46 protein-coding genes and 2 pseudogenes (1 of these 48 running past the window's edge) are annotated in these 57,671 nt (G+C 73.9%); 21 read left to right on the plus strand and 27 right to left on the minus strand.

Going from position 1 to position 57,671, the window contains the following annotated elements; all coding sequences use genetic code 11:
* A protein-coding gene (locus ACF073_RS06080; RefSeq protein ID WP_392067149.1) for a damage-control phosphatase ARMT1 family protein crosses the window boundary here: on the plus strand, positions 1-1,170 show its 3' portion. It extends 30 nt beyond the left edge of the window; only the last 1,170 of its 1,200 coding nucleotides appear in the window; its start codon lies beyond the left edge, outside the window; its stop codon occupies positions 1,168-1,170.
* On the opposite strand, the gene ACF073_RS06085 is transcribed toward ACF073_RS06080, so the two are convergent.
* Both ACF073_RS06085 and ACF073_RS06090 read right to left on the minus strand, forming a co-directional pair.
* A complete protein-coding gene (locus tag ACF073_RS06085) occupies positions 1,147-2,412 on the minus strand; it encodes a cytochrome P450 (RefSeq protein WP_392067150.1) in 1,266 nt (421 codons plus the stop codon). The two genes, ACF073_RS06080 and ACF073_RS06085, sit on opposite strands and share 24 nt — an antisense overlap.
* On the minus strand, positions 2,409-3,254 hold the full coding sequence (locus ACF073_RS06090; protein WP_392067151.1) for an alpha/beta fold hydrolase: 846 nt from the start codon (positions 3,252-3,254) through the stop codon (positions 2,409-2,411). The genes ACF073_RS06085 and ACF073_RS06090 overlap by 4 nt, the downstream gene beginning before the upstream one ends.
* A 154-nt stretch (positions 3,255-3,408) precedes the next feature.
* Here ACF073_RS06090 and cyc2 point away from each other — a divergent pair, with 154 nt between their 5' ends.
* The 5 genes from cyc2 to ACF073_RS06115 all read left to right on the plus strand — a co-directional run bounded on the left by cyc2 (position 3,409) and on the right by ACF073_RS06115 (position 10,881).
* Positions 3,409-5,571, plus strand: a complete 2,163-nt coding sequence (cyc2, locus tag ACF073_RS06095; protein ID WP_392067152.1) for a germacradienol/geosmin synthase Cyc2 — start codon at positions 3,409-3,411, stop codon at positions 5,569-5,571.
* A gap of 116 nt (positions 5,572-5,687) precedes the next feature.
* A complete protein-coding gene (gene phsA / locus ACF073_RS06100) occupies positions 5,688-7,571 on the plus strand; it encodes an O-aminophenol oxidase PhsA (protein WP_392067153.1) in 1,884 nt (627 codons plus the stop codon).
* A 426-nt stretch (positions 7,572-7,997) separates the two neighbouring features.
* A complete protein-coding gene (locus ACF073_RS06105; protein WP_392067154.1) occupies positions 7,998-8,561 on the plus strand; it encodes a PDZ domain-containing protein in 564 nt (187 codons plus the stop codon).
* A 201-nt stretch (positions 8,562-8,762) separates the two neighbouring features.
* Entirely contained in the window at positions 8,763-9,890 is a 1,128-nt protein-coding gene (locus tag ACF073_RS06110) for an aminopeptidase P family protein (protein WP_392067155.1), read from the plus strand.
* A 55-nt stretch (positions 9,891-9,945) separates the two neighbouring features.
* Positions 9,946-10,881, plus strand: coding sequence for an aminoglycoside phosphotransferase family protein (locus tag ACF073_RS06115; RefSeq protein WP_392067156.1), 936 nt, complete (start codon positions 9,946-9,948; stop codon positions 10,879-10,881).
* Between the two features lie 18 nt (positions 10,882-10,899).
* On the opposite strand, the gene treZ is transcribed toward ACF073_RS06115, so the two are convergent.
* A complete protein-coding gene (treZ, locus tag ACF073_RS06120) occupies positions 10,900-12,645 on the minus strand; it encodes a malto-oligosyltrehalose trehalohydrolase (RefSeq protein WP_392067157.1) in 1,746 nt (581 codons plus the stop codon).
* 178 nt (positions 12,646-12,823) lie between these two features.
* Here treZ and ACF073_RS06125 point away from each other — a divergent pair, with 178 nt between their 5' ends.
* On the plus strand, positions 12,824-13,375 hold the full coding sequence (locus ACF073_RS06125; protein ID WP_392067158.1) for an FHA domain-containing protein: 552 nt from the start codon (positions 12,824-12,826) through the stop codon (positions 13,373-13,375).
* Between the two features lie 107 nt (positions 13,376-13,482).
* Entirely contained in the window at positions 13,483-13,896 is a 414-nt protein-coding gene (locus tag ACF073_RS06130) for an SSI family serine proteinase inhibitor (RefSeq protein ID WP_392067159.1), read from the plus strand.
* A 217-nt stretch (positions 13,897-14,113) separates the two neighbouring features.
* Here the strand turns inward: ACF073_RS06130 and ACF073_RS06135 are convergent, their stop codons facing one another.
* Both ACF073_RS06135 and ACF073_RS06140 read right to left on the minus strand, forming a co-directional pair.
* Positions 14,114-15,364 carry a M14 family zinc carboxypeptidase gene (locus ACF073_RS06135; RefSeq protein WP_392067160.1) on the minus strand — a complete coding sequence of 417 codons (1,251 nt, stop codon included), beginning with the start codon at positions 15,362-15,364 and terminating at the stop codon, positions 14,114-14,116.
* Between the two features lie 138 nt (positions 15,365-15,502).
* A pseudogene (locus ACF073_RS06140) lies at positions 15,503-15,738 on the minus strand (dihydrolipoyl dehydrogenase); the annotation flags it as partial.
* Between the two features lie 8 nt (positions 15,739-15,746).
* On the opposite strand from ACF073_RS06140, the gene ACF073_RS06145 reads away from it, so the two are divergent.
* Positions 15,747-15,968: a hypothetical protein gene (locus ACF073_RS06145; protein ID WP_392067161.1), complete on the plus strand. Its 222-nt coding sequence runs from the start codon at positions 15,747-15,749 to the stop codon at positions 15,966-15,968.
* Between the two features lie 60 nt (positions 15,969-16,028).
* On the opposite strand, the gene treY is transcribed toward ACF073_RS06145, so the two are convergent.
* A complete protein-coding gene (treY, locus tag ACF073_RS06150) occupies positions 16,029-18,413 on the minus strand; it encodes a malto-oligosyltrehalose synthase (RefSeq protein WP_392067162.1) in 2,385 nt (794 codons plus the stop codon).
* A gap of 80 nt (positions 18,414-18,493) precedes the next feature.
* Between treY and ACF073_RS06155 the strand changes: the two genes are divergently transcribed.
* Entirely contained in the window at positions 18,494-19,780 is a 1,287-nt protein-coding gene (locus ACF073_RS06155; RefSeq protein WP_392067163.1) for an MFS transporter, read from the plus strand.
* 30 nt (positions 19,781-19,810) lie between these two features.
* Here the strand turns inward: ACF073_RS06155 and glgX are convergent, their stop codons facing one another.
* A complete protein-coding gene (gene glgX, locus ACF073_RS06160) occupies positions 19,811-21,925 on the minus strand; it encodes a glycogen debranching protein GlgX (protein WP_392067164.1) in 2,115 nt (704 codons plus the stop codon).
* Between the two features lie 199 nt (positions 21,926-22,124).
* Between glgX and ACF073_RS06165 the strand changes: the two genes are divergently transcribed.
* From ACF073_RS06165 to ACF073_RS06180, 4 genes are all read left to right on the plus strand, one after another.
* Complete coding sequence (locus tag ACF073_RS06165; protein ID WP_392067165.1) at positions 22,125-22,937, plus strand: Tat pathway signal sequence domain protein; 813 nt, start codon at positions 22,125-22,127, stop codon at positions 22,935-22,937.
* Positions 22,938-22,990: 53 nt separating this feature from the next.
* Positions 22,991-24,334: a copper amine oxidase gene (locus tag ACF073_RS06170; protein ID WP_392067166.1), complete on the plus strand. Its 1,344-nt coding sequence runs from the start codon at positions 22,991-22,993 to the stop codon at positions 24,332-24,334.
* A gap of 116 nt (positions 24,335-24,450) precedes the next feature.
* Entirely contained in the window at positions 24,451-25,689 is a 1,239-nt protein-coding gene (locus ACF073_RS06175) for an SAV2148 family HEPN domain-containing protein (protein ID WP_392067167.1), read from the plus strand.
* A gap of 102 nt (positions 25,690-25,791) precedes the next feature.
* On the plus strand, positions 25,792-26,517 hold the full coding sequence (locus ACF073_RS06180; RefSeq protein ID WP_392067168.1) for a 3'-5' exonuclease: 726 nt from the start codon (positions 25,792-25,794) through the stop codon (positions 26,515-26,517).
* A 183-nt stretch (positions 26,518-26,700) separates the two neighbouring features.
* On the opposite strand, the gene ACF073_RS06185 is transcribed toward ACF073_RS06180, so the two are convergent.
* On the minus strand, positions 26,701-27,564 hold the full coding sequence (locus tag ACF073_RS06185) for a phosphotransferase enzyme family protein (RefSeq protein WP_392067169.1): 864 nt from the start codon (positions 27,562-27,564) through the stop codon (positions 26,701-26,703).
* A gap of 181 nt (positions 27,565-27,745) precedes the next feature.
* Here ACF073_RS06185 and ACF073_RS06190 point away from each other — a divergent pair, with 181 nt between their 5' ends.
* The 4 genes and pseudogenes from ACF073_RS06190 to ACF073_RS06205 all read left to right on the plus strand — a co-directional run.
* Positions 27,746-28,678, plus strand: coding sequence for a carbohydrate ABC transporter permease (locus ACF073_RS06190; RefSeq protein ID WP_392067170.1), 933 nt, complete (start codon positions 27,746-27,748; stop codon positions 28,676-28,678).
* Entirely contained in the window at positions 28,675-29,508 is an 834-nt protein-coding gene (locus tag ACF073_RS06195) for a carbohydrate ABC transporter permease (RefSeq protein ID WP_392067171.1), read from the plus strand. The genes ACF073_RS06190 and ACF073_RS06195 overlap by 4 nt, the downstream gene beginning before the upstream one ends.
* Positions 29,508-30,779, plus strand: coding sequence for an ABC transporter substrate-binding protein (locus ACF073_RS06200; RefSeq protein ID WP_392067172.1), 1,272 nt, complete (start codon positions 29,508-29,510; stop codon positions 30,777-30,779). Before ACF073_RS06195 ends, ACF073_RS06200 begins: the two co-directional genes overlap by 1 nt.
* A 25-nt stretch (positions 30,780-30,804) precedes the next feature.
* Positions 30,805-31,048: pseudogene (locus ACF073_RS06205) on the plus strand (macrolide-inactivating glycosyltransferase); the annotation flags it as partial.
* A 227-nt stretch (positions 31,049-31,275) separates the two neighbouring features.
* Here ACF073_RS06205 and ACF073_RS06210 read toward each other — a convergent pair.
* A complete protein-coding gene (locus tag ACF073_RS06210) occupies positions 31,276-33,525 on the minus strand; it encodes an MMPL family transporter (protein ID WP_392067173.1) in 2,250 nt (749 codons plus the stop codon).
* A gap of 488 nt (positions 33,526-34,013) precedes the next feature.
* Here ACF073_RS06210 and ACF073_RS06215 point away from each other — a divergent pair, with 488 nt between their 5' ends.
* From ACF073_RS06215 to ACF073_RS06225, 3 genes are all read left to right on the plus strand, one after another.
* On the plus strand, positions 34,014-35,030 hold the full coding sequence (locus tag ACF073_RS06215) for a ketopantoate reductase family protein (RefSeq protein WP_392067174.1): 1,017 nt from the start codon (positions 34,014-34,016) through the stop codon (positions 35,028-35,030).
* Between the two features lie 440 nt (positions 35,031-35,470).
* The gene (locus ACF073_RS06220; RefSeq protein ID WP_392067175.1) at positions 35,471-36,994 is read left to right on the plus strand and encodes a hypothetical protein; all 1,524 of its coding nucleotides are present in this window, start codon (positions 35,471-35,473) and stop codon (positions 36,992-36,994) included.
* A gap of 47 nt (positions 36,995-37,041) precedes the next feature.
* Positions 37,042-37,365 (plus strand): hypothetical protein, encoded by a 324-nt coding sequence (locus ACF073_RS06225; RefSeq protein WP_392067176.1) that lies wholly within the window; start codon positions 37,042-37,044, stop codon positions 37,363-37,365.
* Positions 37,366-37,429: 64 nt separating this feature from the next.
* Here ACF073_RS06225 and ACF073_RS06230 read toward each other — a convergent pair whose 3' ends face one another.
* The 18 genes from ACF073_RS06230 to ACF073_RS06315 all read right to left on the minus strand — a co-directional run bounded on the left by ACF073_RS06230 (position 37,430) and on the right by ACF073_RS06315 (position 57,662).
* Positions 37,430-38,767 carry a protein kinase gene (locus tag ACF073_RS06230; RefSeq protein ID WP_392067177.1) on the minus strand — a complete coding sequence of 446 codons (1,338 nt, stop codon included), beginning with the start codon at positions 38,765-38,767 and terminating at the stop codon, positions 37,430-37,432.
* Positions 38,768-39,769, minus strand: coding sequence for a protein phosphatase 2C domain-containing protein (locus ACF073_RS06235; protein WP_392067178.1), 1,002 nt, complete (start codon positions 39,767-39,769; stop codon positions 38,768-38,770).
* Positions 39,763-40,431, minus strand: coding sequence for a tellurium resistance protein (locus tag ACF073_RS06240; RefSeq protein ID WP_392067706.1), 669 nt, complete (start codon positions 40,429-40,431; stop codon positions 39,763-39,765). The genes ACF073_RS06235 and ACF073_RS06240 overlap by 7 nt, the downstream gene beginning before the upstream one ends.
* A gap of 55 nt (positions 40,432-40,486) precedes the next feature.
* A complete protein-coding gene (locus ACF073_RS06245; RefSeq protein ID WP_392067179.1) occupies positions 40,487-40,612 on the minus strand; it encodes a hypothetical protein in 126 nt (41 codons plus the stop codon).
* A complete protein-coding gene (locus ACF073_RS06250) occupies positions 40,609-42,279 on the minus strand; it encodes a hypothetical protein (protein ID WP_392067180.1) in 1,671 nt (556 codons plus the stop codon). The genes ACF073_RS06245 and ACF073_RS06250 overlap by 4 nt, the downstream gene beginning before the upstream one ends.
* Positions 42,276-44,843: a GTPase-associated protein 1-related protein gene (locus tag ACF073_RS06255; RefSeq protein ID WP_392067181.1), complete on the minus strand. Its 2,568-nt coding sequence runs from the start codon at positions 44,841-44,843 to the stop codon at positions 42,276-42,278. The genes ACF073_RS06250 and ACF073_RS06255 overlap by 4 nt, the downstream gene beginning before the upstream one ends.
* The gene (locus ACF073_RS06260) at positions 44,840-46,090 is read right to left on the minus strand and encodes a hypothetical protein (RefSeq protein ID WP_392067182.1); all 1,251 of its coding nucleotides are present in this window, start codon (positions 46,088-46,090) and stop codon (positions 44,840-44,842) included. The genes ACF073_RS06255 and ACF073_RS06260 overlap by 4 nt, the downstream gene beginning before the upstream one ends.
* 3 nt (positions 46,091-46,093) lie before the next feature.
* On the minus strand, positions 46,094-48,286 hold the full coding sequence (locus ACF073_RS06265) for a hypothetical protein (RefSeq protein ID WP_392067183.1): 2,193 nt from the start codon (positions 48,284-48,286) through the stop codon (positions 46,094-46,096).
* A 197-nt stretch (positions 48,287-48,483) separates the two neighbouring features.
* Positions 48,484-49,221, minus strand: coding sequence for a sirohydrochlorin chelatase (locus ACF073_RS06270; RefSeq protein WP_392067184.1), 738 nt, complete (start codon positions 49,219-49,221; stop codon positions 48,484-48,486).
* A gap of 1 nt (position 49,222) precedes the next feature.
* Entirely contained in the window at positions 49,223-50,101 is an 879-nt protein-coding gene (locus ACF073_RS06275; protein WP_392067185.1) for an ABC transporter permease, read from the minus strand.
* Positions 50,088-50,867 carry an ABC transporter ATP-binding protein gene (locus ACF073_RS06280; protein ID WP_392067186.1) on the minus strand — a complete coding sequence of 260 codons (780 nt, stop codon included), beginning with the start codon at positions 50,865-50,867 and terminating at the stop codon, positions 50,088-50,090. Before ACF073_RS06280 ends, ACF073_RS06275 begins: the two co-directional genes overlap by 14 nt.
* A gap of 33 nt (positions 50,868-50,900) precedes the next feature.
* Positions 50,901-52,010, minus strand: a complete 1,110-nt coding sequence (locus ACF073_RS06285) for an aliphatic sulfonate ABC transporter substrate-binding protein (RefSeq protein WP_392067187.1) — start codon at positions 52,008-52,010, stop codon at positions 50,901-50,903.
* Between the two features lie 236 nt (positions 52,011-52,246).
* A complete protein-coding gene (locus ACF073_RS06290; RefSeq protein WP_392067188.1) occupies positions 52,247-53,581 on the minus strand; it encodes a sulfate adenylyltransferase subunit 1 in 1,335 nt (444 codons plus the stop codon).
* Positions 53,582-53,583: 2 nt separating this feature from the next.
* On the minus strand, positions 53,584-54,519 hold the full coding sequence (gene cysD, locus ACF073_RS06295; protein ID WP_392067189.1) for a sulfate adenylyltransferase subunit CysD: 936 nt from the start codon (positions 54,517-54,519) through the stop codon (positions 53,584-53,586).
* Positions 54,516-55,052 carry an adenylyl-sulfate kinase gene (gene cysC, locus ACF073_RS06300; protein ID WP_392067190.1) on the minus strand — a complete coding sequence of 179 codons (537 nt, stop codon included), beginning with the start codon at positions 55,050-55,052 and terminating at the stop codon, positions 54,516-54,518. The genes cysD and cysC overlap by 4 nt, the downstream gene beginning before the upstream one ends.
* Positions 55,053-55,078: 26 nt before the next feature.
* Complete coding sequence (locus ACF073_RS06305) at positions 55,079-55,789, minus strand: phosphoadenylyl-sulfate reductase (RefSeq protein WP_392067191.1); 711 nt, start codon at positions 55,787-55,789, stop codon at positions 55,079-55,081.
* A complete protein-coding gene (locus tag ACF073_RS06310; protein WP_392067192.1) occupies positions 55,786-55,968 on the minus strand; it encodes a hypothetical protein in 183 nt (60 codons plus the stop codon). Before ACF073_RS06310 ends, ACF073_RS06305 begins: the two co-directional genes overlap by 4 nt.
* Positions 55,965-57,662, minus strand: coding sequence for a nitrite/sulfite reductase (locus ACF073_RS06315; RefSeq protein WP_392067193.1), 1,698 nt, complete (start codon positions 57,660-57,662; stop codon positions 55,965-55,967). The genes ACF073_RS06310 and ACF073_RS06315 overlap by 4 nt, the downstream gene beginning before the upstream one ends.
* Between the last annotated feature and the right edge of the window lie 9 nt (positions 57,663-57,671).

Genomic DNA, 57,671 nt, shown 5'->3' on the forward strand with positions numbered 1-57,671 from the left:
CTCGGCAACGAACCCGGCTCGTTCCCGTACAGCGTGCTGGCCGAGCGGCACCCCGCGATCATCCGGCAGGTACGGGACGCGTTCCCGTACGGCCCCGGGCAGCACGCGGCGCTGGACGAACTGCTGGAGAACTGCACGGAAGGGGTGATCGGGCCGCTGCCCGCCGACGCCCCGGACCGGGACCGGTGGGACGACTGGGGGCTGGCCGGCCACACCGGCCAGTCCTGGTACGACGTGCCCTGGCTGTGGTCCGAGAGCTACTTCTACCGCCGGCTGCTCGGCGCCGTCGGCTGGTTCGGCCCCGGCGCCTGGCAGGGCGTCGACCCCTTCCGCCCCTTCAAGCGCGCCGAACTCGACGCCCCGGAGACCGACGAGGAACTGGCCGCCCTGGACGGCCTGCGCGATCTGCCGGAGGAGGAGCGGGCCCGCGCCCTGCTGCACGGCTCACTGTGGGGCAACCGCGCCGACCTGGGCTTCCGGCTCTCCGCCGCGGACGGCGCGGACGGCGAGCCGTCCTCCGCGCTCGTCGCCGACGACAGCGAGACGCTGTGGTCGCTGCTGCCGCCCGCCGGGACCGGCACACTGGTCCTCGTCGCGGACAACGCGGGCCGCGAACTCGTCCCCGACCTGCTGCTGATCGCCCACCTCCTCGCCACCGGCCGGACCGCGCGCGCCGTCCTGCACGTCAAGCCGTACCCGTACTACGTCTCCGACGCCACCACCGCCGATGTGGTCGACGCCCTGCACCGGCTGCGCGCGGCCTCCGGCACCGCCGCCGCGTTCGGGAACGTGCTCTGGTCGGCCATGGCCGACGGCCGGCTCACGGTCCGCGCGCACCCCTTCTCCTGCGCCCCGCTGCCGTACTCCGCGATGCCGGACGACCTGCGCGCCGATTTCGCGGCGGCCACGCTGACCATCGTCAAGGGCGACCTCAACTACCGCCGGCTGGTGGGCGACCGGCGTTGGCCGCCCACCACGCCCTTTCGGCGGACGACCGGGTACTTCCCCGGCCCGGTCGCCGCGCTGCGCACCCTCAAGTCCGAGGTGATCACCGGTCTGTCCGCCGCCACCGAGGCCGCTCTGACGGCGGCCGAGGGACAGCGCTGGCGGACGAGCGGCACCCACGCGCTGATCCAGACCGACCCGTCAGACGAGGCGCACCGGCAGTGACTTGACGCCGTTGATGAAGTTCGACACCAGCCGCCCGGCGGGCCCGGCCGGGCGCGGCGGCTCCGGCAGCACACGCAGCGCCTGCTCGTGCAGCAGCCGGAGCTGCAGCCGGGCGAAGTGCGCGCCCAGACACACATGCGGGCCGTCCCCGAACGAGACGTGCGGATTGGGGGAGCGGGTGAGGTCGAGCCGGTCCGGCCCGGCGAAGACACGCTCGTCGCGGTTGGCCGAGGCATGGAACACCACGACCTTCTCGCCCGCCCGGATCGCGCGGCCGGCCAGCTCGGTGTCGCGCACGGCCGTCCGCCGGAAGGTCAGCACGGGCGGGTGCCAGCGCAGCAGCTCGTCGACGGCGGACGGCACCCCGGCCCGTCCGGAACGCAGCGTCGCGTACGCCTCCGGATGCTCGGCCAGCGCCAGCAGCCCGCCCGGTGCCGCGCTGCGCACGGTGTCGTTGCCGGCCACGGTGAGCAGGAAGAAGAACATCTCCCGTTCGGCGTCGGCGAGTTCCGGGTCGCCGGCCAGAGTCGTCATGATGTCGTCGGCCGGATGCCGCCTCTTGTGCGCGGCCAGCTGCTCGGCATAGGCGAACATGTCCCGCAGCATCGCCGGGGACCGCGGATTCACCGGCCTGCCCGTTCCGTCCAGCTCCGGCGGACCGGCCTCGTCCGGATCCTGGTAGCCGATGACCCGCCGCGTCCAGTGCAGCAGCAGATCCCGGTCGCTCTCCGGGACCCCCAGCAGATCCGCCAGATTCAGCAGCGCGTACTCGTCGGTGACGGCGGCCACCAGGTCGACCGTCCCGTCGCCCGCCCGCGCCTCGGCCAGGGCGCCCGCGAACAGCGTCCGCGCCCGCTCCCGGGCGACCGCGGCGAACCGGTCGACGCGCCCCGGTGTGAAGGCCCGGCTCACCAGCCTGCGCAACCGCCCGTGGTCCGGCGGATCCTGGTTGAGCATCATCCGCCGGATGAACGGCAGATCCTCCGGATCGGGGTCGCGGATCTGGGTCGCGCCGGCGTACGAGGAGTACGTCCGCGCGTCCTTCAGCACGTGTACGACGTCCGCGTGCCGGGTCACCGCCCAGAACCCGGGGCCGGCCGGCCAGCCCAGCACCTCCGGCTCCTCCTGCCAGGCCACCGGGTGGTGGTCGCGCAGGACGCGGTAGTCGTCGTAGGGCACCCCGGCGGCGTACCGGCGCGGATCGAAGACGTCCGGCACCGCCGGGGCCGCGCGCAGGCTCACGCCGGACCGCCCGCGCCCGCACCGTCCGTCGCGACCGACTCGTCCGTGCCGCTCGCGCCGCCCGTGCCGTCCGCGTCGTCCGCGCGCAGGAAGTCCTCGACCGCGCGGATCAGGTCCAGCGGCGTCTCGTCCATCGCGTAGTGACCGGCGCCGGGCAGCACCGCCAGCTCGGCGCGCGGATACCAGGACATCCAGGTCTGCCGCATGACCTCGGGCGACAGCGCCGGATCGAGCGCGCCGGCCACGGCGAGCGCCGGCACCTCGCTGCCCTCGACAGCGGTGCTGAAGTCGTCGCCCGCCCACGAGTCGAGCCAGGCCCGGAACGCCTTGGCGTCGCTGCGCTCCAGCGAACGGGCGACCATCCGGTCCAGCCAGGCGGCGGGCCGCCGGCCGCCGGTGGTGACGTCGATGATCGTGCGCCGGTTGGCCGCCCGGTGCGCCGCGTCCGCGAACAGCGCGGCCTGCTCGCCGGGCATCGGCATGCCCGAGGCGGGCACCGGCGAGACGCCCGCGATCCGGCGCAGCCGGTGCGGGGCGGCGGAGAGCAGCCGCTGCGCCACCGCGCCGCCCATGGAGTGCCCGATCACCGAGAACCGCGCCCAGCCCAGCCGGTCGGCCAGCCGCACCAGGTCCACGGCCGCCTCCGCCGTCGTGAACTCGCCCGTGGCGTCCCGGGCCTCGCCGTAGCCGCGCAGATCGACCAGGGCGTAGCTGAAGGACGTACGGTCGAGGTCCGGCAGGACGGCCGCGTAGGCGGACCGGTCGGCGAACCAGCCGTGCACGGCGAACACCTTGTGGGCGCCGTCGCCGTGCACCTCATGGGGCAGCTCGAAGGAGGTCATGCGCCTACCGTGACCCCCCGCGCGCGGACCCGGCAAGAGCGCCAACGTCACAACAACCCGCCGGAGTTCCACGTTTCGGGGACGGTTCACGCGATGGTGTGATCATGTGCAGCCGGACGGATGCGGCTCCCGGACCACGGGTAGGGCCCCGGCCATGACGCAGCCGTTCGAACTCCCGCACTTCTACATGCCGTATCCCGCGCGGCTCAACCCGCACCTGGAGGAGGCGCGCGCCCACTCGACCGCGTGGGCACGCGAGATGGGCATGCTGGAGGGTTCCGGGATCTGGGACCAGGCCGACCTGGAGGCGCACGACTACGGCCTCCTGTGCGCCTACACCCATCCCGACTGCGACGGGCCCGACCTCTCGCTGATCACCGACTGGTACGTGTGGGTGTTCTTCTTCGACGACCACTTCCTCGACATGTTCAAGCGCACCCCGGACCGCGCCGCCGGAAAGGCGCACCTCGACCGCCTGCCGCTGTTCATGCCGCTCGACCCCGCCGCACCCGTCCCCGAACCGCGCAACCCCGTGGAGGCGGGGCTGAAGGACCTGTGGGCGCGCACGGTGCCGGCGATGTCCCTGGACTGGCGCCGCCGCTTCTCCGTCGCCACCGAGCATCTGCTCAACGAGTCGATGTGGGAGCTGTCCAACATCAACGAGGGGCGGATCGCCAACCCCGTCGAGTACATCGAGATGCGCCGCAAGGTGGGCGGCGCCCCCTGGTCGGCGGGGCTCGTGGAGTACGCGACCGCCGAGGTGCCCGCCTCCGTCGCCCGCACCCGGCCGCTGCGCGTCCTCATGGAGACCTTCTCCGACGCCGTCCATCTGCGCAACGACCTGTTCTCCTACCAGCGCGAGGTCGAGGACGAGGGCGAGAACAGCAACGGTGTGCTGGTCCTGGAGAAGTTCTTCGGCTGCACCACGCAGGAGGCCGCCGAGACGGTCAACGACGTCCTCACCTCCCGTCTGCACCAGTTCGAGCACACCGCGCTCACCGAGGTCCCCGCCGTCGCCCTGGAGAAGGGCCTCACCCCCGGCGAGGTCGCGGCGGTCGCCGCCTACACCAAGGGCCTCCAGGACTGGCAGTCCGGCGGCCACGAATGGCACATGCGCTCCAGCCGCTACATGAACAAGGGCGCGCGGTCCGACTCGCCCTGGCAGCTCCCGAGCGGCCCCGGCACGTCCGCAGCCGACGTCGGAGCGCTCCTCGCCGCGGCGGCCCAGGACCGGCTGCGCGCCCACTCCCACGTGCCCTACCAGAAGGTCGGCCCGTCCCGCATCCCCGACTTCTACATGCCCTTCGAGCTCCAGCTCAGCCCCCATCTCGACCGGTCCCGCAGCGGGCTGGCCGACTGGTGCCACCGGATGGGCATCCTCCAGGAGGGAGTCTGGGACGAGGACCGGCTCGCCGCCGCCGACCTCGCCCTGTGCTCCGCGGGGCTGGACCCGGACGCCACCCCCGAGGCCCTCGACCTCAGCGCCCACTGGCTCGCCTGGGGCACCTACGGCGACGACTACTACCCCCTGGTGTACGGCCACCGCCGCGACCTGGCCGCCGCCCGGCTGACCACGGCCCGCCTGTCGGACTGCATGCCCGTCGAGGGCGTGACGACCCTGGTCCCCGGCAACGCCATGGAACGCGGGCTGATCGACCTGTGGACCCGTACGACCGCCGGGATGACCGCCGGCCAGCGGCGCACCCTCAAGACGGCCGTGGACAAGATGACGGAGAGCTGGGTCTGGGAACTCTCCAACCAGCTGCAGAACCGTGTCCCCGACCCGGTCGACTACCTGGAGATGCGGCGCTCCACCTTCGGCTCGGACCTCACCCTGAGCCTGTGCCGGATGGGCCACGGCCCCGCGATCCCGGCCGAGCTGTACGCCAGCGGTCCGGTGCGCTCCCTGGAGAACGCCGCCATCGACTACGCCTGCCTCCTCAACGACGTCTTCTCGTACCAGAAGGAGATCGAGTACGAGGGCGAGGTCCACAACGCCATCCTGGTCGTGCAGAACTTCTTCGGCGTGGACTACCCGGCCGCGCTCGCCGTCGTGCACGATCTGATCACCCAGCGCATGCAGCAGTTCGAGCATGTGACCGCCCACGAACTGCCGGTGCTGTACGACGACTTCGGACTGTCGTCCGAGGCGCGCGCGGTCATGGACGCCTATGTGGACGACCTGCGCAACTGGCTGGCGGGGATCCTCAACTGGCACCGGGAGGTCGACCGCTACAAGGCCGAGTGGCTCGGCCGCCGCGCCCACGGCTTCGTGCCGCACCAGCTGCCCGCCGTGCCGGTTCTGTCACTGCGCTGACGGTTTCGGAATCTCCGCGTACGGAATCGGTCGTTCAGGGAACTTCGGTGAGCCCTCAGGTGTCTTGCGGAGCAAAGGGAACAACAGGCCGCAGAACACACACGGGGTGTGCAACCATGTCCGAATTGCTCCAGAGGCTCACCGGAGAGACCGCCGAGGAGAAGGCGCCTCAGCCGAACGAACTGACGCCCTACGCACAGCCGTTGACCGTGCCGCCGGTCCTGCGGCCCGCCTCGGACGACGTCCTGCGCGAGACCGAGATCGCCCTGCGCCCCACCTGGGTGCGGTTACACCCGCAACTGCCGCCGACCCTGATGTGGGGCTACGACGGACAGGTGCCGGGCCCGACCATCGAGGTGCGGCGCGGGCAGCGCGTCCGTATCGCCTGGACCAACCGCATCCCCAGGGACAGCGAGTACCCGGTCACCGCCGTGGAGGTGCCGCTGCGCACGATCGGGCAGCCGCAGGCCACCACCGAGCCCGGCCGCGAGGGCGTCGAGCCGAACAAGGACGTCGCCGCCCTGCCCGCCTGGACGGTGACGCATCTGCACGGCGCGCAGACCGGCGGCGGCAACGACGGCTGGACGGACAACGCCGTCGGCTACGGCGACGCCCAGCTGTCGGAGTACCCGAACGACCACCAGGCGGTGCAGTGGTGGTACCACGACCACGCGATGAACATCACCCGGTGGAACGTGATGACGGGCCTGTACGGCACCTACCTCGTCCGGGACGACGAGGAGGACGCCCTCCGGCTGCCCTCCGGCGAGCGGGAGATCCCGCTCCTCGTCGCCGACCGCAATCTCGACACCGACGAGGACGGCCGCCTCAACGGCAGGCTGCTGCACAAGACGGTGATCATCCAGGACAGCAACCCGGAGACCGGGAAGTCGGTCACCATCCCGTTCTCCGGCCCGTACACCACCGTCAACGGCCGTATCTGGCCGTACGCCGACGTGGACCCGGCCTGGTACCGCTTCCGGCTGGTCAACGCCTCCAACGCGCGCACCTTCAACTTCGTCCTGATCGACGAGGACGGGGAGCCGGTGCCGGGGGTCATGCACCAGATCGGCAGCGACGGCGGCCTGCTGCCGCGCCCGGTGCCGGTCGACTTCGGCACCGAGCTGCCCGCGCTCACCGCCGCGCCGGCCGAGCGCTTCGACCTGCTGGTGGACTTCCGCGCGCTGGCCGGCCGGACCCTGCGGCTGGTGAACAAGGGCGCCGGCCGGCCGGCGGGGGTGGCCGATCCGGTCGGTGACGTGGCGTATCCGGACGTGCTGGAGTTCCGGGTCGGGGAGAGCTGCGAGGAGGACACCTTCGAACTGCCCGAGGTGCTCTCCGGCTCCTTCCGCCGGATCACCCACGACATCCCGCACGGCCACCGTCTGATCCTGCTCACCCCGCTCGGCACCAAGGGCGGCGGCGGGCACCCGGAGATCTGGGAGATGGCCGAGGTCGAGGACCCGGCGGGGCTCACTCTGCCGGCCGACGGCATCGTCCAGATCACCGGGCCCGACGGCACCACGCGGACGTACCGGCGCACCGCGCGCACGTTCAACGACGGGCTCGGCTTCACCATCGCCGAGGGCAGCTACGAGCAGTGGAGCTTCCTCAACCTCGTGCCCATCGAGCACCCCATGCACGTCCATCTCGCCGACTTCCAGCTGCTCGGCCGGGACGCCTACGACATCTCCGGCTTCGACCCGGAGGCCGGCGGCACCCGCACCCCGATCCGGTACGACGCGGGGACGCAGATACCGCTCGCGCCCAACGAGCGCGGCTACAAGGACGTCTTCCGGGTGCCGGGGAACCAGATGCTGCGGATCATGGGCCGCTTCGACGGCGCGTACGGCCGGTTCATGTACCACTGCCACCTGCTGGAGCACGAGGACATGGGCATGATGCGCCCGTTCGTCGTCATGCCGCCCGAGGCCATGAAGTTCGACCACGGCGGGGCGCACGGCGGGCACGGCGGCCACGGCGGGGGCCACACGGGCTGAGCCGAGCGGCACGGCCGGGCGGCACCGGCCGGGCGGGGGTCGCCCCGCCCGGCCGTCCGCTGCGACCGCCCGACGCAGCCCCCCCGGCCGGCCGCGGCGTCGCCGGGGAGCCCGCGCGTCCCGCTGCCCGCGGAGCACCCGCCCGCCCGGCGGTCCGGCTCGCGCCACGGCGGCGTGCACCGGCGCCCGCCGGCCCGACGCGCCCGGCGCGGGCAGTTCCGCCGGCCCGGCTGCGCGCCGCTTCCGGCGGCGGCGCCTTCCGCCCCGCGCTGCGCCGGCGGGAGCCGGCGCACGCCGGTGACGGAAGGGGAGGGCGCCGGGTCGACGGCAATGACTACCCTCCGCCACCCTTCGGCCAGTCTCATCCTTTCGTGTCTCGTCGCGGCCCGCCGCCCCGGGTAGAGCACAGCCGGAGGCGAGCGAACCATGGAACAGACTGCGTTGCGTCCCAAGCCGATGCCCGGTCAGGACCGCCGTACCGAGGACACTCCCGGCCCCGCCCGGCGCCCGCACGCGGCCCGGCGGCGCGGACGGCGGCTGCGGACCCTGGTGTTCGGCGTGTGCGCCGGCACCGTGCTGGTGCTCTCCGGCGTCGGCATCGGCACGGTCGGCGCCTCGGTGATCGGCATGAGCAGACTCGCCGAGCTGCAAGGCCAGGCACCGCCGTCCGCCCCGCCGGGCCGGACCGCCCCCGCGGCCGCTCCGGCCTCCACCCCGGCGCCGCCCGGAGTGAGCATGGGCGTGGAGGCCGTCGACGCCGAGAAGGCCGGCGCGCTGCTGGTGGGCGTCCACGTGCCCGGACCCGGCTACGCGGCCGGCCTGGTCCGCGGGGACGTCGTCCTGCAGTTCGGCACGGCCCGCGTCGACACCGCCGCCGACCTCGCCCGAGCCGTCGCCCGGGCCCGCCCCGGCACGGCGGTGCTCCTCACCGTCCGCCACAGCGGCGGCGCATACCAGCAGTTGACGGTGACCCCCGGCGTGGTGACCTGACCCGCGCCCTACCCCGTACGCGTCAGGAAACCCGCTGGTGACCGTCCGCCCCGCGCGCCATCATGGGCCCGTGCCGAGCCCCTGGAACGCGGACCGCGGAGCGCCGGTGCCGCCGACCGGCTCGCGCGGGCCCGCCCGGGCGGGCAGGATGCTGCCCGAGACGCCATCGCCCCGTTTCCTCACCCGCGCCCGGAGGCCCGGATGACCGGTACCACGTCTGCGCCCTTCACCGCCGCCGACTACAGGGCCCGTATGGAGCGTGCCGCGCGCTCCGCCGCCGACGCCGGCCTCGCCGGACTGCTCGTCGCCCCGGGACCGGACATGGTGTGGCTCACCGGCTACACGCCCACCGCGGTCACGGAACGGCTGACCGTGCTGGTCCTCACGCCCGGCCGGGACCCCGTGCTCGTCGTACCCGCCCTGGAGGCCCCGGACGCCGGGCACGCCGCCGGCGCCGCCGCGCTGACCCTGCGCGACTGGACCGACGGCAAGGACCCCTACGCCGTCACCGCCGCCCTCCTCGACGCCCGGGGCCGGTACGGCATCAGCGACAACACCTGGGCCCTGCACCTGCTGGGCCTCCAGCGCACCCTGCCGGGCACCTCCTACGCCGCCCTCACCGACGCCCTGCCCATGCTGCGCGCGGTGAAGGACGCGGCCGAGCTGGAGCTCCTGGCTGCCGCCGGCGCCGCCGCCGACGCGACGTTCGAGGCGATCCGGAAGGTCCCGTTCGCCGGCCGCCGGGAGTCCGACGTCGGCCAGGACCTCGCCGCCCTGCTGCGCCGCTTCGGCCACTCCCAGGTCGACTTCACCATCGTCGGCTCGGGCCCCAACGGCGCCAACCCCCACCACGAGGTCGGCGACCGGGTCATCCAGGACGGCGACATGGTCGTCCTGGACTTCGGCGGCCTGAAGGACGGCTACGGCTCCGACACCACCCGCACCGTCCACGTCGGCGAGCCGACCGAGGAGGAGCGCCGGGTCCACGACGTCGTGCGCGCCGCGCAGGAGGCCGGCTTCCGGGCCGTGCGCCCCGGGGCGGCCTGCCAGGACGTCGACCGCGCCGCCCGCGCGGTGATCACCGACGCGGGGTACGGCGAGTACTTCATCCACCGCACCGGGCACGGCATCGGCGTCACCACGCACGAACCGCCGTACATGATCGAGGGCGAGGAGCAGCCGCTCGTGCCCGGCATGTGCTTCTCCGTCGAGCCCGGCATCTACCTGCCCGGCCGCTTCGGCGTGCGCATCGAGGACATCGTCACGGTCACCGAGGACGGCGGCCGCCGCCTCAACGACACCACCCGTGAGATGGTCATAGTGGACTGAGAGACCAGGAGACACACACCCTCGACGCCATCCCGGAACGGCTACCAGGCGACCCATGACCCAGGCACCGACACCCACCGCGGACACCGTCCGCAGACTGGTCCGCTCGCTGCTCAAGGAGGACGGCGACGGCCCCGGGGGACCCGATGTGCGGCCCGTGTCCGAGGACCGCGAGCACACCTGGTGGATCGGCGGCCGCCATGTGCTGCGCCTCGCGCCCGACCGCGAGGCGTCCGTCCGCCGCCGCCGGGAACTGCGCCTGCGCGACCTGGTGCGCCCGCTGGTGCCCGTCGCCGTCCCGGTCAGCGTCGCCCACGGCGACTGGGCCCCGGGCCTCGCCTACACCCTCGACACCCGGGTGCCCGGCGGCACGGCCGACGAGTACGACGTCTCCGCCGTCGGCGAGGCCGACCTCGCCGGGTTGCTCGGCGGGCTGCGCGCGGTTCCGGTCCGCCAGGCCGAGGCGCTCGGCGTGCCGCGCACCGCCCCGCGCTCGCTGGAGGCGCTGCGCCGGATGGCCGTGCACGCGGCCGAACGGCTGGCCGCCGCCGACGAGTTCGACGCCGCCCGGCTGCACCAGCTCACCCCGCCCGGCGCGGCCCAGCTCGCCGCGCAGTCCGGTACCGCGGTCCTCACCCACCACGGGCTGACCGGCGCCCATGTGGTGGTCAGCGCCGACGGCCGGGTGCGCGGCATCCTGGACTGGACCGCCGCGGTCCTCGGCGACCCCGCCGAGGACATCGCCGGGCTCGCCGTCGCCGTCGGCTCCCCGGCGGCCGTCCGCGCCGCCACCCTCGCCGGCTACGGCGCCCGCCCCTGTCTGCGCGGCCTGTGGCTCGCCCGCTGCGACACCGTCCTGCGCCTCACCGACCGGCTGGAGGGCCGTACGGGCGGCTCCCCGACCCTGCTGCGGACCCAGCTGGGGCGGGTCTGGGAGCCGATCATGCTGGAGCGGGTGACCGACCTCAAGGACGGCGAGCCGGAACCGTAGCGGCCGGCGCCCGTCGCGTCAGGGCTGCACCAGCACCACGCACGACTCTCCGGGCAGCTGGAGCAGCCCGTCCGGGCCCGGTGCCGTCACCGGGTCCCAGGCCGCGAGGACCTCGACGCGGCCGGTGCCCAGCGGGATCGCCGCGGGCTCCTTGCCCAGGTTCACCGCCACCCGTACGTCGCCGCGCCGGAAGGCCAGCCAGCGGGCGTCCGCGTCGTACGCCACCTTCGTGTCGGCGAGGTCCGGGTCGGTGAGGTCGGGCTGGGAGCGGCGCAGCGCGGTCAGCCGCCGGTACCAGGACAGCACGCGCGCGTGCGGCTCGCGTTCCGGCTCCGACCAGTCCAGGCAGGACCGGTCCCGGGTCGCCGGGTCCTGCGGGTCCGGCACGTCCTCCTCGGCCCAGCCGTGCGCGGCGAACTCCCGGCGCCTGCCCCGCCGTACCGCGTCGGCCAGCTCGGGATCGGTGTGGTCGGTGAAGAACTGCCAGGGCGTGCTCGCCGCCCACTCCTCGCCCATGAACAGCATCGGGGTGAACGGCGCGGTCAGCGTCAGCGTGGCCGCGCAGGCCAGCAGTCCGGGCGACAGCCGCGCGGTGAGCCGGTCGCCCTGGGCGCGGTTGCCGATCTGGTCGTGGGTCTGGCTGTAGCCGAGCAGCCGGTGCCCGGCCACGCGCGCGCGGTCCAGCGGCCGGCCGTGCCGGCGGCCCCGGAAGCCGGACAGGCCGCCGTCGTGGAAGTAGCCGCCGGTGAGCGTCTTGGCGAGCGCCGCGAACGGGTCCCGCGCGAAGTCGGCGTAGTAGCCCTGGGACTCACCGGTCAGCGCGGTGTGCAAAGCGTGGTGGAAGTCGTCGTTCCACTGCGCGTGCACGCCGAGGCCGTTCTCCGCGCGGGGGGTGATGATCCGCGGGTCGTTCAGGTCCGACTCGGCGATCAGGAACAGCGGCCTTCCCACCTCCTCGGCCAGGCCGTCCACGGCCGCCGACAGCTCCTCCAGGAAGTGGCACGCACGCGTGTCGCACAGCGCGTGCACCGCGTCCAGCCGCAGCCCGTCGATCCGGTAGTCCCGCAGCCACGCCAGCGCGCTGCCCACGAAGAAGTCCCGCACCTCGTCCGAGCCGGGCGCGTCCAGGTTCACCGCCGCACCCCACGGGGTGTGGTGGGTGTCCGTGAAGTACGGCCCGAACGCGGGCAGATGGTTGCCCGAAGGACCCAAGTGGTTGTGCACGACGTCCAGGACGACACCGAGCCCGAGCGTGTGCGCCCGGTCGACGAAGCGTTTGAGCGCCTCGGGGCCGCCGTACGGCTCGTGCACCGCCCACGGCGACACCCCCTCGTAGCCCCAGCCGTGCCGCCCCGGGAAGGGGCACAGCGGCATCAACTCCACATGCGTCACGCCCAGTTCCACCAGGTGTTCGAGCCGGCCCGCAGCGGCGTCCAGCGTGCCCTCGCGGGTGTACGTGCCCACGTGCAGCTCGTACAGCACCGCGCCCGGCAGCCCGCGCCCCGCCCACCGGGCACGCCATGCGTGGCGCTCGTGGTCCACGACCGCGCTCGGCCCGTCCGGGCCGTCCGGCTGGCGGCGCGAACGCGGATCGGGCAGCACGGGGCCGTCGTCCAGGGCGAAGCCGTACCGCGCGCCGTCGGCCGCCTCCGCCTCCCCCGTCCACCAGCCCGCGCGCGCGGGATCGCGCGCCAACGCGCGCGTGGTGCCCTCGCAATGGAGCGTCACTCGGTCTGCCTGCGGTGCCCACACCTCGAACTGCACGGACGGTTCCCCTTCGTCTGCTCACCGTGTTGTCCCGCACCTCCATCGTGCCGCCCCGGCCGATCAATCCGCTTTCGAATCGGCTCTTTGCCGGCCGGGTGTCGCGGAAGTACCCGCACCCGGGAACCGATTCCGTGCTTTCTGGACACCCGGGGTCCACTGCCCGACAATCACAGACGTGACGTCGTCCTTCGAGTTCTCCACCTATCCCGCGCGCCTGTCCGACGCGGAGCGCGACAAGGCGCTTGAGGTGCTCCGTGACGGCGTCGCCATGGGCCGGCTCTCGCACGACACGTTCGTGCGCCGCATGGAGCTGGCGCTCGCCGCGCGCCGCTCCGACGAACTCGCCGCGCTCGTCGCCGACCTGCCCAAGGAGAACCGCTTCTCCCGCGCGGTCCTCGGCGGCGTCGAGGCGGTCTCCGGGTTCACCGTACGGCTGCGCCGGGCCTGGCAGGCCGAGCGACTGCCCAAGCTGCTGCTGCCGCACCCCGACCGCGCCCACCCGCTGCGCATCGGCCGCGACCCGGCGAACGGGCTGCGCCTGAACCACGAGACCGTCTCCCGGGTGCACGCCGAACTCAGCCGCCAGGGCGGCGTGTGGGTCCTCCGGGACGTGGGCTCGACCAACGGGACCACCGTCAACGGGCGCCGGGTGATCGGCTCGGTCGTCGTCCGCGAGGGCGACCAGGTGGCCTTCGGCCGCGTGGCGTTCCGGCTCGCGACGGGCTGAGACCCCTGGCCGGTCCTGTTCGAACGGACGACCGGCCACGCGCGCGTGCTGTCCCGAACGGGTGAGCCGCACTGCGGAGGAAGGCATTCCGTGCCGATGCAACGGGCATGACGTACATCACCAGAGCGGCAGCGGCGGCAGGCGCCCTGCTGACCGCCGTCGGTCTCCTCACCGCCGGCCCCGCCCAGGCGACCTCCGGCGCCGCGATCCCGGGCAACTGGCTCTATCTGACGATCGACAGGGGCGACGCCAGGTCCAGCGACGGGAGCGGCACGCTGCTGCTGTGCAACCCGCCCGCCGGGCACCGGCACGCGACCGAGGCGTGCTCCGAGCTGACCTCCGCCGGCGGCGACATCGGCCGCATCCCGGCCGAGAAGGTCTTCTGCACGATGATCTACGCCCCGGTGACCGTCCACGCGCGCGGGCGGTGGAACGGCCGGTCGGTCGACTTCAAGGAGACGTACACCAGCGCCTGCGTCATGAAGGCGCGCACGGGACACGTCTTCGCCGTGGACGGCTGACCGGCGGCCTGTGACGGGCCGGGGGCTCGTGACGGGCCGAGGGCCCATGACGGGCCGGGGGCTCGTGACGGGCTGGGGCCCATGACGGGCCGAGGACCCATGACGGGCGGCGGGGGCCGGCGACGGCTCGCGCCGTCCGCTCGCGCGCCCGCGCCGCTCGCGCGCCCGCGCCGCTCGCGCGCCCGCGCCGCCCGCTCACACCTCCCTCTCACGCCCCTCACGCCGCCCGCTCGCGCGCCTGGTGCGCCGCCACCAGCACGGTCCGGGACTGATGCTCCACCTGGTTCTCCAACGGCACCCAGCGGGCCCGGAACCGCTCGGCGAAGGCGTCGCACCAGGCGGCGACGAGCTGCTCAAGGCCGGGCGCCGCCCGGTCGTCCGCCTCCCGCAGCACCCGCAGCAGCATGGCCGCGGCCCGCAGCGGCAGCCGCCGGCCGAAGGCGTCCACACTGCCGACGTACGCCATCGTCGTGCCCGCCGGGGACGTGTGGACCCAGTCCTCGGCCAGGCCGGGAATCAGCTCGAGCGCCCACCGCGCGGCCCGCAGCAGCGGCCCGTCCGCGCCTTCGAGACGGGGGAGCGCCTCGGCGAGGACCCCCTCCACCTGGCGCGCGTCCCGCAGCAGGCGCGCGGCCAGGCGCCGCATGGCCGCCGCCGGCGCCGGGTGCGGAGCCGGGTCGTCCACCAGATCGCTGGCCCACATCGGCACCTCCACCACGGCCGTCAGACCGCCGTACCGGTGCGCGTGGTACCAGGTGCTGTGCCGGGCGTCGTCCGGCATGCTCGGGTAGGCCACGCCCGTCTCCGGTCCCGGCATCACATGCACCCCGGGGCCCGAGGCCGGCCAGCCCGCCGCGTCCGAGGCCCCCGTCTCCACCGGGATGTGCAGCTCGGCGGCGGACTTGGCGAACGGCTCGGCGAGGCCCGGCACGTCCTTGGTCAGCTGCACCCAGCTGCCGCCCAGATCGGTGCCGTGCAGGGTCACCTGGAGGTAGGGGCGGACCTCGTCGATCACCGCGGTCAGCGCCCGGGTCTCGGGCGGCAGCCGGTCAGGCGGCAGCACCGACGGCGACCACTCCGGCTGCTCCGCGCCCGTCGGCCGGTAGAAGCCGAGGTGGTAGTCGAGCAGGCTGCGCGGCGCCGGTGTGACATGCAGACTCGCGCCGTCCGGGTCCGCGCACAGCAGGAAGTGCCAGGAGGTGCCCGTCCGCAACTCCCGTTCGGCCAGTACACGTTCGGCGAGCACCCGCAGGGTGGAACCGCCCGTCGGCTCATTGGCGTGGGCGCCGGCGACGACCAGCACCGCACGGCGGGCGTGTCCCACCGACAGCAGGTGCAGGGGTCTTCCCGCGCGCGAGACGCCGACCTGGCGCAGTCTGCACAGCCCGGGTTCCTGAGCGGCCAACGCCCGCGCGGAGGCGACCAGTTCGAGAACGCTGGGATAGCGCAGCTCCGGCAGAGGACTCACCCCCCGACTTGTCCGCCCGGCTTCGCCCTCCCAGTCCCGCACGGGACGGGGGAACTGTCAAGCGGGCGGCGGGGGAGGCTCCCGGGGGCGCTCGGACGCGGGCGCCCGCTGGTGCGCGGCCCGCTGCGCGTCAGGGGTTCACTGCTGGTGCAGTCCGCGTCCCGCGAGGGTCAGGAACACCTCGCCGACCGCTTCCGACAGCGTGGGGTGCGCGTGCACATGACGGGCCACGTCCGCGGGCTCGGCGTCCCAGCCGACGATCAGCTGGCCCTCGGCGATCATCTCCGACACCTTCGGGCCGGCCAGGTGGACGCCGAGCACCTGCCCGCCGCGGCGTTGGCCGCGACCTTCACCAGGCCGCCCCGGCCGTGCACCGTCGCGGGTGTGCACCGCGCCCGCCCGCAGCGTGCGCGGAGCCGTCGGCGAGGACTGTGTGGTCCCCGCGCCCGACCCGCCCTGGAAGCGCTCTCTGGCGGTCTACGCGCGCGTGCGGCCCACCGGGGCCGCACGGGCCTTCGTGGACCTCCTGCGCGCCACCTGGCCCGTCCTGAGGGCCCCAGGGCCGTACGAGGAGTGCGCGCGGCCGGCCGCGCCGGCCCGCTGAGCCGCCCGCCGGGGGCCCGGGGCCCGCCGGGCCGCCCCGCTCCCTCGGCCCGCGGCCCGCTCACCCCTCTGCCCCTTCCCCCTCCCCGACCCGCTCCAGCAGCGCCACCGGCGACCGGTCGAAGAGGTCGCTCACGCGCGCGTGGCCGGTGAACTCCCGTTCCGGCGCGAGCACGTCGGCCCACCGGCCGGGCGGCAGCGGCAGCCGCGTCTCCCGCCAGCCGCCCGCGTCGGCGAGCCGCAGCGACAGCCGGGTCACCGCCGTCACCACCGCGCCGGAGCGCGCGAACGCCAGGCAGTGCCCGGCCGCCTCGCCCTCGGCGTGCAGCGGCTCGTACGAGGCGTCCGGGCCGAAGACGTCCGGCCGGCGGGCGCGCAGCCGCAGCGCCGCCGCCGTCAGCGCGTCCTTCTCGCCGGGCGCCGCCGGCGGGAACGTCACCGGCAGCCGGTTGTCCGGATCCACCAGCGCCCGGTACTCGCCCTCCGTGCCCTGGTACAGGTCCGGCACCCCGGGCATCGTCAGATGGACGAGCGCGGTGCCGAGGACATTGGCCCGTACGTGCGGGTCAAGCGCCTTGCGGAGCGCGGCCACCCGCTCACCGGGCGCCCCGCACGGCCCGGAGCCGACGAAGGCCGCCACCGCCTCCTCGTACGGCGCCTCCGGCTCGGTCCAGCTGGTGTACATGCCGGCCTCGCGCACATGCTTCAGCAGCGCCTGCCGGACCCGCTCCTCCTCGGCCGGGCCAAGACCGAACACCGTCTGCCAGGCGGCCCAGGCCAGCTGCCCGTCCGGCACGCCCTCCCCGGCCCGGGTCACCTCGGACACCAAGGCGGCCCAGCGGTCCGGGCATTCGGTGAGCACGGCCACCGCGGCCCGCACGTCCGCGCTGCGCTTGGTGTCATGGGTGGAGACGACCGTGCCGGTGAGGGGCCAGTCGCGCTGCACGCGCGCGCAGTACGCGTGGAAGTCCTCCGGGGACACGCCCGGGCTGCCCGGATCGCCGCCCACCTCGGTGGCCGGCAGCAGCGGCACATAGCGGTAGAACGCCGTGTCCTCCACCGACTTGGCGCGCAGTGCCGACGCCGTCTGCGCGAACCGGGTGCGGAACTCCACCCGGTCGGCGTGATCCGGCGCCGAGGCGTCGCCGGGCGGCTCGACCAGCAGCCGGCGCACGATGCCGACGGCCTCGGCCTCCTCCGGCACCACGAAGGCCAGCCTGGCCTCCTCGGCGGCCTCCTCGGTGATCACGGTGGCGGCGTCACCGGAGGCGTACGGCCGGTAGACGCGCATCCTCACCAGCAGCTCCTCCACGGCCGTGCGCAGCGCCCAGGGAGCGCGGTCGCGCAGCGCGAGGTCGGGCGAGGTGGCGCACAGCCGGGCCGCCACCCGGGTGAGCCGGTCGGTCTCGGCGGCCAGTTCATGGGTGAGCACCTTGTACGCGGCCCGCCGGACCGTGGCCTCCCAGTTGCCGCCCCGGTCCGTCTGCGGCGCCGCGAACGCCCGGTACCGGCCCAGCAGTTCGTAGGCCCCGGTGCGGTCCGTGAACAGGCCGTCGACGTGCCGCAGCGCGTCGTAGCCCGTGGTGCCGGCGACGGGCCAGGAGGCGGGCAGCGTCTCGCCGTCGGCCAGGATCTTCTCCACGACCGTCCAGCGCCCGCCGGTCGCCTCGTCGAGCCGGGCGAGATAGCCGTCGGGGTCGGCGAGCCCGTCGGGGTGGTCGATCCGGAGCCCGTCGAGCACACCGTCCGCCAGCAGTCGCAGGATCGTGCCGTGGGTGGCGTCGAACACCCCGGGGTCCTCGACCCGCACCGCGATCAGCTCCGAGATGCTGAAGAACCGCCGGTAGTTGAGCTCGGTGCGGGCCAGCCGCCACCACACCGGCCGGTACCACTGGGCGTCCAGCAGCTCGGGCAGCGGCAGCCGCGCGGTGCCGGCGCGGAGCGGGAAGGCGTGGTCGTGGTAGCGCAGCACGTCGCCGTCGACCACCAGGTGCGCGAGTTCCGCGCCGACCGGGCCGCCCAGCACCGGCAGCAGCAGCCTGCCGCCCTGCGCCTCCCAGTCGATGTCGAACCAGCGCGCGTACGGCGATGCGGGGCCCTCGCGCAGCACGTCCCACAGGGCGGGGTTGTGCTGCGGCGCGAGCGCCATGTGGTTGGGCACGATGTCCGCCACCAGGCCCAGTCCGTGCTCCCGCGCGGTGTGCGCGAGCGCGCGCAGCCCCTCCTCGCCGCCCAGCTCCGCGCGCACGCGCGTGTGGTCGACGACGTCGTAGCCGTGCGGGGAGCCCGGGACGGCCTCAAGGACCGGGGACAGGTGCAGGTGGGAGACGCCCAGCGACGCCAGGTAGGGGACGGCCGCGGCGGCGGCGGCGAACGGGAACGCGGGCTGGAGCTGCAGCCGGTAGGTGGCCGTGGGCACCGCCGGTCCGGATCGCGCAGAAGTCATGGGAACCTACGTACCCCGCTCACCGTCTTTCGTGTCATCCACCTCTGCCCGGATCACGCACGCGTGTCTAGGTTCGAGCGATGGGGACGATCGGGGCGCCGGAACGGCGCCGCACCCGGGACACCTACCGCCAGGTGATCGGCCTGACCGGGCCGCTGCTGCCGTGCGTGTCCTTCCTGGGGCGGCTGCCGACGGCCACCGTCCAGTTCGGCAGCGTGCTGCTCGTCGCCCGCACGAGCGGTTCGCTCGGCGCGGCCGGCCTGACCGGTGGCGCGCTCGCCCTCGGCCAGGTGGCCTGCGGGCCGCTGGTGGGGCGGCTCGCGGACCGGCGCGGCCAGCGGACGGTGGTGCTCGCGTTCTCGCTCGCCAACGCCCTCGCCGTGGCCGCGCTCGTCACCGGCGCCCTCGCCGGGCTGCCCGCCCCCGTGCTGGCCCTCCTGGGGGCCGTCGCGGGTGCCACCGTGCCGCTCGTCGGCCCGCTGGCCCGCACCCGCCTGGTCGCCCTCGCCCGCCGCGCGGGCGCCCCCGAGGCGACGGTCGGCGCCGCGCTCTCCTTCGAGAGCACCCTGGACGAACTGTCGTTCGTCCTCGGCCCGGCGCTCGTCGGACTGGCCGCGGTGTTCGCCCATCCGGCCTACGCCATGGGCGGCGCCGCGGTGCTCGTGGCGGTCTGCGGCAGCGGCTTCGCGCTGCACCCGTCGGCGCGCGCGGTCGCCCCCGCGCGCGGGGAGCGCGGCCGGAGCCGGCCGCGTCCCCCGCGCGCCCCGATGCCCCGTTGTGTGCCCGCCCTGCTCACCGCCCTCGCGCTCCAGGGCGCGATGTTCGGCGCCTGCCAGGCCGGGATCACGGCGCTCACCGACCGGCTCGGACAGGAGGACCAGGCCGGGCTCGTCTACGCCGCCATGGGTGTGATGAGCGCCGCCGCGGGGTTCGCCATGGCCGCCGTACCGGACCGGGTCGGTGCCAGGACCCGCTGGCGGCTCGCGACGGGCGCCGCCTTCGCGCTCTCCCTGCCGCTGCTCGGCACGACCGGCCTGCCCCGCCTGTACGCCGTCGTCACCGTCCTGGGCGTGGCCTACGCCCCGCACCTGATCACCGTCTTCGGCCTCCTGGAGCGTGCCGTCGCGCCGTCCCGGCTGGCCGAGTCCATGGCGATCGCGACCAGCGCCCTCGTCGGCGGCCAGGCCCTGGCCGTCGCCGTCACCGGACGCCTCGCCGAGTCGCACGGGCCCACGGCGGCCTTCGCGACGGCGTGCACGGCGGCGGCCCTCGCCTTCGCGCTCGCCCTGACGATCCGTCCGACGACCTACGCGCAGGGCCCCGAGGACGCGCCCCACGCGCGCGTGCGGGACGCCCAGCCCCACTGACGGCCGCTCTCGGCGGGCGGCCGCCGCGGCTCAGCGCTCCGGCCGCCGCAGCACCGTCAGACTGCGGTCCGGCAGGCGGACACGGTCGCCGGCGGCCACCTTCACACCTGTCCCCGGCGGCAGCCCGTCCGGGCGGGCCGTGTCGACCACCACCTCCCACTGCCGGCCGTGGCCGGCCGGCACCAGGAAGTCCAGCGGCCCGGGGGAGGCGTTGAACATCAGCAGGAAGGAGTCGTCACGGATGCGCTCCCCGCGCGGGCCGGGCTCGGAGATGGCGTTGCCGTTCAGGAACACGGTCAGCGCGGACGCCCGCGACGAGTTCCAGTCCCTCTGGGTCATCTCGGCGCCCTCGGGGGTGAACCAGGCGATGTCCGACAGCTCGCCATGGGTGCCCTCCACCGGACGGCCGTGGAAGAAGCGGCGCCGGCGCAGCACGGGATGGTCGCGGCGCAGCCACACCATCGCGCGCGTGAACTCCAGCAGATCGCTCTCCGAGGGCTCCGGCCAGCGCAGCCACGCCACCTCGTTGTCCTGGCAGTAGGCGTTGTTGTTGCCGCGCTGGGTGCGCGCGAACTCGTCCCCGTGGCTGATCATCGGCACGCCCTGGGACAGCATCAGCGTGGCGATGAGGTTCCGCATCTGCCGGGCGCGCAGCCGCAGTACCTCCGGGTCGTCGGTCTCGCCCTCCGCCCCGCAGTTCCAGGACCGGTTGTGGCTCTCGCCGTCCCGGTCGTCCTCGCCGTTGGCCTTGTTGTGCTTCTCGTTGTACGACACCAGGTCGTGCAGGGTGAAACCGTCGTGGCAGGTGACGAAGTTGACGGAGGCCAGCGGCCGGCGGCCGTCGTCCTGGTAGAGGTCGGAGGAGCCGGTCAGCCGGGAGGCGAACTCGGCGAGCGCGCGCGGCTCGCCGCGCCACAGGTCCCGGACCGTGTCCCGGTACTTGCCGTTCCACTCGGTCCACAACGGCGGGAAGTTGCCCACCTGGTAGCCGCCCTCGCCCACGTCCCACGGCTCGGCGATCAGCTTCACCTGCGAGACCACCGGATCCTGCTGCACCAGGTCGAAGAACGACGACAGCCGGTCCACCTCGTGGAACTGCCGCGCCAGAGTGGCCGCGAGGTCGAACCGGAAGCCGTCGACCCGCATCTCGGTGGCCCAGTACCGCAACGAGTCCATGATCAGCTGCAGCACGTGCGGGGAGCGCATGAGCAGCGAGTTCCCGGTGCCCGTGGTGTCCGTGTAGTAGCGGGGATCGTCCGCGAGCCGGTAGTACGACGGGTTGTCGATGCCCTTGAAGGACAGCGTCGGGCCCAGATGGTTGCCCTCGGCGGTGTGGTTGTAGACCACGTCCAGGATCACCTCGATCCCGGCCTCGTGCAGCGCCCGGACCGCCGACTTGAACTCCAGCACCTGCTGGCCGCGGTCGCCCCAGGAGGCGTACGCGTTGTGCGGGGCGAAGAAGCCGATGGTGTTGTAGCCCCAGTAGTTGCTCAGGCCCATGTCGGCCAGCCGGTGGTCGTTCACGAACTGGTGCACCGGCATCAGTTCGAGCGCGGTCACCCCCAGCTTCGTCAGGTGCTCGATGACCGCCGGGTGCGCGAGCGCCGCGTAGGTGCCGCGCAGCTCCTCGGGGAGGCCGGGGTGACGCATGGTCAGGCCCTTGACGTGGGCCTCGTAGATCACGGTGTGGTGGTACTCGGTGCGCGGCGGGCGGTCGTCGCCCCAGTCGAAGTACGGGTTGATCACCACCGAGGTCATGGTGTGCGGCGCCGAGTCGAGGTCGTTGCGCCGGTCCGGCGCGTCGAAGTGGTAGCCGTAGACCTCCTCGCCCCACCGGACCGCACCGCTGACCGCCTTCGCGTACGGGTCGAGCAGCAGCTTGGCCGAGTTGCAGCGCAGCCCGCGCCCGGGGTCGTACGGGCCGTGCACGCGGAAGCCGTAGCGCTGTCCCGGCATCACGCCCGGCAGGTACGCGTGCCGCACGAACGCGTCGCTCTCCCGCAGTTCCACCGCCGTCTCCGAGCCGTCGTCGTGCAGCAGACACAGCTCTACTCGGTCCGCGGCCTCCGTGAAGACCGCGAAGTTGGTTCCGGCGCCGTCGTAGGTGGCGCCGAGCGGATACGCCTCTCCAGGCCAGACCTGCATGGATACGACTCTCCCAGGTGTGCCGTCCGCCTGGGGCCGCCTTGGGCCCCGAGTCTTGTCCGAAAGTGAGGCAACCTCCCGCGGTGCGAACCGCCTCTTACCCATCGACCAGTGCGCGCGGCGGTTCTGGTACCCGCCGCGCGCCGAAGCAGCGGGGCAGAAACGTACTCCCGGGGACCAGGGGGAGCAGGGGGAAGATGTGCGCGAGACAGTCCACCGCCATCTGGGCAAAGTACTGACCGGTGCGGCGCTGGCGGCGGCGGGGACCGCCGCCATGGTCGCGGTCACTCTGCCGGGCACGGCGGGCGCGGACGAATCGGGCGGGGCCGACGGCGGTACACGGGCCGCGCGGCAGACCGGGCAGGGCCCGGACGCCGTACCGCCCGGTGTCGTCGAGGAGGCGCCGGCCGAGGGGCGGCGGGGCACGGGCAGCGATCCGCTGACCGACGACGAGACGCGGCGGGTCGAGAAGATCGCAGCGGCCGGACACCTGTCGGCCGCGGCCGAGAACGTGGACGGCGGGCGCGGGCCGCAGCGGCTGAGCGTCGACCTCGCCGAGCCCGAGTCCGGCGAGGCGGACGACCCGAACGCGCCGCGCCGGGCCGACGTGACCTTCTACGACTACAAGAACGACACGCTCGTCACCAAGACCGTCAACCTGAACACCGGGAAGGTCGAGCAGACCGGCAGTCAGCGCGGTGTGCAGCCGCCGCCGAGCCGCGCCGAGAACGCCGAGGCGGCCCGGATCCTGATCGCCGCCCCGCTGGGCGCGGGCCTGAAGGCGGACTACAAGGACGCCACCGGCAGGGAACTCACCTCGTCGGACCAGCTGGAGCTGAGCGGCGGCATCTACCACGCCGCGCCGGGCGCCCAGCCCGCGGTGCTCGACGACTGCGGAGTGCACCGGTGCGTGCGGCTGTTCTCCAAGGTCAAGAACGGCCCGTGGATCGACACCAGGGACCTGGTCATCGACCTGAGCGCCCGCAAGGCCGCCGCCCTCGACCGCAGCTGACGGGCAGCCGCCCGCCCTTCCCACCCGAACCTCCGGCAAGGAGTCACCTCTTCATGCCCGAAAAGCACCTCTTCGGCGGCGTCCGGCCGCGAGCCGCCGGCCGCGCCGCCCGCAGGACCGCCGCCGTCGGCGCGTCCCTGGCCGCCCTGGCCGCCGGCGCGACGATGAGCGCCGGCCCGGCCGCGGCCCGCCCGCATACCGCCCCCGCCGCGGTCCCCGGCTGCAGCGCCGCCTACACGATCGAACAGAAGCTCTCCACCGGCACCACCTGGCGGATGTGCTGGCGCTACGACAGCAAGGCCGGCCTCGTCCTGGACGACATCGCGTACCAGCCCAAGGGCGAGGCCAAGCCGATCAAGGTGCTCAACAGCGCCAGACTCGGCCAGATCCACGTCCCGTACGACGACGGCAAGCACGAGTACTACGACCTGACGGGCCAGGGCTTCGCCCAGTCACTGCAGGAACTGGCGCCCGCCGAGTGCCCCGGCGGCACCATCAAGACCATCCGCGTCCCGGACGGCGACCCGAGCCACCCGAACGTCAAGGGCCTGTGCACGACCACCCGTTCCCGCGGCCACGCCTACCGGATGCACGACTTCCAGACCAACAAGATCCACCAGGAGCAGGGCAAGGACCTCCTGATCTACACGGTCAACCAGGTCGGCTGGTACGAGTACATCACCGAGTGGCGGTTCCAGGACGACGGCACGATCGGCATGAACGTCGGCGCGACCGGCAGCCTCTCCTGGGAGGACTACAACGCCCAGGACGGCCGCGGCTGGCCCATCGGCAAGGGTGCCAAGGACTACTCCACCAGCCACAGCCACAACGTCTTCTGGCGCCTCGACTTCGGCCTCGACGGGTCGTCGAAGACCAAGGTCGAGCAGTACGACTCGACCGTCAGCCCTCCCACCGGCCGCCAGGAGGGCCCGACCGCCAAGACCACCCGCACCAAGATGACCAAGGAGTTCGCCGGCGACTACAAGACCTACCGCTGGTGGCGGGTGGTCAGCGCGACCGGCAAGAACAAGGACGGCCACGCCCGTTCGTACGAGCTGGTCCCCGGGCCCACCACCAAGTACCCGGGCCGCAGCTTCACCAAGCACGACCTGTACGTGACCGAGTACGACAAGTGCGAGCTGTTCGCCAGCGACAACCCCGCCTGCGCGAGCGGTCATCCGAAGTCCGTCGACAAGTGGGCAGCGGGCCAGACCCTCACCCACCCCGTGGTCTGGATGAACGTCGGCTTCCACCACATCGCCCGGGACGAGGACCAGCAGCCCATGCCCGTGCACTGGCAGGGCTTCTCCATCGCCCCGCGTGACGTCACGGCTATGAATCCGCTCACTCCCAAGGATCTGGCATGGCAGAACGGTCACTGGGAATGGCGTAGTTGACGGGAGCACCCGGGAAACCGACCTGTCCATCCGGCTGCACCGCCGACCGCTCGCGGAGTACCCTTCCTTGATCGTTGAGACGGGAACGGCGCGGGGGAGCGGAAGGCGGTGCGCGGGTGGGCTCGGGAGGGCTGGAGCTGCCTCCTGGTGACGAGGGTCACGAGGGGAACTCCACTGACGTCCCGCCCGGCGCGGTGTCCCTGGCCCGGCCGATGGACGCGGGTTCCATCGGACCGGAGCTGGAGTGGGACGCCGGCGCCTGGCGCGAGGTGCACACCCGCGCCCAGCGGGCCGGCCGGGCCTACATCTGGCTGAACCTGGTCGAACAGCGGCTGCGCGCGGTCGTGGCCGCCGTGCTGCGGCCCGTCTACGAGCCCGTCCACGGCGACGAATGGGTGGTCGCCGCGGCGGGACCGGCCGGCCAGGAGTGGGTGCAGCGGGCCGTCGCCGTCCGCGAGGTCAGCCGCCGCAAGGGCTACCTGCTCGACCCGGCCGACGACAACGTGCTCAGCTTCCTCACCCTGCCCCAGCTGCGCGAGCTGGTGGTGCAGCACTGGCCGTGCTTCGAGCCGTACTTCGACGAGCGCCGGGACCTCGAACTCGCACTGGACGAGCTGGAGGTGACCCGCAACGTCGTCTCCCGCAACCGGGCCCTGTCCGAGGCGGTGCTCGGCCAGGCCGAGCGGGCCTCCGCCCGGCTGCTGGAGATGCTCGGCGCCGGCGGCGACGTGCCCTCGGCGCGCAGGCTGCCCGTCGACGCCGTCGAGGACCTGGTCGGCGACCGGTACGCCGACGTGGTCGCCGTCCACTCCGACCGGGTGCGGCTGCTGCGCCAGTTCCCGGCCGAGGACATCTTCGGCGGCGCCCGCCGGCTCGACGCCATCGGCATCGGCCTCAACCTGCTGGTGCAGAACTTCTCCGGGCGGCGCCTGGTCCGGCTCGCCGAGTCCGGCTGCCGGGTGCGGCTGCTCTTCCTCAACCCGGCCTCCAGCTCGGTCAAGCGCCGTGAGCGGGAGCTGGGGATGAAGCGGGGCGAACTGAGCCGCTCGGTCGAGATGAACATCCTGCACATGCGCCGGGTGCGGTCCCGGCTGCGCGACCCCGGCGCCTTCGAGATCCAGGTGTACGACGAGACGCCCCGCTTCACCGCCTACCTGGTCGACGGCGACGGCGCCGACGGCGTCGCCGTGGTGCAGTCCTATCTGCGCGGGGCGCGGGGGATGGAGTCGCCGGTCCTGGTGCTGCGCAATGGCAGCAAGGTGGTCAAGTCGGACAAGGTGGAAGAAGCCGGGCTCTTCCCGATATACCGCGAGGAATTCGATCTGTCTTGGGCGGACTCGCGGCCGGTGTCCTGATGCGGGCGCGGCGGTGAGCGGAACGCGGTCCTCGCGTTGTCAGTGCCGCGTGCGATGGTGGAAGCCACTGGGGGAAAGCACCACCAAGAAGGGGGGCCGCCCATGGGCTGGCACCAGGAGCTGCTGATCGGCTTCGACCTGGAGACCACCGGGACCGATCCGCGCGAGGCACGCATCGTCACGGGTGCCGTGATCGAGGTCAAGGCCGGCGAGCCCATGGGGCGCCGGGAATGGCTGGCCGATCCGGGCGTGGAGATCCCGGCCGACGCGGTCGCGGTGCACGGCATCAGCAACGAACGCGCGGCGGCCGAGGGCCGCCCGGCCGACCAGGTGGCCGACGCCATCGCGGACGTCCTGGTGTCCTACTGGACGGCGGGCGTCCCGGTCGTCGCCTACAACGCGGCCTTCGACCTCAGCCTGCTCACCGCCGAACTGCACCGCCACGGCCTGCCGTCCCTGGCCGACCGGCTGGGCGGCGCCCGGCCCGCGCCGGTCATCGACCCGTACACCATCGACCGCTGGGTCGACCGCTACCGCCGCGGCAAGCGCAACCTCGAGGCGGTCTGCGGCGAGTACGGCATCGTCCTCGACGCGGCCCACGACGCCACCGCCGACGCCCTCGCCGCGGCCCGGCTGGCCGCCGCGATAGCCGACCGCCACCCGAAGATAGCGTCCCTCGGCCCGGCGGAACTGCACCGCCGGCAGATCGAGTGGTACGCACGGTGGGCGGCGGACTTCCAGAGCTTCCTGCGCCGCAAGGGGGAGGCGGACGCGGTGGTCGACGGCACCTGGCCGCTGCGGGAGTTCACCCCGAGCCGGCCCGCGTAGCCGGCGCCGCCGCCGGGCCGGACCGGGTCCGCCGGCCGGTCGGGACGCGCGACCGGTGCGGAGCCGCGGGCCGGTTCGGATCCGCTGGGCTTCCGGATCCGCCGCGCCGGTGCGGACCCACCGGGCGGTCCGGATCCGCGACCGGTGCGGCGCCGCGGCGCCCGGCCGGACGCGCCGGCCGGTTCAGAACGGATACCAGCGGACCGTCTCGTCGCCGTCCCGCAGTGACGCCACCCGGCGCTCGAACTCCGCCAGCGCCTTCGGGTTGGACGGTGCGTGCTGGGCCACCCAGGCGCAACTGGCGGTCTCCCGCGCCCCGCGCAGCACCGCACAGCCGGCCCACTCCCGCACGTCCCAGCCGTACGCCTCGGTGAAGGAGTCGTACGCCTGCGCGGGCATGCCGTACCGGTCGCGGGAGAGGGCCATGACCACCAGGTCGTGCTCGCGCAGATCGGCGGCGAAGGTCTCCAGGTCGACCAGGACCGGCCCGTCCGGCCCGACGTGCACATTGCGGGGCAGCGCGTCGCCGTGGATCGGTCCCGGCGTCAGGTGCGGCGTCAGCACGGCCGCCTCGGCCGCGAAACCGTCGCGGCGCGCGCGGAGATAGGCCGCGTCCGCAGGGGCGATCGCCTCGCCCGCGAGCCTCAGCCAGCGCTCCACACCGCCCAGCAGCTCGCGGGGCGGCAGGGTGAAGGACGGAGAGGGCAGGGCGTGCACGACGCGCAGCAGTCCGGCCAGGTCCCGCGGCTCGGCGGGCCGCACGGGATCCGGCAGCCGGTGCCATACCGTCACCGGGTGGCCGTCCACCAGCAGCGGCTCGGGGCCGGCCGCCCGCACCGCCGGCACGCCGGCCTCGGCCAGCCATCCGGCGACGGCCAGCTCGCGCTCGGCCCGGGCCAGCAGCTCGGCGTCCCGGCCCACCTTGACCACCAGGTCGCCGGCGGCGAACACGGCGTTCTCGCCGAGGGCCAGGAGCCGCGCGCCGCGGCCCCGGTCGGGCAGCACGTCCGCCGCGGCCAGTACGTCCCGGGCGCGCGCCTCGTCCATCGTCGTTCCTCCGTGCCGTCGTCCCGTGCCGTTCGCGGGGCCGCCGCGGGTGCGGGCCGCGGGCCGTGTCCGGTCAGTCTCGCATTCGCACAGGTGGGCCGACGTGCGCGGTCCCTTGACGCGGCACCGGGCCTTCACGACCATGAACACGCCAACCAGAGCAGGCAAAGGGGCCGATTCCATGACATCAGCGGCCGAAGCGCGGACAGCGGTGACGGGAGCGCGGCGGCCCGCAGGCCGCCGGATGGCCGATCACGGCGCCTGGTTCCTGGTCCTGCCCGCCCTCGTCCCGATCCTCGTGCTCAGTGTCGGCCCCCTGCTCTACGGCATCCTGCTGGCCTTCACCGACGCCCAGTCGGGGCGCACGGCCGCCACCCGGTGGATCGGCGCCCTCAACTTCCGGGACCTGCTGCACGACACACTGTTCTGGGAGTCGTTCCGGATCGGACTGGTCTGGGCGGTCGGGGTGACCGTGCCGCAGTTCCTGCTGGCGCTCGGCCTTGCCCTGCTGCTCAACGCGGACCTGCGCCTGCGCGGCCTGGCCCGGGCCCTCGCGATCGTGCCCTGGGCGATGCCCGAGGTCGTCGTCGGCATCATGTGGCGGCTCGTCTACAACCCGGACGCGGGCGTCCTCAACGAGACCCTGCGCGACCTGGGACTCGGCACCGGCCGGGACTGGCTGAGCGGCCTGGCCACCGCGCTGCCCGCGGTCATCGCGGTCGGCGTCTGGGCGGGCCTGCCGCAGACCACGGTGGCCCTGCTCGCCGGGCTGCAGAACGTCCCGCGCGAACTCCACGAGGCGGCGGCCGTCGACGGCGCGGGCGCCTGGCGCCGCTTCCGCGCGGTCACCTGGCCCGCGCTCAGACCGGTTGCCCTGGCCATCACCTCGCTCAACCTCATCTGGAACCTCAACTCCTTCGCCCTGGTCTATGTGCTCACGAACGGCGGACCCGGCGGCAAGACCCGGCTGCCGATGCTGTTCGCCTACGAGGAGGCCTTCCGGTACGGCCAGTTCGGCTACGCGGCGGCGATGGGCTGCGTGCTCGTCGCGGCGGTCTCGATCCTGCTCGCCGTGTTCCTGGCCGGCCGGCTGCGGGGCGGTGACACCGCATGAGGACCCGCCGCGCGGCACGCGCCGGACAGTACGCCGCCCTGCTCGGCTATCTGCTCTTCCTGGCCTTCCCGTTCCTCTGGCTGCTGTCCACCGCGCTGAAGACCCCGCGTGAGCTGGGCAGCCTGCACCCGGCCTGGATCCCGCACCACCCCACCCTGGCCAACGTACGGCAGGCGTTCGCCGAGCAGCCGCTGGCGCACGCGGCCCTCAACTCCCTGCTGGTGGCGCTCGGCACCGCCGTCGCCGCCGTGCTGGTGGCCACCCCGATGGCCTATGTCATGGCCCGGCACCGCGGCCGGCTGGCCCGGGCCGCCACGGGGTGGGTGGTGGTGAGCCAGGCGTTCCCCTTCGTACTGGTGATCATCCCGCTGTTCCTGGTGCTGAAGAACCTGCGGCTGATCGACTCCCTGATCGGACTGGTGCTGGTGTACGTGGTGTGGGCGCTGCCGTTCGCGCTGTGGATGCTCGTGGGCCATGTCCGGGCGGTGCCCGCGGAACTGGAGGAGGCGGCGGCCGTCGACGGGGCCGGGCGCCTGAGGACCCTCGTGTCGGTGACGGCGCCGCTGCTCGCGCCCGGCATCGCGGCGACGGCCCTGTTCGCGTTCGTCACCGCGTGGAACGAGTTCTTCTTCGCGCTGGTGCTGCTCAAGAGCCCGGACAGACAGACCCTTCCGGTCGTCCTCACCCACTTCATCGGCGCCGAGGGCGTGGCCGACCTCGGTCCGCTCGCCGCGGCCGCGTTCCTCGCCACCCTGCCCTCCGTCGCCGTCTTCGCGCTGGTCCAGCGGCGGATCACGGGCGGGCTGCTCGCCGGGGCGGTGAAGAGCTGATGCGGAACCTCGCCAAGGCGCTCGTGCTCCTGCTGCTTCTGGCCGGCTGCTCGTCGCCGGGACACCGCGGCGGCCCGGTCACGCTGCGCTTCCAGTCGCTGGCCTGGCAGCAGGAGTCCGTCACCGTCAACAAGGAACTCGTGCAGGAATGGAACGCGGCGCATCCGGACGTCAAGGTCGAGTACATCCAAGGCAGTTGGGACAGTGTGCACGACCAGCTGCTCACCTCCTTCGAGGGCGGCGAGGCCCCGGACGTCATCCATGACGCCTCCGACGACCTGGCCGACTTCGCCCTCGGCGGCTACCTCGCCGACCTGACCGGCCTGCTGCCCGCCCGGCTCGGCTCCGACATCCCGCGTGCCGGCTGGGAGACGGCCACCTTCGGGCGGGGGGTCTACGGCGTGCCGTTCCTCCAGGAGCCCCGGGTGCTGATCGCGAACGCCGACCTGCTGCGCGCGGCGAAGGTACGCATACCGACGCCGCGGCACCCGTGGACCTGGCCGGAGTTCCGGCAGGTCGCCAAGCGGCTCAGCGGGCCCGGCAGATACGGCGTGGCCTGGCCGCTGAAGGAGCCCGTCTCGGCCACGCTCAACCTGTCCCTCGCGACGGGCGGCCGGCTCTTCCACCGGGGCGCGGACGGCAAGGTCACCGTCCGCTTCACCGAGGGCGACGCGGTCGTGCCCCGTACCGTCCACGACCAGGTCGCCCTCGACCGCAGCGCCCCCGCGTCGACGCTCGGCAGCGGCGGCTCGGACACCCTGCCCGGCTTCTTCGGCGGCCGGTACGCGATGGTCCCGCTGGGCTTCTCCTACCGTCAGCAGATCGCGCAGCAGGCCCCGGAGGGCTTCCACTGGGAGGTGCTGCCGGCCCCGGCGGGCGCGGAGGGGCTTGCCCAGGGCGTCAGCCCGCAGACGCTGTCCGTCTCCGCCGACTGCCCGCACAAGAAGGAGGCGGTCGCCTTCATCGACTTCCTGCTGCGGCCGAGGAACATGGTCCGCCTCGCCCTCGGCGACTGGATGCTGCCCACCGGCACCGAGGCGCTGAAGGACCCGGCCCTGCACACCGCGGAGAACGGCTGGGCGACCGGCACCGCCCTCGCGGCCGGGCTCCGGCCGGCGCCCGCGCAGTCCGTGCGCGGCTATGCGGAGTGGAAGGACAAGGTGGCCACCCCGGCCTACCAGGAGTACTACAGCGGCGCGATCGGCCTCGCCGAACTGCGTGGCCGGCTGGAGCGGGACGGCAATCGGGTGCTGGCCCGCTACCAGCGCTGACGTATCGCGGACGACCGATAATCCATTGAACGAGACGCGACGTCTCGTCTGGTCTCGGAGTCGTGACCCGTCCTGCTCGTATCGCCATGTTCTCCATCGCCGCCCACGGGCACGTGAGCCCCAGCCTGGAGGTGATCCGCGAACTCGTCGCCCGGGGCCACCGGGTCAGCTACACCGCCCCACCCGCGCTCGCCCGGCACCTGCCCGCCGAGGAGGCCACCGCCGAGCGGCTCCGCGAGGCCGCGCTCGCCCTGCTGGACGACCCGGACGTCGGCCGCCGGCTGGGGAGGTGCGGGCGGGGAGGGAGGGCCCTGGAGGGCGGCACCCGGCGTGCGGCCGACCTCATCGAGGCCGAACTGCCGGGCCGCCGTCCGCGGTAGACCACCCGAGGCGGGCGGTCGGTGAAGGGACGGCAGGTCCCGGCCCGGGGGCGGCGGAACGCGCGGGGCCCGTCGGCTCCCCGGGGAACCGACGGGCCCCGCGGCGGCGGGCGGAATCAGACCGGCAGCCGCTCGCCCCGCTCGGGCACCGGCGCCGCCACGGGGGCCGGTGCCTCGTCGTGCGTGAGGTCCGGCAGCCGGTGCAGCCACTTGGGCAGATACCAGTTGCGCTCGCCGAGCAGGGCCATCACCGCCGGCAGCAGCACACCGCGGATCACCGTGGCGTCGATCAGGACCGCCACGGCCAGGCCCACGCCCATCTGCTTCATGGACTGCATGGACAGCGTGCCGAAGATCGCGAACACGGCGACCATGATGACCGCCGCGCTGGTGACGACCCCCGCCGTGGTGACCACGCCGTGCCGGATCGCCTCCCTCGTCGTACGGCCGCGCATCCGCGCCTCGCGGATCCGGGAGACCACGAACACGTGGTAGTCCATGGACAGCCCGAACAGGATCACGAAGAGGAACAGCGGCAGCCAGGTCACGATCGCGCCGACGCCCTCCGCGCCGACCAGCGAGGCACCCCAGCCGTGCTGGAAGACGGCGACCAGGACACCGTACGCGGCGGCCACCGACAGCAGGTTCAGCACGATCGACGTGAGCGCGATCGTCAGCGAGCGGAACGACAGCAGCATCAGCAGGAAGGCGAAGACCACCACGAACGCGAAGACCGGGAGGACCGAGCCCATCAGCTGGTCGTTGAAGTCGTGGTTGCCCGCGACCTGACCGGTGATCGGAGCCCGCACGCCCGCCGCCTTGCCGAGGGTGGCGGGCCGCACCTCGTCACGCAGTTTCTCCAGGCTCCGCGTCGCCTTGTCCATGTCCGAACCGCCGACCAGCGGCACGGAGACCAGCGCGACGTTCTGCGCGCCGTACAGCTTGACGTCGACGGGGCCGCGCGAGGCGCCCGAGGCGACCGCCTCCTTCTTGAAGTCGGCAAGCGCCCGCCGTACGGCCGGGGAGCCGATGTCATCGGCCTTGACGACGACCTGGGCCGGCTCGTTGCCGCCCGGGAAGGCGTCGTTGACGTGGTTGTACGTCTGCACGATGGGCAGCGAGTCGCCGAACTCCTGGTCCAGGGTGAGCTGCTGGGTCTTCATGCCCAGCGCGGGCGCGGCGATCGCCAGCAGCGCACCGGCCGCGACGACGACCGAGACCAGCGGCCGGGCCAGCACGGCCCGCAGCACGGCCGTCCAGAACCGGCTGCCCGAGTCCGCGCCCTGCCGCCGGCGCCGCCGGCCCAGGAACGGGATACGGCCCTTCTCGACCCGCTCGCCGAGCAGCGAGAGCAGCGCGGGCAGCACGGTCACCGACCCGACCATGGCGACCGCCACCACCATCAGCGAGGCCAGGCCCATCGCCTCGAACTCGGCGAGCCCGGTGAACAGCATGCCCGCCATCGCCACGCACACCGTGACACCGGAGACGACGATCGCCCGCCCGCTGGTCGCGGCGGCGATCCGCAGGGCGGTGCCCGCGTCCCGGCCGGCCTTCCGCTCCTCGCGCTCACGGCGCAGATAGAACAGGCAGTAGTCGACGCCGACGGCCATACCGACCAGCAGCATCACCGAGTTGGCGGTGTCGCTCATCGGCTGCAGATGGCTGACCAGGCCCATCAGGCCCATCGTCGCCATGATCGCGGTGACCGCCAGGGCCACCGGCAGCAGCGCGGCCACCAGCGCGCCGAACGCGATCAGCAGGATGCCGAGGGCCACCGGCACCGCCGAGTACTCGGCCTGCCGGAAGTCGTCGCCGAAGGCGTCCTGGTACTGCTTCTGCATGCTCGCGCCGCCGATCTCCTCGATCCGCAGCGAACCGTGCTTCTTCTGCACCCCGGCGACGGCGTCCAGCACCGGCTGGATCCGGTCGGCGGCGGTCTCCGCGTCACCGCGCAGATCGAACTGCACCAGCGCGCTGCGACCGTCCCGGGAGATGGTGTGCGTGGTGTACGGCGAGGTCACGCCGGTGGCCTTCCCGGTGCCCTCGACGGCGGCGACGACATCGGCGACGGCGGCGCGGAACGCCCCGCCGGTGGCCGTCACCCCGCTGTCCTCGGACCGGATCAGGACGGTCTCCGCGGCCGGCTCCTTGATCCCGGCGTCGTCGATGATCTGCGCGGCGGTGTGCGTCTCGCCCTTGAGCTGGTCGCCCTCGCTCACGTCGACCCGGCCCGCCGCCGAGCCGAGCCCCATCGCCAGGACGACGAACAGCACCCATATGCCGACGGCCGCCCAGCGGTGCCGGGCGCTCCAGCCGCCGGCCCGGGCGGCCAGCCCCCGCACCCGCACCTCTGTGTTCCCCATGACGGGTCTGCCCCCTTGTGCGCGGTGACAGCCCCCTGCCGTCACCTCTGTACGTGCTCCGGTTCGACCGTAGGGGCCGGGTAAAGCCATCTCGTCGTACTGCCCGGTGAGGTGCGGGGGGCGTGGCTCATCGCTGGGGAGGACGACGGCCCCTTACATCCATCGCCGGATCTCAGGGATGCGGGTCGGGGACGGGACCGCCGGGGGCCGAGGGCGGGCGGCGGGGGTGTCCGTTCCGACCGACAGAGATCCACTTTGTGATTACGAAATCTTGTTGAACAAGTCACAGCCGCGTGTAGAGGTTGCTCCGGCCCCCGGACATCGGCCAGAGTTTCGCGCAGCCCGCCCGGCGCGGGCGCGGCCGCCGTGCCCGCCCCCACGGGGCACGGCGGCCGCACACCCCTTTTCCGCCCCGATCGCCGGGCCGGACAGGCCCGTTGGGGCACCGGTACGCGGCATGCCCGGACGCGTGTGCGAGGCTCTCGGGCATGCGCTACATCATCATCGGGGCCGGAGCGGTCGGCGGTGCCGTCGGCGGCCGGCTGGCCGGGGCCGGGCGCGAGGTCGTCCTGGTCGCCCGCGGCCGGCATCTGGCCGCACTCCGCGAGCACGGACTGCGACTCAGGGTTCCTCAGGGGGAGTCGACGTACCGGCTGCCGGCCGTCGACGGTCCCGGCCCGCTCGGGGAGCTGCGCGCCGACGACGTCCTGGTCCTCGCGGTGAAGACCCAGGACACCGTGGCCGCACTGGAGACCTGGGCCGACGTGGCCGTCGCCGGCGGCGGCACGGCTGCCGAACGGCTGCCGCTCGTCTGCCTCCAGAACGGTGTCGAGGGCGGCCGGCTGGCGCTGCGCCGCTTCCGCCGCGTCCACGGCGTCTGCGTCTGGCTGCCGTCGACCTTCGTGGAACCCGGCGTGGTCCGCGCCGCCGGCTCCCCGCTCACCGGCATCCTGCACCTCGGCCGCCTCCCGCACGGTACCGACGACACCGGCCGGCGGATCGCGGCCGACCTCGCGGACGCGTACTTCGAGGCGCCCGTCGTGCCCGACGTGGCCCGCTGGCAGTACGCCAAGCTGCTCGCCAACCTCGGCAACGCCCTCGAAGCGGTCAGCGGCCCGGTGACGGGCGACGACGCGCGGGACCTGTACGCGCGCGTCCGGGCCGAGGGCGTGGCGGTGCTCGACGCCGCCGGGATCCCGTACGCGAGCACGGCGGAGCAGCAGGCGGTCCGCGGCGACAAGGTCACCCTGGCCCCGCTGGACGGGGTACCGCGCGGCGGCGGCTCCTCCTGGCAGTCCCTCGTCCGGGGGACAGGCACCATCGAGGCGGACCACCTCAACGGCGAGGTCGTCCTGCTCGGTCGGCTGCACGGCGTACCGACCCCGCTGAACGAACTCCTGCAGCGGCTGGCGAACCGGTTCGCACGGGAGGGCCGGACGGCCGGTTCGCTGCCGGTCGCCGAACTGGTCCGGCTGGCCGACGAGGCGGTACGGCAAGGCGGTTGACCCCGCGGGCCGTGCCGGGCGGGAGGCCCAATGGGACCCGCAGGCCCGGCGGGATGCGCAGGTCCGGTGGCACCCGCAGGCCCAGTAGGACCCGCAAGGCCCAGTAGGACCCGCAGATCCGGTGGGATCCGCAGGCGGGGGCCGGGGCAGCGGCCGGCCCCCTCGCGGGGATGAGCGTGACACCACCTCAGTTCCACCGCCCGGCGCGGAGATTGGCCGATATCCGCCCCTGGAAGGGTGATCGGCGCATCCGCCTGTGACATCCGGGCCGCGGCGGACGCAGAACCAGACGTCGCCGCGGTCCGACGGCACAGGGGAGCGCCGGACCGCGGCGACCGATACCACACACCTGCCTCGAAGGGGTTCGGCTCGCCGAAGCGCGCGACAAACCCCTCAGGGTGTCCCTATGTTGGGCGCGCGGACGGGCGGAGGGGGAGCGGATGACCGTGACGGGCAGATCACTACCGTCGTTGCCGCAGTACCGCACGGACGACGTGACCCGGCGCCTGAGCGCCTCCGTGCACCTCGACGACGACTTCGCCCTCTACGTCGACCGGATGCTCACCGGCGACCGGCTGAACGCCCTGGGGCTGAGCCTCGGCATCAACTTCGTGGCCCTCGCCCGCCACGCGCGCGTGGCCACCCGCCGCCGCGCCGCCCTCGACCGCGGACTCGCCTGCCTCCAGACAGCCGTGCCGCTCGCTCTCCTCCTCGGAGTCTGGGGACTGGTCAACGGACCCCGGTCACTCGGATGGGTGGCGATTTTCGGCCCTCTCGGCGCCTGCGCCATCACCTGGATCATGGTCCGCCGGCACGAGGCCCGGAGCCGCGACACGGCACGGGAGACGTTCCTCGGCGCGGCGAAACCCGAGCAGACGGCACCCCCGGTGGAGCAGGCCGCCGAGGCCGCGCTGCACGAGCTGAAACGTGCCAATGTCCTCCCGTACGCCGACGAGGCCGCCTACACCAGGCCGTTCGTCGGCAGCGGCGAGAAGATCAAGGAGGTCGTCTGGCAGCCCATCGACGTCAGCAGGCCCGCCGACGCCCCGGGCGGCGGAAAGCTCCCGCTGCGCCCCTTCGACGTCATCGACCTGCACACCTATGTGGCACGCCACATGGAGGGCATCTCCGGCCTCCAGGGCCTGCGGGCCAAGAACCGGCTCTACGTCCTCGGCAGCAACGCGCACCTGATCCCCGAGCTGGTCCCCGACCGCACCCGGCGGCCCGGCGCCCGCATACCCAGCCAGTTCGTGCAGGCCGGACTGCGCGCACCGGGGGCCGGCATGCGCACCCACCTGTGCCTGGAACGCATCGGCGAGGGCGGCCGGCTCATCGTCTCCATGTACCTGCGGGCCATACTCCAGCCGCCCAGCCTCACCTGGGAGGTCGCCGCCTACGCGATACCGCCGCTGGACGGCCGCTTCCACCGGGTCGACCGGCTGCCGGTGGCCCCCTTCGAGCGCTGGTGGGACCTCGTCCGGCACGCCACCCGGCGTACCGGACCCGAGCTGCGCGGCGCCCTCGGCCGCATCCTCCGGCGCCGCCGCTGGGTCAGCGACCACGAAAGGACGCTGGCCAGGACCCGCCGTGCGATCACCAAGCAGCACATCCGCCATGACTACGGTGCCACCGGCAGCCTGCGCGAGGACCTCGGCGCGTGGGACGAGGCCGGCTACACCGACCGCACGGACGCGCAGGACTTCCTGTTCCGGCTCCAGCAGGGCGTGCTGACCGCCACGGAACGGTTCCTGCGGGACCACCACATCGACACCAGCTCCTACGACAAGGCCGTTCAGGTCATCAGCACACAGACCTACAACATCGGTAACGTCAGCGGTCCCAGCAACTTCGGCGCCCACGGAACGATCCTCCTGGGCGGGCAGCAGGGACCCGGTCCCCACGGCGGACCGGCCCCGGGCGGCCCCGGACCCGCGGGATCGGGTCCGCCCGCGCCGAAGCCCTAACCCCCAGCCATCGGGCGGCTCGTCCGGCCCGCGAGCGAGGACAGGACATGAGCACCTACAACTTCGGAAACGTCAACGGCCCGGCCAACTTCGGCGACCACGGGCGGATCGAGATCGACCACCAGAACCCGGACCTTCCGGCCCTGATGGACTGCGCCGACCGGCTGAGCGAGGCCCTGCACGCCGAGTACCCGGGACTCGTCCGCAACGGCGAAGTCATCCAGGGCGAACTGGCCCAGTCCGCCGAGGACGGCCTGCCGCCCAACCGGGGCCGGATCCGTACCGCCCTGGAGAACATCGCCATCGGCGCGTCGGCCGGCACCGCCAGCCTCGCCTTCACCCGGCAGCTGCTGACCGCCCTCGGCCTGTGAGCGGCTTCGGACGGTAACCGGGGGCCGCACGCCGGGCGGAGCCCCGCCCGGCGCGCGGCCCCGGCTACCGGGCCCGGACCACCGCCCGCACCCCGCCGCCCAGGTCCAGTTCGAGCCCCGACCGCAACGGCACCGTCTGACCGGGCTCGACCCGCTGCACGGTGCCGTCCGAGCGGCTCCCCGTCCAGGTCTGCGGCGAGCGGTTGGCGAGCCCGAACCGCCCCGGCTTCTTGGGGTGTTCGACCAGCTCCGCCACGAGCGACGCGTCCGAGCAGTCGTGCCGCGCCGGTTCCGGCAGGAGATGGTGGGCCTGCACCCGGGCGGCGCGGCGCAGCCGGATGTGGTGCTCGGTGCGGGGCGGCGGCGTGGTCACCGTCAGCCGCGGCGGGAGCACCAGCGAGGTCGCGCACCCCCAGCAGTTGCGCTGCGGCGGGTTCTCGCCCGGCTCGCTCATGTTCTGCCGGCCGCACGCGGCGCACTCGACCACCGCGTCCAGCACCGCCCGCAGCGCGTCACGCCACTCCGACTCCCGTACCCGGGCCGCCGGATCGCGCAGCCCGATCGTGAACGAGCGCCGGAACAGCTCCCGCAGCTTCTCCGCCGCCGCGTCCCAGGTGGCCAGCACGGTCGTGTGCTCCACCGGGTCGGGCGCGTTGGCGTCGTCGGCCGGGTCGAACACGAACAGTGGGCTCTTGCCGTACAGCTTGCGCTCCGCCGCCTCGTCGAGGCAGTGGATGCCCAACTCCTGCCGTCCCTTCAGCGGATGATGGTTCATCAGCAGCATGAACAGCAGCACGGCGAGCGAGTGCAGGTCCGACTGGGTGCCCGGGCGCGCACCCGGGTCCGCCCGCACCAGCTCGGGCGCCATGAACTCCATGGTCCCCGAGATGCCGCTGGCGTCGCCCTCCACCACGGCGTTGTCGTTGTCGCAGACCAGGACGTCACCGGTGCCGGGGTCGAAGAAGATGTTGCCCCAGGAGATGTCCCGGTAGGCGATCCCCCGCGAGTGCAGCGCCTGATAGGCCTCCACCGTGTACAGGCAGGCCGTCAGCAGCGCGCCCGGGCTGGTGCGCAACTGCCGCCGGAACAGCGCGGGAAGCCCCCTGTAGCGGTCCGGGCGCAGCCCCATCAGATAGCCGAACGAGCCGCGGTGCGCCGGCACGAGGGCCTGTGGCCACAGGAACCGGTCGTCGGCGAAGTCCCGGGTCACCAGCTCCCGTACGATCGCCTCCTGCTCCGGGGTCGCACAGGTCGGGTAGTACCACTTCAGGGCCCGCTCCCCGGCCGGTGTGCGGACCCGGTACACCTCGCCCTGACCGCCCGCGCCGAGGAAGTCGAGGATCTCGACGTCCTCACCGGTCTCCGCGGCGAGGTGCGCCCCGCCGTCGAGCATGCCGCTCATCTACGTCTCCGTCTTCCGTTCCGTGTCAGGGTCGCCGCCGGCCGGGCCGGGCGACGGCTGGGTGTGCGTGTGCGTCCCGCCGGGGGCCGCGCGGGGGTCGTCCGGCGCGGGTTCCGCCGGGCCGGTGTCCGGCCCCGAGGTGTCCGCCCGCGCCGGAGCCGGCGGCTCCGGCGGCCGTACCGCCGCCGTCAGCGTCGTGTCGTCGCCGGAGTAGCGGGAGGCCTCGGTGAGCCAGGCCGGCAGGGCCCGGCGGACGCCCGCGCTGCCCTCCGCCGCGAGCCGCCCGGCCAGCCCCGCGACGAACTCGCGGTACCCGTCGCCCGACGCGAAGCTCTTCGACAGGCCGTCCGTGGAGAGCACCACGAGCCGCGGCGCCCGCGCCTCCTCGAACACCGGCGCCCAGTGCATCCGCACCGCCCGCCACGCCTCCCGCCCGCACAGCGACTCGGTCTCGTCGCCCAGGTCCTCCACGGCGGGCGCCAGCGGCCGGCTCAGCGTGCCGTCGTGCTCGACCACCGCGAGGTCGCCGTCGCCGAGCTGCCAGGCCACGAACAGCCACGGGGTGAGCACGGCGCCGATCAGCGTGGTGCCGTACAGCACCAGCTTCTCGTCCGGCTCCGGCTCCGGGGCGGCCGGCTCCGTCACCGGCCGGTTCCGGTCCCAGTGGCCGAGGGCCTCCCGCCGCCACTCGTGCACCAGGGTCCGCGGGAAGTCGTCCCGGGCATAGGTCATGAGCCGGGTCAGCCGGCCCGGCTCATGGCAGTCGTGCGCCGCCCGCCCGAAGCCGGCGGCCAGCGCAAGGAAGCGGTCCACGGCGAAACGGGCACCCACCGCGCTGCGCGCGTGCACCGCCGAGCCGTGCCCGTCCGCCACCGCCAGGAGCAGCGGATCCGCGCCGGACCCGGTGCCCTGGCAGTCGTACCAGTCCTGGTTGTGGTGCTTGCCCACGCCCTGGACGCTGCCGGACAGCGTCTCCCACCGTCGCACCCCGAGCGTCACCACACGTCGTCGTCATCGTCGTCGTCCAGCACCGGCGGCGCGTACGGCTGCTTCGTCATGTTCAGCGCGCCGCCGTCGCCGGCGACCGGCTGGGAGGCCGCCTTCACGGCCGCCGTCGACGCCCACCGGATCGCCGCCGCCAGCTGCTTGGGGCTGTTGGCGTCCAGCGGCTGCAGCTCCGGATTGCCGAGGAACTCCTGGAGCACCCCGCGGTCCGCGTCCGCGCCGATCGCGATGGCCACCCGGACCGCCTTGCGGCCCCAGGGGGTGGCGTCCACCGCCTTCAGGCCCGCCTTCCAGTCGTCGGTGGGCACCCCGTCCGACACCAGCGCGAGCACCGGCTTCAGCGCCCGTTCGGGCATCGGCGGGGTCTGCAGCTCCCGCGCCACCAGGTGCAGGGCCTCCCCGAGGTTGGTCATGCCGTCGACCTGCACGTCCTGCCAGGTGAAGTCGTCCACCGGGACCGGCGTCCGATGATGCCAGTGCGCGGTCGTGGAGAAGGTGACCGTGCGCAGCAGCAGCTGGGCCGCGGGATTGTCGTGGGCCACCGAACGCATCTCCGGTACGGCCTCTCTGATCGCGTAGTTGAGCTTGGCGATCTTCTCGCCCTGCATCGAGTACGAGCAGTCGAGCAGCCAGATGAAGTGGACCGGCCGGTTGGCCATCGGCCCGCCGGGAATGTCACTCACGCCGCGGTTCCTTTCGGTTCAGAGGGAGTTGTCACGGTCGGGTCAGCAGCAGCCAGAGCCCGAGGGCGAGCGCGGCCGGCGCCAGCAGCAGGGCGGCGGCGAACAGGCCCGCCACCACCCGCCGGGCGCGGCCCACGGACGCGGTCACCTGGTTCATACCGGGCCGTACCCGCCTTTCCCGTCGTCCGGCCGCCGCCGGGGCCGGGGCACGCGTCCCGTGCCGCGGCCGTCCTGCCCGGTCAGCGCGCCGGTGCGCAGCCCGGAGGCCGCGAGCAGCCACAGCACCGGTTCGGCGGCCCGCCGCTGCTCGCTCTCCAGCGGCCCGGTGCCGGTGGCCGCGTGGGCGCTCACCGCCCAGTACCGGGCCGCCCGGAAGTCGTGGCCGAGGGCCCGCACCAGCGCGCCGAGGCCGATGTCGCCGAGCCAGTGGTCGATGCGGGCGCCGGGCCCGGGCAGCGAGGTCAGCTGGTCGAGCACGTCCCGCTTGGTGACGACGGCGGCCACCGGCAGCCGCCGCCTGCGCCCGGTCAGCGCGGCCAGCTCGCCGGTCAGCCGCTCGTACGTGGTCCGCGGGCCCTGCGCCGCGGGCCGCGCCCGTGCCACCCGCTCGGTGTCCGCCGGGCCGAGCCGGCCGCGCACCGCGGGATCGGCCAGTACGTCGGCGACCAGCACGACCCCGTCCGCGTGCGCCAGGTACCGCTGGGCCCGCACCCGTTCGGCGTCGCTCACCGACTCGCCCATCGGGTCGTACAGGTACAGCAGCCGGCGCCGGCGCCCCCGGGCGACGGTGAGCATGAGGGCACGCGGCGGTCCGCCGGTCGTCGCGTGCGCCCAGCCGCTGCGGCTCAGCTGCTGGGCGACGCCGGTGTGGGAGCCGCGGTCGGCCGTGGAGGCGTACTCGACGCGCAGTTCGCCCTCCCGAGACCAGGCGTGCAGCCCCTCCACCATGGCCGCCATCAGCATCGTCTTGCCGGAGGAGGTGCCGCCGACCAGCGGGGTGTGCACCACCCGGGTGGTGGCGAGCGCCGCCGGCAGCGGCTGGGCGCAGCGCGGGCACAGCGCGGTCAGCGCGTCCCGCCCGGTGAGCCGGGTGGCCGGCAGCCGGCGCCCGCAGTCGCACACGTGCCACAGCGCGCCGTACCGTCCCGGGCGCAGTTCGGCATGGCGGGCCGGGCAGTCGGGGCAGCGGTGCAGGGCCAGCGCCAGCGGCGCGTAGCAGCCCGGGTGGGGGCAGGCCGGGCGCAGCCCGCGCAGCAGGGCCCGGCCCCGGTCCGCCCCGCGCAGCAGGGGCACCGCCGCCGCCCAGCCGAGCCACACCACGCCCAGCAGCAGCGCGAAGACCAGCAGCGCCCAGCCGAGCAGCAGGGTGGCGAGCACCGCGCCGGCCAGCACGCCCGCCGCCGTACCCGGGGCGATCAGCGTGGCAAGGGCGAACCGGCCGAGCGGTATCCGGACCCAGCGCCCCCAGGGGCGCCGGCCGCGGAACAGGTTGCGCACGGTCCGGTCGAGCCAGGGATCGCGCACCGCCCGCCAGAGCGTCCGCACGCCGTCCAGGCCCGCGGACGCCGCGTCCGTCCACGACTGCCGCCACCAGTAGGCGAGCCGGGCGGGCTCGGTGCCGCCCGGGCGGGGCAGACGCGGGTCGGGCCGGCCCGGCTGCCACGGCCCGAGTCCCCGCCACACCGCCCCGACCCCCCGCCCGAGGAACTCCCAGAGCGTCCGGCACAGGCACACCGCGACGGCGACGAGACCCGCCCACAGCATCAGGGCCAGCACCACCCGCAGCGCCAGCTGCAGCCCCGAACCGTCGTCGCCGGCGGTCACCACTCACCTCCGCCGTCGGACGGCCCGACGTCCCCGGGCCGGTCCTGCCGCCCGTCCTCGCGCCGGCCGCGCCCGGTCAGCCGGCCCGCGAGACGGCCCAGGGCGCCGGGCCGGCTCCACGCGCGGTAGGCGTCCAGCCGGCCCCGGCCCGTGCGCCGCAGCGCCTCCTCGACCGCGGCCCGGTCCTCGTCCGGCAGCGCGCGCACCGCCGGCCGCAACACCTTGGCCAGCAGGGTCGTACGGGTCGCCTCCCAGTCGGGGTGGGTGCCCTGGTAGGCGCTCCAGTCGCAGAAGCGGGCGGCCAGGTACGACGGCGCCGTGCGCAGCCGCCCGGCCACCGTGTCGCCGCGCGCCGCCCGCTCATAGGCGGACAGCAGCGCCGCGTCGCCCGAGCGGGCCAGCGCGTACAGCTCGCTCTCCGGCACCGGAACGGTCAGCAACCGCCGGGCGAGCACGTCGTACACCCGCCGGGTCACCTGCTCGGGCACCGGCTCCACCGCGCTGTCGCGCAGCGTGCGGACCCGCCGCACCCAGTTCTCGCCCTCGCCCTCGGTGCCGAGCAGGGCCGCGAACTCCAGCAGGAGCAGCGGTACCCGGTGCGCCGGGACCAGTTCCTCGGTGAAGCAGCGCAGCAGATCGGCGGCGAGCAGCGGGGCGGCGGCGTCCTCGGCCGGGGCGGCGAGCGCGGCGGCCACCAGCAGGTCCCGGGTGCCGGCCAGCCGGTGCGCGTCCGAGCCCAGTTCGTTCAGCAGCAGGCTCGCCTCCTCGCCGGTGGGCTGCCCGTCGGGCCACACCAGCCGGAACGCCGTGCGCAGCACGGCCGGATCGGCGTGCGGCGAGACCCCGGCGGTGTGCAGCACGGCCCGCATCCGGCCGCGCCGGTCGGCGGCGGACCGGCCGGCCGCCGCGCCGAGGACGCACATCCGCAGATGCGGGTGGCCGGGGTCGAGCTCCACCGGCAGGCCCGACCCGGCGAGCCGCCCGGCGACCGCGCCGGGATCGGCCGCCGCCAGGGCGTCCAGCTCGGTGAACAGGGCGGTGCGCAGGGCGGGGTGCGCGTGTACGGCGTCGAGGAGGGCGGTGCCCGGCCGGCCGCCGCCCGCCGGGCCGGGTGTGCCGTGGGCGGCGGGTGCCGGGGTGCCGGCGGCGGCCGTGTCCGGCGCGGTGCCGTCGGCCGCGGCCCGTACGGGTCCGCCCGCCAGTTCCCGGGCGGTCCGGTTCGCGAACTCGGGCAGCAGGTCGGCGCAGTCGAGGTCGAGCAGGTCGGCGAGGTGCAGCAGGGCCAGGGGCCGGCCGGTGGCGGGCCCGGCCGGGTCGGCGATGCCGTGCCGCAGGGCCGGTGCGAGGTCCCGGGCCAGCGCGGCCCGCACCTCGGGGGTCAGCGATCCGGCGCCCAGCGCGGGCACCGGGCCCCGCCCGCGAACCGCCAGGGCCAGCACCCGTGCGGCGAGCGGCGCCGACACGACCGTGGGCACCTGCCCGTCCAGCCGGGCCAGCAGGGCGGCGAGCGCGGCCGGCTCGTCGTCCCCGGCACCCTCGCCGGCCGCGTCCGCGGCCTCCCGCGCCAGCGCCCCGAGCAGCGCCGCCAGCACCGGCTCGGACAGCCGGGAGGCGTGCTCCGCTGCCCAGCGGGCCGCCGCGGCGCGGGCCGCCGGGCCGAGGGCGACGCCCCCGGCGAGCGCGGTCACGGCGAGCGGACCGGCCTCGCCGGCGGTGTCGCCTTCGGCGCGGGAGGCGGCGCGGAACAGCTCCGGCCGCCCGGCCGCCCAGATCCGCGCGCACACCTCGGCCCAGACGTCCGCCACGGGCTCCCCGGCGGCCCGCCCGGTGCAGTCGTGCACCCGGAAGCGCCGGTCGCGCCCGACCGGCTCCGACGAGGGCAGCGCCCCGACGATCTGCTGGCGGGCCTGCTGCGGTCGCCGGGTGTACGTCGTGAAGGTCAGCCGGTGCGCCTGCTCGCGCGGCAGTACCGTGCAGGCCAGCACGATCCACCGGGCCACGTCCGCGCTGTCCCGCTCCACGAGCACGATCTGCCGGACGTCGCTGCCCTCGGCGAGCGTGCGCAGATCGGCGAAGAACGCCGGGAGCCGGTCCGCACGCGACCGCGCGAACGCCAGGAGCCCGTCCGGGCGCAGCAGTTCGGACGGCTCGAACCGGTCGATCGGCGCCGGCCGGCCGTCCGGGGGAGTGGTGTCCGCCCAGCGCGGCGACTCCCACGCGGTGATCGGCAGCGCCCCGTCCGGCAGCCGGGTCCCGGGCGGCAGGTGCACGGCGTGGGCGTGGAAGTTGCCCCAGCGCCCGCTGTAGTCGGCCCCGGTGTAGACGGACCGGCCCAGCAGGCGCCCGCCGTCGGCGAGTTCGGTGCAGGCGAACGCCTTCGGGAAGGACTTCAGCTGCTCGGCGTCCGGCCGGTCCGGCAGATCGCGCGGCGGCTCGTACCCGATGAACTGCTCGGCCTCCCGCAGCAGCGCGGCCGGTACGCCCGGGGTGACCGCGGTGAAGCGGAAACCCGACCCGTCCGGGCCGGGCGGTGCCGAGGTGTAGTGCAGCTGGGCCAGGCTCACCGGGACCGCTCCTTTCCGGCGGCGCGCACGGGCAGCAGCCCGCGCAGGGACAGCAGCCACAGCAGCGGGTCCTCCACCCGTACGGGCTGCGGCCCCGACTTCGGTACGTCCGCCGGGGCGTTCGCGGGCGGCGGGGCCCCCAGCGCCGACAGCCCGAACAGCGACAACCCGGTGAAGTCGTGCTCCAGTTGGCGCAGCAGCGCGCCGGAGTCCCACTCGGTCAGCAGGGCGCGCAGCTCCTCGTGGACGGCGAGCCGGTCCTCGGCGTCGTGCGCGCCGCCCGCGTGCGGGGCGTTGCGCAGCAGCGGGGAGTGCGGATCGAGCAGGGGCCGCAGCATGTCGGTCTTGGTGACGGCGACCGCGATCGGGGTGGTCACCCGGCCGCCCGCCGTGCCCTTGCCGTGGGTGCGCAGCTGGGCCGCGAGGTCGGCGGCGATCTGCCGGGGCGCGGTCTCCACCACGGGCAGCGGCGGACCGTCGTACACCGGCAGCCGGTCGCGGACCGAGCCCAGCTGCAGCGGGTCGACCAGCAGGATGATGCCGTCGGCGGCGCTCAGGTAGCGGGTGTAGCGGTCCATGGCCTCGGCGTCCGCGAGGTCCTCGCCGGCCGCGTCGAAGAAGACCAGCGTGGTGTGCCGGGTCCCGGAGCCGCCCAGCAGGCCGCGCCGGGGCAGACTGAGCCGGTACAGCAGCGGGTCGTTGAAGCCGAGCGCGGCCGGCCGGGTGGCGGCGGGCAGCCGCAGCCGCTCGTACAGGTCCTCGGCCATCTCCCGGTCCCGCGCCTGCGTGTGCTGCCCCATCGCCGCGAGCGAGGCGTGGTAGGCCTGCCCCACCCGGTGGTCCAGCTCGTTGCGGAGCACGGCCACATAGGTGCTCTTGCCGGATGCCTTGGCGCCGACCAGCGCGATGATCCGGCTGTCCTGGTCGCAGTAGTCGCTGGGCAGGTCGCTGTGGCAGGAGCCGCACACCCGCACCGGCGTCGGCACCCCGCACGCGGGACAGGGCACGCTGCTGCCGGCACCGCCGCGTCCGCCGCGTCCGCCGAGCCTGCGGGCCGGGGCGAACACCGGGCCGCGCATCCGGGCCGCGGGCGGCACCCCGGGGCCCACGAACGCGGCCCACGTCCCGTCGGGCACAGGACCGCAGGGCGCCGTGCCGCGCACCCCGCTGGGGGTCATCAGACAGCGGTACGGCAGTCGGCCGGCCGACGCGCGGGCGAAGCAGTAGGGGCAGATCACGGTCGTCATGGCTCAGCGCACCACCAGGCTGGTGAGAGAGGGTTCTTCGAGTCGGACCGAGGCGGCGTGCTCCCCGAGCAGGAAGCCGCGCAGGGTGTAGGGGGCCGGGCAGGGAGCGGCCGGGAGTTCCCGGTCCAGGCTGCCGTGCCGGGCCAGTTCGGGGCCGGGGATCCGCAGGACGGTCGTCCCGTCGCCCGCGGTGCGCGGCCGCAGGGTGCCGGAGCGCGCGACACACACGAACTCGGGGACGTCCGCGAGTCCGCCGGGCGCGCTCAGGGTGACCCGCAGCAGCGTCCGGCCCCGGCCGAACAACCGCCGTGCACCGCGCACCAGTTGGTAGGAGACGGCCGCGTCCGGCGGCACCAGCGTCTCGGCCGCCTCGGGCACCACGACCACCGCGCCGGGGACCCGGGGCACCGAGGTGGCCCGGACCCGGACGGCACCGGGGCCGACGGGCAGCCGGAGCCCGCCGCGCCGGTAGGCGTGCGCGGTGACCGTGCGTTCCGCACCGCCGGCGGAGCCCGCTGCGGACCAGCCGACCACCAGGTGCGCGGCGCCCTCGGGCCAGTCGAGGACGATCCGGGCCTGCCCGTCCGGGAGCCGGTGCGCGCTCAGCCCGGGCACGGGCCGTACGGCCTCCACGCCCACCGTGGGCCCCGCGAGCGCCCGTTCGCCGCGCACGGCGACGGCGGCGACCTCGGTGTAGGTGCCGGGCGGCGGGTACGGGGCGCTCGCGGGGCCGGGCCAGTCGAGCGGGGGCGGCAGCTCGCCGGTGCGCAGCTCGGTGCCCGGCGCCGGTGCCCCGTCCGGCCACACCACCAGCCGGACGTCGGCGTCGCCCGCCCCGGTCCAGGAGAACTCCACGGCCCCGCCGGCGGGCCGCGCGGTCAGCGTGCGCACGGGCTCCGGCCAGGGGTGCACGCAGCCGGAGATCCGCAGCCCCAGGGAGGCGACCGTGCCGCCGTCGGCCGTCCGGTAGTGGCACACGACATGGAAGGCGTGGCTTCCGGGCGGCAGCCCGGTGGCCGTGAAACCCTCGGCACGGGCGGTGAGCCGGGCGGTCCGGCCGTCGGGTCCGGTGTGCTCGACCGTGACGTCGGCGGCGCCGGCCGGCCGCTGCCAGACGCAGTCGATCCGCCCGGGGCCGTCCGTCAGCACCGGGCGCTCCACCTCGGGGGTGACCCTGAGCCGCCGGGAGACCAGCGGCGGCCCGGCCACCCGCCCGTCGCGCAGGGGCAGGGCGGCGTACCGGACCGTGGTGCCCGGCGCGGCCCCCGTGTCCCGTAGCGGCCCGGCGGCGACCGCGGCGGCGCCGCCCACGTCATGTACCGCCGGCTTGCCCCGCCCGTCCCGGTACAGCCGCAGCAGCCGCCACTCACCCGGCGTGTCCCGGGGATCGCGCCAGTCCAACTCGACGTGGTCGCGGTGCAGTTCGGTGCCGAGGGCGGGGTGGCGGCCGTGCAGGCGGACCAGTCCGGCGAGCGCGCGCCGGTCGTCGTCCGCCGTGCGCAGCGCCGCGACGTACGCGGCGCTCGCCGCTTCCGGGTCGTCCCGCTCCTCGGCCCGCCGCCCGGCCCGCAGCGCGTCCTCGGTGACGCGCAGCCGCTCGGCCGTCTCGGCCCGCAGGGCCGCGAGCGCCGGGTCGCCGCCAGCGGGAAGCCGGTCGAGCAGGGCGCTCAGCCGGTGCGCCCGCCCCCGTGCCCGGGCGTCGGCCAGGGATTCCGCCGCGTCCCGCTGTCTTCGGTCCAGCGCCGGACGCAGCCGGGCCGCCGCCAGCAGGCCCGCCGTCTCGTCGCGCCGCACGCCCAACCGGGCGCATAAGGAGGCGCGTTGCGCCTCGGGCCGCTCCTGGAGCAGGTTGATCAGCTGGTACAGGACGATCCGGCGCGGTGCCTGCGGATCGGCGCGGTGCAGCGCGGCGAGGCGTGCGGCGAGCTGGGCGGCGGCGGGCGGTGAGGACTCGGCCAGCGCCTCCAGCAGCGGAGCGTCCACCCGGCGCCGGCCGCGCTGACCGGCGGGCACGTACAGCCCGTCCAGCACCGCCAGCCCATCGGGTCCCGCCCCCAGCACCTCGCCGAGGTGGTCCAGGCCCGCCGTGTGCTGGGCGGCGGCGAGGCTGCCGTAGCCGGGCACGAGCGGGCTGAGCGGCAGGCCGGAAAGGGCCCGGGGCAGCCCCAGGTGATGCCCGAACTCCCGACCGGCCACGTGAACGCTCTCCCCCGATAGTGCCCAGGGGTCCATCCCAGCAGATCCGGACGTGACCAGGAAGGGGTTTCGGGGAAGCCGGGCACGGCGGAGCCTGCCGGGGCGAAGCGGCAGCGCCCGGGTGGCGCCGACCCGCGGAACCTGCCCGGGAAGCCGAGCGGCCGGCCGCGGACGCCCGGCGCGTGACTGCCCGGCGGTCAGGCGCCGAGCGCCGCCGGCGCGGGCTGCCGGGCCCGGTCGTAGCGTGCCAGCAGCAGCCGCGCCACCTCCGGTGCCGCGCCCAGCACATCGGCCAGGACGTCCGCGCCCTCCGCGCCGCGCGCTATGCGGTCCGGCAGGAAGCCGGGGGCCAGGACGTACGGCGCCACGGCCACGCGCGCGCAGCCGAGTTCCCGCAGCTCGCGCACCGCGTCCTCGGTGCGCGGAAGGGAAGCGGAGGCGAACGCGGGCCGCACCGCGCACCAACCGGTGCGCCACCACTCCCGCGCGATACCGGCGATCACCGCGATCGCCTCCGGGTCCGAGGACCCCGCCGAGGCCAGCACGACCCCGGTCGAGGACTTGTCGGCGGGGGACAGCCCCGCCTCGTACAGCCGCCGTTCCAGCGCGGACAGCAGCAGCGGGGACGGGCCGAGCACCGCCGCCTGCCGGATCCGCAGCCGCGCCGGGGCGTCCCGCAGCACGGCCGGGATGTCGGCCTTGGCGTGGAAGGCACGGGTCAGCAGCAGCGGCAGGGCGACGACGTCCCGCACGCCCTCCGCCGCCAGCGACTCCAGCAGCCCGTGCACGGACGGCACGTTGAAGTCCAGGAACCCGGTCTCCACGCGCAGTCCCGGCCGCAGCGACCGCACCCGCTCCACGAGGGCGTGCACGGTCGCCGCGTGCCGCGGGTCGCGGCTGCCGTGGGCGATGACGAGGAGGACGGGGCGGCGCATGTCAGCTCTTCACCAGCAGGCCCCGGCTGCGCAGCACCCACCGCTCCAGCGGACTGAAGATCAGCAGGTCGATCGCGATGCCGACGAACAGGATGAGCAGGATCGCCTCGAAGACCATGGCCATGTCGCTGGCGGTACGCGCGTTCTCCAGCAGCTGGCCGAGGCCCACGCCCAGGTCGGGGAAGCTCGCGATGATCTCGGCGGCCATCAGCGAGCGCCAGGAGAAGGCCCAGCCCTGCTTCAGACCGGCCACATAGCCGGGCAGCGCGGCCGGCAGGGTGATGTGCCAGATGCCCCGGACGCCGGTGGCGCCCATCGTGCGGCCGGCCCGCAGGAACAGCGGCGGCACCTGGTCGACGCCGGACACCAGGCCGTTGGCGATGGAGGGGACCGCGCCCAGCAGGATCACCGCGTACATCATCGAGTTGTTCAGGCCCAGCCAGATCACGGCCGGCGGTACCCACGCCACCGACGGCAGGGACTGCAGACCGGACAGGATCGGGCCGATGGCCGCGCGCACGAACTTCACCCGCGCCACGATCAGGCCCAGCGGGGTGCCGATGAGCAGCGCGAAGGCGAAGCCCAGCAGACCGCGCGAGACGCTCGTCCAGATGTAGCCGACCAGGTCGCCCTTGAGCCAGGCGTCCTTGAACGCGTCGCCCACGGCGGCCGGCGAGGGCAGCTTGGTGGGATCGTCGACGACCGGGTACAGCAGCGACCAGGCGGCGAGGACCACCGCGATCGCGATGACCGGCGGCAGGATCTTGCCGACGAGGGTCTGCCGCAGGCTCGGCCGGCCGGCGGCCGTGGTCTCCAGCGCGTCCAGGCCGGCCTCGACGCTCCCGGCGTTCTGGACCGGCGTCGTGTCAGTGCTGGCCATGGCGGCGGATCTCCCCACGCAGTACTTCGGTGATCTCGACGGACAGTTCCGCGACGGGCGCGTCCTCGATGCGGCGCGGCTGCGGGATGTCGACCCGCCATTCGCGCGCGATCCGGCCCGGCCGGGAGGACAGCAGCACGACCCGCTGGGCGAGCCGCACCGCCTCGCGCACGTTGTGCGTCACGAACAGCACGGACAGGCCGGTCTCCTGCCAGATCCGGGTCAGCTCGTCGTGCAGCACGTCCCGGGTGATGGCGTCCAGCGCGGCGAACGGCTCGTCCATCAGCAGCAGGTTGCTCTCCTGCGCCAGGGCGCGGGCCAGCGCGACCCGCTGGCGCATCCCGCCGGACAGTTCGTGGACGCGCTTGCCGTACGCGCCCTTCAGCCGGACCAGTTCGAGCAGTTCCTCGGCCCGGTCGCGGCGCAGCGGCTTGGCGACCCCCCTGAGCTTGAGGGCGAGTTCGATGTTCTTGCCGGCGGTCAGCCACGGGAACAGGGCGTGTTCCTGGAACATCAGGGCCGGCCGGCCGTCCGTGCTGATGGACCCGGCGGACGGCCGGTCCAGGCCGGCCACCAGGTTCAGCAGCGTGGACTTGCCGCAGCCCGAGGCCCCCAGGAGGGTGACGAACTCGCCGGGCGCGACATCGATGCTGATGTCGTCCAGCACGAGCTGGTGTCCGCCCGGCCCGCTGAAGGACTTCGAGACGTGGTCAAGGCGTGCCGCGAACTCGACGGTCTCGTCGGCCTTGGCGAGGGTCGTGGCCATGGTCGTCACCTCCTGGGGACTCGTCGGGCGGTGTCAGCTGGTGCCGAGACCGGCGGCGTCGACGGGGCTTGCGCCCTCGGCCTTGAGGACCTTGTTGAGGGTCGTCAGATCGTAGATCCCCACCAGGTTCGGCTTGTCCAGCAGACCGGCCTTGACCGCGTGGTCCGCCTCGGCGTTCAGGGTGGAGGCCAGCGGGTCGTCGGTGAACTGGATGGACTTCCACGCCGGGTCGAGGACGTCAGCCGGGAGCGCCTTGCCGGAGTCCGCCTCCAGCTGCTTGTTCGCGGCGGCCTTCGCCTCGTCGGGGTTGGCGTTGATCCACTTGTTGGTCTCGACGGCGGCCCTGAGGACGGCCTCGACGGCCTTCGGGTGCTCCTTGAGGAACGCCTGGCGCACGATGATGTTCGTGATCACGAACTTCTTGTCCGGCCACAGCGCCGACTCGTCGAGCAGCACCTTGGCGCCTTCGGAGACCAGCTTCGAGGCGGTCGGCTCCGGCACCCAGGCACCGTCGATGGAGCCGGACTTGTAGGCGTCCGGGGTGATCTTGTTGTCGGTGCGGACGACCGTGACATCGCCCTTGCCGCTCTGCGCGTCGACCTTCCAGCCCTGCTCGGCGGCCCAGTTGAGGAAGGCCACGTCCTGGGTGTTGCCCAGCTGGGGCGTGGCGATCCGCTTGCCCTTGACGTCCTTCAGGGACTTGATCTTCTTGGGGTCGACGACCAGCTTCACCCCGCCGGACGCCGAACCACCGATGATCTTCAGGCTCTTGCCGTTCGACTTGGTGTAGCCGTTGATCGCCGGGGACGGGCCGATCCAGCCGATGTCGATGGACCCCGAGTTGAGCGCCTCGATCTCGGACGGGCCGGCGTTGAAGGTGGCGGGCTTGACCTCGGTGGCGCCCAGCTCCTTCTGGAAGAAGCCCTTCTGCATGCCGACCAGCGCGGTGCCGTGGGTGAGGTTCGGGAAGTAGCCGATCTTGACGGTGTCGAGCCCGTCGGTCTTCTTGGCCCCGGAGGCGACCTTGGCGGTGTCGTCGTCCTTGGACTCGGACCCGTAGCCGCAGGCGGCCAGGGTGAGCAGCGGGAGCGCGGCGAGCGCGGCTATGCCGCGGCGGGCGAGGGTCGAGCGGTTGGCAGGCACGGGAGGTGTTCCTCTCGTTGGCCCGGCTGGTCACGGTCTCTCAGGTCGTGGCCGGGAGGTCGGCATGAGGTCTTCGTCGCGTCCGGGACGTCGGGTGGGGGGACGGGGCGCGCAGGCGGTGCGCGTACGTCAGCGCACACATCGTGCGACCCCGCCCTGCCCGCTGCCCAGGGCGCCGCTGCCGACGCGGCCGCCCTCCTTCGCGAACGTGGAGAAGAAATCGGTCGGATTCATGCTCAGAAGTCCCAGCCGTCGTCGTCGGACTCGTCCTTGACCGGCACGGGGGACGCGAACGACTCGCCGACCATGCCGGCGGTGAGCGTGGTGCCGTCGGCGGGGTCGATCAGGATGAAGGAGCCCGTGCGGCGCGAGTCGGCGTAGGAGTCGACCGGCAGCGGCTCGGCGGTACGGATCTTCACCCGGCCGATGTCGTTGGCGACGAGCTGCCCGGGGTGCGGGTGCAGGGACAGGTCGTCCAGCGTGAGCCGGGACGGGATGTCCTTCACCAGCGCCTTGACCGTGCGCGTGCCGTGCTTGAGCAGGACCCGGTGGCCCACGGTGAGCGGGGCGTCGGCGACATGGCAGACGGTCGCCTCCACGTCCTGCGTGGTGGGCGGGGCGTCCTTGGCGGGGACGATCAGGTCGCCGCGCGAGACGTCGATGTCGTCCGCGAGCAGCACCGTCACCGACTGCGTCGTCCAGGCCGTGTCGACCGGCTCGCCCAGCAGGTCGATGGCGGAGATCGTCGTCGTCCGGCCGGACGGCAGGACCGTGACCGGCTCGCCCACCCGGAAGCTGCCGGCGGCGATCTGGCCGGCGTAGCCCCGGTAGTCCGGGTGCTCGGCGGTCTGCGGCCGGATCACGTACTGCACGGGCAGCCGGGCGTGGCAGTGCGCCAGGTCATGGCTGACCGGAACGGTCTCCAGGTGCTCCAGCACGGTCGGGCCGCCGTACCAGTCCATGTTCGCCGACGGCTCCACCACGTTGTCGCCGGCCAGCGCCGAGATCGGGATCGCGGTGACCTCGGGGACGCCCAGGTCGGTGGCGTACGCCGTGAACTCCTCGGCGATCGCCGCGAAGACCCGCTCCTCGTACCCGACGAGGTCCATCTTGTTGACGGCGAGGACGGCGTGCGGGACGCGGAGCAGGGCGGCGATGGCCGCGTGCCGGCGGGTCTGCTCGACGACGCCGTTGCGGGCGTCCACCAGGATGACCGTCAGTTCGGCGGTGGAGGCACCGGTGACCATGTTGCGGGTGTACTGCACATGGCCGGGGGTGTCGGCGAGGATGAACCGGCGTCGGGGCGTGGCGAAGTAACGGTACGCCACATCGATGGTGATGCCCTGCTCGCGCTCGGCGCGCAGGCCGTCGGTGAGGAGGGCGAGGTCGGGGCCGTCCTGGCCGCGGCTCGCGGAGGCGCGCTCCACGGCCTCCAGCTGGTCGGTGAGGACCGACTTGGAGTCGTGCAGCAGCCGTCCGACCAGGGTGGACTTGCCGTCGTCGACGGAGCCGGCGGTGGCGAACCGCAGCAGGGTGGTGGCCGAGAGCGCCTCGGTCGTCGTGATGCTCATGCTTAGAAGTACCCCTCGCGCTTGCGGTCTTCCATCGCGGCCTCGGAGAGCTTGTCGTCGGCGCGGGTGGCGCCGCGCTCGGTGAGCCGGGACGCGGCGATCTCGGCGATGACGGCGTCCAGCGTGGTCGCGTCGGAGTCGACGGCGCCGGTGCAGGACATGTCGCCGACCGTGCGGTAGCGGACCAGGCGCCTGACGACGGTCTCGGTCTCCTTCGGACCGCCCCACTCGCCCGCGGTCAGCCACATGCCGGCCCGCTGGAACACCTCGCGCTCGTGCGCGAAGTAGATCCCGGGCAGCTCGATGCCCTCGCGCTCGATGTACTGCCAGACGTCCAGCTCGGTCCAGTTGGACAGGGGGAACACGCGGACGTGTTCGCCGGGGGCGTGCCGGCCGTTGTAGAGGTTCCACAGCTCGGGGCGCTGACGGCGCGGGTCCCACTGCGAGAACTCGTCGCGCAGCGAGAACACCCGCTCCTTGGCGCGGGCCTTCTCCTCGTCCCGGCGCCCGCCGCCGAAGACCGCGTCGAACTTCTCGCTCTGGATCTTCTCGGTCAGCGGAAGGGTCTGCAGCGGGTTGCGGGTGCCGTCGGCACGCTCCTTCAGCACACCGCGGTCGATGTAGTCCTGGACGGAGGCGACATGGAGGCGCAGCCCGTGTGCGCCCACCGCACGGTCCCGGTACTCGAGGACCTCGGGGAAGTTGTGTCCCGTGTCCACATGGAGCAGGGAGAAGGGGATCGCGGCCGGGGCGAACGCCTTCAGCGCGAGGTGCAGCATGACGATGGAGTCCTTGCCGCCGGAGAACAGGATCACCGGGTTCTCGAACTCGCCCGCCACCTCGCGGAAGATGTGCACCGCCTCGGACTCCAGCGCGTCCAGGTGCGACAGGGCGTACGGGCTGTCCGTACCGTCCTGCGTCGTGGCGACCGTGGTCATGCCAGTCCCCTCTCGTTCAGCAGCGCGAACACCGACTCCGCGGACTCCTTGACCGTCTGATACTGCGACTCGATCCGCAGGTCGGGCGCCTTCGGCTCCTCGTAGGGGTCGTCGACCCCGGTGAGCCCGGTCAGCTCGCCGGCGGCCTGCTTGGCGTACAGACCCTTCACATCACGCACGCTGCACACCTCGACCGGAGTCGCCACATGGACCTCCAGGTACGGCGTCCCGCTCTGCGTGTGCCGCTCGCGCACCGCGTCCCGGCTGTCCGCGTAGGGCGCGATCACCGGCACCAGCGCCTTGACGCCGTTGCGGGCCAGCAGCTCGGCGACGAAGCCGATGCGCTGCACATTGGTGTGCCGGTCCGCCCGGGAGAAGCCGAGGCCCGCCGAGATGAACTCGCGGATCTCGTCGCCGTCGAGCACTTCGACGCGGTGGCCCCCGGCCCGCAGCAGGGCCGCCAGCTCGTAGGCGATGGTGGTCTTGCCGGCGCTCGGCAGACCCGTGAGCCAGACGGTGGCTCCGGTCGTCACGTTGTTCTCCTGAATCCGGTCGTTCGTCATCCGTGCAGCCCGCACTCGGTCTTGGCCAGACCCGCCCAGCGGCCGGCCCGCGCGTCCTCGCCCTCCAGGACCCTGCGGGTGCACGGGGCACAGCCGACGGAGGCGTAGCCGTCCATCAGCAGCGGGTTGGTGAGCACGCCGTGCTCGGTGATGTACGCGTCCACGTCGTCCTGGGTCCAGCGGGCGATCGGCGAGATCTTGACCTTGCCGCGCTTCTCGTCCCAGCCGACCACCGGGGTGTCCGCCCGGGAAGCGGACTCGTCGCGGCGCAGGCCCGTCGCCCACGCCTGGTACCCCTTCAGCCCCTCCTCCAGCGGCTGCACCTTGCGCAGCCGGCAGCACAGGTCGGGGTCGCGGTCGTGCAGCTTCGGCCCGTACCGCGCGTCCTGTTCGGCGACCGTCTGCCGCGGCGTGAGGGTGATGACGTTGACGTCCATCACGGCCTCCACCGCGTCCCGGGTACCGATCGTCTCCGGGAAGTGGTAGCCGGTGTCGAGGAAGACGACGTCCACACCCTTGCGCACCCGCGAGGCGAGATGCGCGACCACGGCGTCCTCCATGGAGGAGGTGACGCAGAACCTTGTGCCGAACGTGTCCACCGCCCACCGCAGGATCTCCAGTGCGGAGGCGTCCTCCAGATCGCGGCCCGCCTGCTCGGCGAGCGCCTTCAGCTCCTCGGTCGTCCGCTCTTCCTGAGCCGTCGTCATATCCGGTCGTCCCCTCCGTTGTCGGCTCGCTGGAGTCCCCGGGCGAGCAGCCCGAGGAACTTCAGCTGGAATGCGCGGTTGCACGCCGCGCATTCCCAGGCGCCGTGGCCCTGCTCGCTCGGACGCAGGTCCTCGTCGCCGCAGTAGGGGCAGTAGAAAGGTGCGGCCCGCTCGCTCATGACAGCGCCTCCTCGGAAGCCCGGGCGGCCCAGGCCGCGAAGCGCTCGCCGCTCTCGCGGTCGGCCAGATAGCGCCTGAGCACCCGCTCGACGTAGTCCGGCAGTCCGTCCGAGGTCACCTTCAGACCGCGCACCTTGCGGCCGAAGCCCGGCTCGAGGCCGAGCGCGCCGCCGAGGTGCACCTGGAAGCCCTCGACCTGGTTGCCGTCGTCATCCAGGACCAGCTGGCCCTTGAGACCGATGTCCGCCACCTGGATCCGGGCGCAGGCGTTCGGGCAGCCGTTGACGTTGATGGTGAGCGGCTCGTCGAACTCCGGCAGACGGCGCTCCAGTTCCTCGATCAGCGAGATGCCGCGCGCCTTGGTCTCCACGATGGCGAGCTTGCAGTACTCGATACCGGTGCAGGCCATGGTGCCGCGCCGGAACGGCGACGGGCTGACCGTGAGGTCCAGCGCCTCGAGACCGGCCACCAGCGATTCGACCCGCGCCTCCTCGACGTCGAGCACGATCATCTTCTGCTCGACCGTGGTGCGCACCCGGCCGGAGCCGTGCCCCTCGGCCAGCTCGGCGATCTTGGTGAGCAGGGTGCCGTCGACCCGGCCGACCCGCGGGGCGAAACCGACGTAGAAGCGGCCGTCCTGCTGGCGGTGCACCCCGACGTGGTCGCGCCACCGCTCCACGGGCTGGGCGGGCGCGGGGCCGTCGACCAGCTTCCGCTCCAGGTACTCGTCCTCCAGCACCTGCCGGAACTTCTCCGCACCCCAGTCGGCGACCAGGAACTTCAGCCGGGCACGGGTGCGCAGCCGGCGGTAGCCGTAGTCACGGAAGATCGAGATGACGCCCTCGTAGACGTCCGGGACCTCGTCCAGCGGGACCCAGGCGCCCAGCCGCACACCGATCTTGGGGTTGGTGGACAGACCGCCGCCGACCCACAGGTCGAAGCCCGGCCCGTGCTCGGGGTGTTCGACGCCGACGAACGCGATGTCGTTGATCTCGTGCGCCACGTCCAGCAGCGGCGAACCGGAGATCGCGGACTTGAACTTGCGGGGGAGGTTGGAGAACGCCGGGTTGCCGACGATCCGGCGGTGGATCTCCTCGACGGCCGGCGTGCCGTCGATGATCTCGTCCTCGGCGATCCCCGCCACCGGCGAGCCCAGGATCACGCGCGGGGTGTCACCGCACGCCTCGGTCGTGGACAGCCCGGCCGCCTCCAGCCGGTTCCAGACCTCGGGCACGTCCTCGATCCGGATCCAGTGGTACTGGATGTTCTGCCGGTCGGTGATGTCAGCGGTGCCGCGCGCGAACTCCTGCGAGACCTCGCCGATCACCCGCAGCTGCCGGGTGGTCAGCGCCCCGCCGTCGACGCGGACGCGGAGCATGAAGTACTCGTCGTCCAGCTCCTCCGGCTCCAGGATCGCGGTCTTGCCGCCGTCGATCCCGGGACGGCGCTGGGTGTACAGCCCCCACCAGCGCATCCGGCCGCGCAGGTCGTTCGGGTCGATCGAGTCGAAGCCGCGCTTGGAATAGATCGTCTCAATGCGTGTCCGCACATTGAGACCGTCGTCGTCCTTCTTGAACTGCTCGTTGCCGTTCAGCGGTGTGAAGTGACCGGCCGCCCACTGGCCCTCGCCGCGGTGACGGCTCACCTTGCGGCGCGGCGCGGAGGCGTCGGGGTTCTGGGGGGTGGCGGCCATGGTTCTACG

This window comes from Streptomyces sp. NPDC015171 (assembly GCF_043079545.1).
Classification (GTDB): domain Bacteria; phylum Actinomycetota; class Actinomycetes; order Streptomycetales; family Streptomycetaceae; genus Streptomyces.

Bases quoted from the DNA above. Each gene is read 5' to 3' on its own strand.
- ACF073_RS06230 (WP_392067177.1), bottom strand. From the start codon at position 38,767: ATGAGCGGCATGCTCGACGGCGGGGCGCACCTCGCCGCGGAGACCGGT.
- ACF073_RS06280 (WP_392067186.1), bottom strand. From the start codon at position 50,867: ATGGCCACGACCCTCGCCAAGGCCGACGAGACCGTCGAGTTCGCGGCA.
- ACF073_RS06185 (WP_392067169.1), bottom strand. From the start codon at position 27,564: ATGGACGAGGCGCGCGCCCGGGACGTACTGGCCGCGGCGGACGTGCTG.
- phsA (WP_392067153.1), top strand. From the start codon at position 5,688: ATGTCCGAATTGCTCCAGAGGCTCACCGGAGAGACCGCCGAGGAGAAG.
- ACF073_RS06275 (WP_392067185.1), bottom strand. From the start codon at position 50,101: ATGGCCAGCACTGACACGACGCCGGTCCAGAACGCCGGGAGCGTCGAG.
- ACF073_RS06110 (WP_392067155.1), top strand. From the start codon at position 8,763: ATGACCGGTACCACGTCTGCGCCCTTCACCGCCGCCGACTACAGGGCC.
- ACF073_RS06225 (WP_392067176.1), top strand. From the start codon at position 37,042: ATGAGCACCTACAACTTCGGAAACGTCAACGGCCCGGCCAACTTCGGC.
- ACF073_RS06105 (WP_392067154.1), top strand. From the start codon at position 7,998: ATGGAACAGACTGCGTTGCGTCCCAAGCCGATGCCCGGTCAGGACCGC.
- cysD (WP_392067189.1), bottom strand. From the start codon at position 54,519: ATGACCACGGTCGCCACGACGCAGGACGGTACGGACAGCCCGTACGCC.
- ACF073_RS06315 (WP_392067193.1), bottom strand. From the start codon at position 57,662: ATGGCCGCCACCCCCCAGAACCCCGACGCCTCCGCGCCGCGCCGCAAG.
- ACF073_RS06260 (WP_392067182.1), bottom strand. From the start codon at position 46,090: ATGACGACCGTGATCTGCCCCTACTGCTTCGCCCGCGCGTCGGCCGGC.
- ACF073_RS06180 (WP_392067168.1), top strand. From the start codon at position 25,792: ATGGGCTGGCACCAGGAGCTGCTGATCGGCTTCGACCTGGAGACCACC.
- ACF073_RS06270 (WP_392067184.1), bottom strand. From the start codon at position 49,221: ATGCGCCGCCCCGTCCTCCTCGTCATCGCCCACGGCAGCCGCGACCCG.
- ACF073_RS06210 (WP_392067173.1), bottom strand. From the start codon at position 33,525: ATGGGGAACACAGAGGTGCGGGTGCGGGGGCTGGCCGCCCGGGCCGGC.
- ACF073_RS06290 (WP_392067188.1), bottom strand. From the start codon at position 53,581: ATGAGCATCACGACGACCGAGGCGCTCTCGGCCACCACCCTGCTGCGG.
- ACF073_RS06115 (WP_392067156.1), top strand. From the start codon at position 9,946: ATGACCCAGGCACCGACACCCACCGCGGACACCGTCCGCAGACTGGTC.
- ACF073_RS06195 (WP_392067171.1), top strand. From the start codon at position 28,675: ATGAGGACCCGCCGCGCGGCACGCGCCGGACAGTACGCCGCCCTGCTC.
- ACF073_RS06190 (WP_392067170.1), top strand. From the start codon at position 27,746: ATGACATCAGCGGCCGAAGCGCGGACAGCGGTGACGGGAGCGCGGCGG.
- ACF073_RS06240 (WP_392067706.1), bottom strand. From the start codon at position 40,431: ATGGCCAACCGGCCGGTCCACTTCATCTGGCTGCTCGACTGCTCGTAC.
- ACF073_RS06245 (WP_392067179.1), bottom strand. From the start codon at position 40,612: ATGAACCAGGTGACCGCGTCCGTGGGCCGCGCCCGGCGGGTGGTGGCG.
- ACF073_RS06305 (WP_392067191.1), bottom strand. From the start codon at position 55,789: ATGACGACGGCTCAGGAAGAGCGGACGACCGAGGAGCTGAAGGCGCTC.
- ACF073_RS06200 (WP_392067172.1), top strand. From the start codon at position 29,508: ATGCGGAACCTCGCCAAGGCGCTCGTGCTCCTGCTGCTTCTGGCCGGC.
- ACF073_RS06310 (WP_392067192.1), bottom strand. From the start codon at position 55,968: ATGAGCGAGCGGGCCGCACCTTTCTACTGCCCCTACTGCGGCGACGAG.
- ACF073_RS06090 (WP_392067151.1), bottom strand. From the start codon at position 3,254: ATGACCTCCTTCGAGCTGCCCCATGAGGTGCACGGCGACGGCGCCCAC.
- cyc2 (WP_392067152.1), top strand. From the start codon at position 3,409: ATGACGCAGCCGTTCGAACTCCCGCACTTCTACATGCCGTATCCCGCG.
- ACF073_RS06170 (WP_392067166.1), top strand. From the start codon at position 22,991: ATGCCCGAAAAGCACCTCTTCGGCGGCGTCCGGCCGCGAGCCGCCGGC.
- ACF073_RS06130 (WP_392067159.1), top strand. From the start codon at position 13,483: ATGACGTACATCACCAGAGCGGCAGCGGCGGCAGGCGCCCTGCTGACC.
- ACF073_RS06220 (WP_392067175.1), top strand. From the start codon at position 35,471: ATGACCGTGACGGGCAGATCACTACCGTCGTTGCCGCAGTACCGCACG.
- glgX (WP_392067164.1), bottom strand. From the start codon at position 21,925: ATGCAGGTCTGGCCTGGAGAGGCGTATCCGCTCGGCGCCACCTACGAC.
- treY (WP_392067162.1), bottom strand. From the start codon at position 18,413: ATGACTTCTGCGCGATCCGGACCGGCGGTGCCCACGGCCACCTACCGG.
- ACF073_RS06215 (WP_392067174.1), top strand. From the start codon at position 34,014: ATGCGCTACATCATCATCGGGGCCGGAGCGGTCGGCGGTGCCGTCGGC.
- ACF073_RS06155 (WP_392067163.1), top strand. From the start codon at position 18,494: ATGGGGACGATCGGGGCGCCGGAACGGCGCCGCACCCGGGACACCTAC.